Raw genomic sequence first — 50,123 nt, forward strand, 5'->3', positions numbered from 1 at the left:
GTGGCACACGACTCTCACAATATTATTATCATTGGTGAAGATGAAAGTGATATGACAATTGCGGCCAATAAGCTCATAGAGATGGGCGGTGGTTTTTGCGTTGTGAAAGACGGAAAAGTAACAGCTTCTCTGGCCTTGCCTATTGCTGGCCTACTTAGCTTAGAGACTGCAGAGGTTCTAACTGAAGGAATTATAGAACTAAAGAAAGCTTGTAAAGAGGTCGATGTTCATTTAAATGAGCCTTTTATACAAATGGCATTTCTGGCACTTCCAGTAATCCCTTCTTTAAAAATCACAGATAAAGGTTTAGTTGATGTGACTAAATTTGAATTTATCGACCTGAAAGACTAAAAAGTATAATATCCCACGCACTAAGTTTAGAAGCGTGGGATAGTTTCAAACTTTATTGAAGTTTTTCATTCAGTAAATGTAAGAGAAGTTCCTCTTTATCCATTTTAAGTTTATTTTCTTTTAAATATTTATTTAACTTCTCTTCTAAGAGTCTACTAGAAGCAATCTTTTGAATTTCAAACTTCTCATCTGCAGAGAAGCCTTTTGTCATAACATAGTTAAAAATATCTTTAATTTCGACTTCTGGACCTAGGGATGAGAGTGTTGCAAATGCAAGCTCGGCCTCTTCAACTTCATTCTTATTGAACTGTATTGAATATCGTCTTGGAGCTTCCTTTATTACGGGCTCAGATATTTTAACTTGTTTTTTTTCTTTTTGAGCTTTCTTTTTAGGCGCTGCAGGCTTAATAGACTTTAGAATCTTCTTTCCTTCTTTTTCTATATCTTCCATATCGTCATCAAGAATAGAATCAGAAAACTCAAAGTTTCCCTCATTGTCCATACCGATAATTCCGATACCTTCTAGCTCTCTTTTCTTAACTTCCTTGATAGAATCAAAATTCATGACTACTCCTTCAATCCTTGAATGGTTTTTTACATTTTAACATGAAGTATTATTTTGATATAGACACAAGGTGCCATCTTTTGAAGAATGTAGCTATTCATTTGCTTGTGCTCTTAGAATGTAAGAGTATTACTTCATGAAAAAAATCCTATCTCTCATCATGCTATTCTCTTTAACTTCTTGTGGAACCTTAACAAAGAAAGAGGAATTCTTTCAGATTGACTCCACTCCTCGAGGCCTAGAGGTATTAAATGAGGATGGTGAATCACTTGGAATGACTCCCCTAATCTCACTTTCAAATCAAAAGAGTTCTAGTGATTACTTTATTCAAGGGGATGAAACTAAGTTCTCTCACAGCTGTGGTCTAGATTGGCAGCACTCAATGATTCCATCTCTTTTGATTATGCCAATTGCAATTCCTATTACACCTATTTTTTCAACGGTATTTCTCGGAATTGATTACTTAAGTGATAACTTATTCTCTTGTACTGATCTGTTATACTTAACTCCTAAAAAAGAATTAAAGATAGTAGAAAAAGAGCAAACGACTATTATACTTCCTGTTTTTGACGGACATAAGTTTAATATCCAAGATCTTATTCAGAATGCAACAAATAAATTTGAGTCCGAGTACAAATTATTATCTTACGGAGAATCTCTTCAGTATTTTTCTAAATATGGAATAACAGAGGAGAACTTTTGGTCTCTTCAAAATATAAAAAAGCAATCACTACTTAAAGTAATAAGAGATACAGATGCCACAAGTATAATGACTTTAAACAGGAAAGTTGGTGGTGAGTTTGAAGTTCAAATTATAGATCTATATACCTATAAGGCCAAAACAAAGAAAGTTTCTATAAAAACAAAGCTTACAAATGAAGATAGTACCTTGAAGACATTTGCAAAAAGGTATATCTACTTTATCCCTAACAGTCTAAGTGTCGGTGGACTAAAAACTGACGGCTACTTTGAAGATGATGATGAGGGTTCATTTTCAAGCTCTATGAAGAACCCAAATAACCTACATTGGCTTGTGAGTATGTGGTCCTTTTCTAGTGTATCATCTCCCTATTTATTTAATCCATGGGATTTTGACTTTAGACTATCTCCCCAAATCTCTCTACCTTCTTTTAGAGCAGAGTTTCCAAATAACTACTCTATTAACCTAAATACCTACAACGCTTCCTATGATCTCTCAGTTACTGGTCATACACCTCTAGGGTCACTAAGTATGTCTCTAGGAGCTGGAGTTGGATATTTCGAAGGAGAAGACTCAGTTGGAAAAAGTATTGGAGACACCACACCGCTTTTTCACCTCAATTTATCATATGTAGCTTTTCTTAATGAGAGATTTTTCTTTAAATTCTCTTTGGATCAAAATCATTACTTTGGAGACAGTGAAAAGATTAATGGCTACGGCCTTGATAGAACCTCAACACTTTCATATAATATTGGATACTACTTTCCTGAGTTACAGAGCTTTTTTCGATAGTCCTAGATAGCTAATTATTAATCGATACATTTGTACTTATTTTAACGTTATAACTTACTAACCTAGATGAAAGTTCTTCAAAGTGTAACTTGGCCTTATCGCTCCAATGCATTTTTAAACTGTCATAGTAAACTGGGATTGATAAAGAGTCCTGCCCACTTTTTTCTACCGACTTGGCTTCTATCTTAAGAATTTTGGCCATCAGCTCAACAGAGTTCAGTAAAACTTCAGCTTCGAGAGATTTAAAATGGATTGTGAAAACAATGCAAACGTCATCATCGGACTTCTCAATTAGCTTTTTCACTGGAAATGTATCTAGAAGTTCCTCATTAATTCCAATAAGCCCCAAATGTGAAATAAGTAAATTCTTTTGAATATCTAAAATTTTCAAATATTCTCCACTTTAAGCTCAAAATTATATCAACTACAATAAATTTTAATGGAAAAGGTAATAAATTGCAAAAAGTATCCACTACTTACAGTATTCTACACCATGTTTACATTGACATTAGGGACTAAATTGTATAAAAACACTGAACACGTATTCCAGAATTTGACGCGGGGTCTTAATATTAAGATGTGATACGTGATAGCCATATACCCCAAGTCACACAATTAGGAGTCTGAAATGGCAAAAGCAACTACGGGTAAAGCTCGTTTTAAAATCCAGAGAGCATTAGGTCTTGAACTTCCAGGTCTAGGTAAAGCTGGTGCACTAGAAAGAAGACCATATGGTCCAGGTGTTCATGGTAACAGAAGAAAGAAAATTTCTGACTATGCTGTTCGTCTTAAAGAAAAGCAAAAGTTAGTTTACCACTACGGTTTACGTGAAAAGCAATTAGTTTCTTACGTTAAGCAATCTAAGAAAATCCAATCAAAGCCATGGATGGAAACACTTCTATCTACTCTTGAGTCAAGACTTAACAATGTTATCTTTAGACTTAACTGGGCACCTTCAATGTCAGCTGCATCTCAAATGGTAGCTCACGGACAGGTTATGGTTAATGGTAAGAAAGTAGACAAGTCTTCTTTCATCGTTAAAAAAGGTGATGTAATCACTCTTTCTGACAAAGGTTATGCAAACCAACTTTACAAAGCTTCAATTGAGTCTCCAAGAATGGCTACAGTTCCAGCTTGTTACAATATCGAAGCTGATAAGAAGAAAGGTACTATGATTGACCTTCCTCTTCCATCTGACATTCCATTTGAATTCGAACAACAATTTGTTATTGAATATTACTGGAAAGTTAAGTAATTAAAAAAAGATTACAAAAATACGAAAGGCCTCGAAAGAGGCCTTTTTTTTGGCTTAAATTCTTTTTAAGCTATTCTTGCTTGTCACCCTTGTTAATCCTAGTCTTTGGAAGAAGTATAGAGTGAGGCTTAACAGTCACTTTCTCACCAACGACAACATCACCCATTATAGATGCCTTTAATCCAATGGTGGCCCCTTTCCTGATAATCGTAGGAGCAATAACTAGGTAACCTCCTTGAGCATAGTGTGCAAAAAGAGTGGCAGATCCACCAATGGTCACATTATCTTCGAGAGTAATCAGACATGGATCAGAAATATTTGTAGTATTTATCATTACTCCCTTACCTATCTTCATTCCCATCATTTTAAAGAAGAGAACATTGAGCGGAGTTGGAGTCACTAAGTCTAGAAATGTATAGCGAACAAGCTGCACTAAAGCATTGTGATAGTACCATGGTAGAGACTGCAGAGAGAACCATCCTCCTCTCCAGGGCCTAAGTTTTAAAAACATTATTTTATTAAGAAAAGGGACAACAAAAATAATACTAATTCCATATAGCAGATAAGAGCATCCAATAGAGAGTGAAATAAGAAGAGGTCTAAGGATGCTAGCATTATTCCAGGTGTACTCTACGAGCAAGTAGCCTGGAAGTATCGCAAGGCCCAGACAGACGATGTAGGCCATAGCAATTGGAAGCATGGCCAAAGCAAAACCAGGTCCTTTAAATTTTCTAAACAGCCCCTCTATGAAACCCTTGATACCCTTTAGGTCCGAGGTCGTAGCGTGGACATCGACGCGACTCGACTTCTTCTTAGCTCCTTCACCAATATGAGGGATATCTTCTTCAAACTTTTCTTTATTTCCTTTTTTCATAAAGGAAATTATATCATAGTTTTATTTTTGTGCTCTAAGATCTGTAGAGCTAAGTGACATAAATTCGTGTTCTCCCAGAATTGTGATATCTAGGTTTTTATTTAATCGTAAGATATCACCTTTAGCTTTCTCAATCTCAGAAAGTGTATGATTCCTATTTAGTACATAAATACTACTTACATTCAAAACAAGAGTCTCAACATTTTTCCATTTTAGTAACGAACAGAAATTGTCATCACCAACAAGTAATGATTTTTTTAAGAACTGCGCCTGAGGCAACCAATCTACAGTAGGATTAACTTTTTCAAGTCCATAAAAACCAGAATAAATTGAATACGGAGAGCTTTCAAATTTTCGAGCAAGTTCCATAAAAGACTTAAAGAAACACTCTAGTTCAATCTCTTCTTTCCATGGATTTCGGTCAGGAATAATTATAATATTTTCAGACGAGCACCTCTTTAAACACTCTGTATGACCATCGTGCCAAGGATTAAAGCTTCCTCCAAAGAAGGCCGCTTCATCGTGATTAAAGCTATCTTTGATAAAGATACTTGGAAGAATACTCTCCTCTTTATTAAAAAGTGGAAACAGCTTTCCAAGAGCTTCGCAAACAACTGCTCCATCACCCTTTACAAATTTCTCAATACCAAGAATATCTCTCCACTCACAACTCTCAAAAGAAACGGGATTTGAAGTAACAGCAAAAAATGATTGAATATCTCTTCTTTTAGAAAGCTCAATACACTCAATATCTAAGTTAGTTGGAAGAGATGGAGTCTCTCCTTTTTGAATGAGTATAGATAAGTTTCCATCTATTTTTGAAAAATAAGAAAATGCTTTACGCACTTGCAGTCCTTTGAACTTTATGAGCAGTCACTAAGTCAAAAGTATATATTATAAGGGCACACCAAATCAAACTAAATGCATATGCATGTGTTTGAGTGAACAACTCTCCATAGATAAATACGGCAAGAATAAACTGAAGAGATGGAGCGATATACTGTAAAAGACCAATACTAATTAGTGGAATCTTTTTAACTGCAAAGTTAAACCCTACTAGTGGTATGAGAGTTACGACACCAGCTAGAGAAGTAAGCACCTGTTCTCGAAAGCTCACTTTAAAGAAGATGAGGCCAGAAGTAGATTCTTTGTATAGAAAATAAAATATCACAGGAACTAAGCAAATAAGCATTTCAAGGAATAATCCCTCCATTGAAGGAATATTCATTTTCTTTCGAAGGAGTCCATAAGTTCCAAAGCTCACAGCTAGAAATAGAGAGATCTCTATCCTTCCTACTCCGGTCGATAATAAGATTAATAGGCCAATAAAAGCAAATCCAACGGCAACTTTCTGCTTTGGTCTTAGGGTCTCCTTTAAGATAAACACACCAAGGGCTACATTGATCAGAGGATTAATAAAGTAGCCAATACTAGCTTCAAGAACATGCCCACTTCCTACGGCCCAAACAAATAGGAACCAGTTTACAAAAATGAGACCTGTTGTCATAAGAAGATTTATTCTTTTTTTCTTTGTATCAACGCAAGACTTTAATTTTTCCCATGGGTTTCTAAAAATGAAATATACAATGAATGTAATCACACCCCAAAAGATACGGTGTCCTAGCAATTCGTAGGAGTCTATTGCTGATAGCTCTTTCCAGTAAATCGCTATTAGACCCCAAAATAAAAAAGAAAATATACCTGCTAAATATCCCGTATTCATAATAGCCTTATAGCAACCTCTTACGTATGGGACTAGAAAAAATAGTTTAATAAGACGTCTTTACATGGTACCTTATTTTCAAGAGGTAAATAATATCTATGAAATTTTCTACAAATATTGAAGGAATCGATTTTCAAATAGTAATTGAAACCGATGATCAGTATAAATCATTTAATCCACTTTCTAGCTTCACAATCCAGGACCTAGATGACTTAAGTGAAGATTTAATCCGTATTTACTCAATTGAAGTAACCTCAACGAAGAATGACGTTTCTTTAAAGCACTACACCACAGGCGTTTTAATGTCTGCTGATGAAGATGAAATCCCCGAAGAATTAGAAGATGCTTTGACAGATTTTGGTATCGTTGAACATGTCCTCAAGCACTGGAAGCTAAATGATTCTAACAACTTAAAGCCAGATTGGGCTAAAGTCGAATAGCTGCCTAAAGCTTTTACACCCTAGTAATCATTTCATTATAGATTTAAAAACTCATCGAAATTCATTATAAATAGATATTAACTTATAGGAAATCCATGAGAAATCTTCTTATCATATTTATTATACTACTTTCGAGCAATACTTTGAGTACAGAACTCTCACGTTTTGAAAGAAATCTAGATAGGATTACCTCAATAGTAAAATCTGATGACCTTCACTTTGAAATCTATCAACACACATTAAACCTAGGATCATATAGCCTAGAGCATTTATGGAATAGAGCTTATGGAAATGGACTTTTATTAGTTCTCTTAAAAGAGAGTTGGTCAAAATATATTGAAGAAAGTGAATCTCTTAAAGATAAGCTTGAAAAATCAATAAATGGTTCATCAACTCCTGAAGAATCATTACGAGCACTTCAACTAGTAGAAAGAACACAGGCCTTATATAATACTTATATGAGCAATAAACCCTTAAGAAAAATGCTCTTAGATCAATCTTCTATATTAAATCAATCAATTGAAAGACTATTTGAAAATGTATTAAGTTTAAAAGTAAACAAAGCACTACCAAGTATAATTAAATCTGCAAATCGTCTCTCTATGTTTGAAAGAAGTAACTCTGTAATTCTGTATAAGAATTCAAAGAATGAGGATATTTCTAAATTTGCTAATACAGATAGGTTCATTAGTGATTATATTGATAATCTTATTACTACTGCGACATCAGGATTAAGTTCCGGATTTGGGGCTATTGCTGGACCTATAGAATGGGGAGATGGAGGTCAACTTAGAGATGATGAGTTAGCAAAAGATAGGATTCTAAGTGGCTTAATGCCACTTGATATCATCTTTGAAAAGAAAGCTTATAAGCTAACTGACTATACAATTCCTGGTTACTGGGGACACAATGCTGTTTGGTTAGGAACTAAGGACCAGCTTATCAATAATGGCCTTTGGAACTCAAAAGAATTAGACCCTTTCAGAGAACAAATAGAGAATGGAAATTCAATTTTTGAGATGAGAAAATGGGGAACAACATTTGCTTCTTATAGTAAATGGATGGATCTGGATGACTTTGCTCAAGTTCGCTTAAAAGGGATTGAAGGTAAATCTAAAAAGAGCTTACTTAAGATATATAAAATACTCGCTGAACAGATTGGAAAGAACTATGACTTTTCTTTCAACGCAGACACAGCATTTAAAATTACTTGTTCTGAGATCATTTATCTCTCTTATGGTGATGTTAAATGGCCACTAGACTATATCTTAGGAAGAAATACTATAACTCCAAACTCAATGGCCGAAGCTATTTTTTACAACGACTCTCCTGTTGAATTCATTTCATTTGTTAAAGGTGACAGAGAGAATGGAGCAAAGTTCTATACTAAAGAGGAATTTGGAAAAGTAATGAATTTTTCGATGCTTAGTGATGGCTCCTATGTTCAAAATTATAAGCAGTGTAGCCTTAAGTACCAAAGAGCACGAAGAGGTGCGATTGAACTCAAAAATATTTGTGTAAATAAGACTCGCGCTCTTACGCTTTAAATATAATAATAGTTACATGAGTAACAAATCACCTGAATCCATTGAGATACAAGAACTAATATCTAAAATGCCTGATATTGCGAAGGTAGAAGTTCTAGAAACAATACAGTACAAAGATCAAAGTTACCCAATTCATCAATTTTCAATTGGGGACTCAAAACTCAACTCTCCAACACTTGTTCTAGTCGGAGGAGTCCATGGACTAGAAAAAATTGGTACTCACGTTGTTCTCTCATATTTGAATTTTCTCTTCGAACAGCTCAAATGGAATCAAGACTTACAAAGCTTTTTTAAAAACTTTAATCTTATTGCTATTCCAATGGTTAATCCAGTTGGAGTTGCTCACAATAAAAGATCTAATGGAAACGGTGTAGACTTAATGAGGAACGCTCCCGTAGATGCTATCAATAAGTCACTTTTTCTAATTGGAGGCCATAGAATCAGTCCCCTACTCCCCTGGTATCGAGGAAAGAAAGGTGATCCAATGCAAGCTGAGGCAAAAACTCTTTGTGATGCAATAAAGAGAGTCATCTCTAAATCTCCTAAAACTCTAGTGATAGACTTCCACTCAGGCTTCGGTCTTAAAGATAGACTTTGGTACCCCTACGCAAAGAGCTCAGATCAGTTTCCGGCCATTGATCAAGTTAACAATATCCAAAAAATATTTGATCGAACAATCCCTCAACATATCTACCAAATAGAACCCCAGTCAGATCAATATACGACTCATGGAGACTTGTGGGACTATCTATTTGACTGGAAAGAAGACAACTTCAATCAACATGACTTCATTCCATGGACATTAGAGATGGGCTCATGGACTTGGCTAAAGAAGAATCCTATTCAAATCTTTTCTAAGTTAGGACTATTTAATCCTATTAAGAATCACCGATACGATAGAACGATGAGAAGACACTTGTTATTAATCGACTTCTTTTCGAATATAACTAAGAATTGGGAAGTATGGAAAAAGTAAACTGGGTCCTATTAAGAGGACTAGCAAGAGAGAAAGGTCACTGGGTTAATTTTGATCAAAAGATGAAAGATAGCTTTGGCGGTGAAGTCATGTGCATAGACCTCCCTGGCGCCGGTGATTCATTAGAGGAGTCAGTCCCTCTTAGTATAAAGGACATGACAGATAGAATTAGATCAAAATGGTTGCTTCAAAAAGAATCTAATGAGAAATGGTCTCTCCTTGCAATATCTCTAGGTGGAATGATTGCTATGGACTGGTGTTCTCGCTATCCAGAAGATTTTGATTTACTTGTAACCATAAACTCTTCTACAAAAAAGCTATCAACTCCATTTGAAAGAATTTCTCCGTTTGCTATAGCTAGCCTATTCAAAACCTTGCTCACAAGAGATCCTTTCAAAAAAGAGTTAATTATATTAAGGCTAATTACAAATCACGATGATATTGACAACTCCATTGCTCTTAAGTGGGGAGATTTAGCAAAGAAGAGACAGATTAAAATTAAAAGCTTTTTTCGCCAACTATTTGCAGCATCAAAGTTTGAACTTCCTTCAAAAATCGAGATTCCATACTTAGTTCTTGCCTCTAAAAAAGATAGATTTACTAGTAGTAAGTGCTCTGAAGAGATTTCAAAATATTTTAAAACTCATATTGAACTTCATCCAACTGCGGGACATGATTTACCAATTGACGACTCTCAATGGATTGTAGACAAGATAAGAAATTATCAAAAAAACTAGTGACAACTACCTTCATAACGATAAACTTTTTTAATAAATTTCTTTTCACCTAGAAGCTGCGCGATAACTTCACCCGATTGGTCTAAATTTAAATTAAGGACAACTTTCTTTTGATGAATATTATTTCTATAGCTTACTTCTTTATTTCCAAACAATGTCCTATAGCGGGTACGACAAATTTGATTATCATCACAATCTAAGTAACGTTCAAGCCAAGAGCATCTCTCACTGTCTCTTATTAGCTCACCAAGGAATACTTTAGAGCTCAGTTTTCCATATATACCAAAGTCCTGACCCACATCTTCTGAACTCAGGCGCAATTCTCCGTCTTCATGAGGAAGGTCTTTTCCTTTTGGGATTTTAAATTCAAAAGAGTTGTCCCCTATTTCGATAGAGAAGAGCTTGCTTGATTTAAGCTCTAAACTAGCAGGATAGAATCCTCGCTCAATATAAATCTTCTCACCATTTTCGTTAACTAATGAATAAGATCTATAGTTATGTAATTCACCCTCAAGTGAATTACACGACTGAAATAATAAAATAAGAATTAATATAAGAAACTTAGGCAAAGATCTATCTCACAAATGCTGAACAGCTTGCAGAAACAGTAGGTCCATCATTAAGAGGTCCCGTAAATACTTTTGAGTCATGAGTTCTTACTCTACAATTATAGCGACAATCAAAGTTCCTCTTTGCCAGACTGATTCCACCAAAGCGGTTTCTAAAGTAAATATCATACGTGTAGTTCATAACACGTATTGGTCTATATGAGTCATTCCATATTTCACATGTTAGAGTTGGCCCATAAATAACTTGGCCTTGAACCATTCTTCCTCGGTAGTTCTTATCTTCAGTACTCTCAACTGAAAATGACTCTATGCTAAGTAAAAGAATACTAAAAACCGCTACTAATTTAATTAGTCTGGTCATATCAAACTCCTTTTTGAATATGTGTATCTGTATATTATGGAAAGTATTTAATTAAATGAGAAATGAAAAAAACTGATAAAGCCTCACTTTTGAGTGTGAGGCCTAGATAGAAACTACTTACATTTGCCTTTTTGGAGGTAATTATTCTTAATCCTCTCCACTTGCTTCTTTCCGTACCAATGCTCATTGTGTGGTACACCGTTTAAATTAACACGATACCAGCTCTTATTACGACTGTGCTGCTCTATCATGCAGCCAGGTGCACTCACTGAGGCTACTTCTCTTTCAGCTATTGCCGGTGAGTTTTTAGCTACATTATTACTTGAGCAAGATGCCAATAAGAGAGCCGCTGTAACAACCGCTAATAATTTTTTCATTAAATTCCCCTTGTATAGATGTTAGCGACCTATCGTAATTTCAAGAGAAATACTTTAGCATTTTACTCAGACATATCGTCTTTTATCGAAAAAATAAGAAAATTGAAGGCTTTTTCGTGACCAATATGGTCTTTTAATGTAAATATATTAGATAATTATGTTTAAATTTTTGTTTTAAGAGGAATGACTCCATGAGTAATGAGACTACGACTGAGAATGTAAAAGTATATGAGACATCAATTGTTCCAAAAGGTGAAAAAATGGTTCCGGCCAGAAAGCACGAAATGGTAGCAACTTCTCTTCAGATTGAAGTCGTTCATATTTTAGTATTTTTCATTATTTTATTTGGAATTTTTGCAGGTCTTTGGAAAGCAGCTGTAAAAGCAGAGAAAGCTGAAGACGACAAAGCGAACTCAACAGGTCTTAACCACAAGTAGTTAAAACTCTAAGAAAAAGGTCACTGGCCCATCATTGGCAATAGTGACCTGCATACTCTCTCCGAATACACCTTTCTTAACGGTTACCGACTTTTCAAGTATTGAGCAAAACTGCTCAAAGTAGGTATTTGCTTTATCTGGCTCCATTGAGTTATCAAAGCTAGGTCTATTTCCCTTTTTACCATTCCAAGAAAGTGTAAATTGACTAACTGCTAAAATTTCGCCATTGGACTGAAGGATATCTTTGTTCATTCTACCATTGTCATCTGGGAATATTCTAAGATTCAAGATTTTTTCTGCAGCGCTAGAGATAGACTTCTCACTATCACCTTTTTCTAAGCAGACAAGAAGAACCAATCCATTAGCTATTGTTGAAATAATTTGATTATTAACTTCTACAGATGATTTTTTTGAGCGTTGTACAACTATTTTCATGATCTATGAAGCAAGGCGATTTTTTTTATATTTAAGACTATCTGAATACTCTTCTTGAAGAGTTTTATAATTCTCAAACTCACTCTTAATCAATTTTTGAAGCTCAGCTTTCTTATTATCAAGATTCATTTCTCTAAATCTTTCCACTTCTTTAGATAGATTTCTCTCTATTAACTGATCACTCTCAAGGCACTTGTGTATTTGCTCTACTCTCTTAGCTTCTTCTATCTTCTCTTGAAGTAATTCAATTTCTTTTTTCCATGCATTTATTTGTTTTTGTGCATTGTTAATTGATTCAGTTAAACTTCTAATTGAAAGGTTGCTCTTCTCACATTCAGCAGAAAGAGTTCCCTTGTCCACAAAATTTGCATTAGAGAGTTCTTCTTTACTATTTTTAATTTTAAGCATAAGAGAATCATATTCCCTAGAAACCGAATTTCTTTTTTCTATCTCTCCTAATACATTTTTAAGAGATTGTTCATGCTCTCCAACTAACGCCTTTGACTTTTTCAAGTCTCCAAGCATACTTTTTTTCTTATTTGTAGATATAGAAAGATTAATTCCTCTATAATCATTTGATAAATCAATCATCTCATCTACGACATCCGCCGTATTTGAAATAGTAAGAGTTCTCGTGATATCAGGAATAACAAAATCCTCAATTGATTCATTGAAGTAATAAAACTGTTGCTCTCCGAATCTAATTTTGTCTTTTAAAGAAAGCTTTGTCTCAGTGTTAGGATTTACTTCATTGCCATTTAACTTTGTCTTATTAGAAGACTCAAGGTCTACGATATAAGCTTCATTATCTTTTAAAATCACTTTAAAATGAGCTCCACTTACTCTATGGTCTACAACAGTATAGTCACAATCTTTGTTTCGACCAAAAGTCATACCATGACTTAGTTCAATAACAACTTCTCTAGAAAAATCAAAAAAGAATGGTACTGTTTTATCTGACACTGTGAAACCCCTCCAAATAACTCAACTAATAATATTCAGTAATACTATTATAGAATTATATCGGTCATTTCCCTGTATAAATTAGGATAAAATCATAAACTACTGTTTTCTGGTTATTGTTTAGCTCTATAAGGAGCAAAGAAGAATTGGCATTTAGAATTTATTTATTCAAATTTAATGCTGGAGAAAATGTGAGAATCATAATAATTATATTTACTTTAAATATTCTTATACTCAATAGCTTTGGCGAAGATATTGAAATAGGACAGATTATAATTCTAAAGGGAGAAGCTCACCTACTAAGAAATAATAATAAAACTAGGTTACAAGAAAAATCTCTTATAAATGAGCTCGATATTATTAGTACTGCAGAAAAGTCTCTAATAAAAATAAGCTTCGTAGACAATACAAATTTAATACTCGGTCCAAAAAGTGAATTGAAAATTCAGCAATTCTCTAAAAAAGATCGAATCAATATATTCAACTTTCTAAGAGGAAACTTTAGAGTGAAGGTTCAAGAGAAAGTGAAGCTAAACCAAAAATTAGAATTTCTATCAAACTATATTTCAGTAGGAGTTCGAGGTACGGAATTCTTAGCGAACTCATATATATCAAAATCAACCAAGGTATCAGATGTAGCTTTACTTGAAGGGACATTGAACACTTCAATTGAAAAAGCGGAGACTTTTACATTAAAGGCCGGAGAAGTGGTCAATACAAGTACATATAGTATTTCAAAAGAAATAAAAAGACTTGATCAAAAACTACTAGAAGAATTACTAAAGGATGAATTAAAACTTCTTCCAAATATATTAGAGGTAACAGCTTCTATTATGGAAAAAATGAACAACAATAACTCTTCTACTAACTCTCCTACTCCATCGCTTCCTGTAATAGGAGCAGTAATGGGAGTAGCTACAGCTTCTCCCCAAATACTGGGAAGTAAAAGTTCAGATGAAGAAAAGTCAGCCAAAGAAAAAAGAAAATTAATAATTAAAGAAAAGAGTAACCTAAAAAATGAACCCTGGGACATAAGAGATGCAATGATAAGAAAGAAAGAACTTAGAGCTGACAATGTTTGTTTTTATTGGTTCTACAAATCACTCCCTGGCTCAGGAGAGCTAGAAAGATTTAGAAGAGAGAGAGACTGTGATGAGTATGAAAATGATTTATAAATTAGAGATTCACATACTAGTGTGTCTTTTTATAGCTAGTTGTGGCTCTGCTAAATTTGTTCCTACTACAGATATATGTTCATTAGAAAAACATTGGAATGACAGCCTCTATCAAGTAAAGATAAACGATAAGAGAATTAATAAGCACTGGTACTTAAAAGACGATGCAATAGATATTACAAATCAGCTCGCTGATATTAATAAGTGTATGGCAAACTAAATCGAAAGAAGCTGACACTGGTCTATATTGATATCAAACTTAACAGACCTATTTATAACAACTGTATCAGAAAGAGATGCTGAAACCTTAAATCTTTCAATTCCACCTATTTGTAACCAAACTTCTGATGTAGGTCCTAAATGAATGATCTTTTTAACCTTCCCTTTATACTTACCTTCTTTAGAAACAACACATGCTTCGGGTCTTATAAGCATGTATGCAAAATCTCCGGAATTAATTTTTTTGTCGTAACAAGGGACAGTAAAGGTATCTAACTTATTAGTTTGTTGAAACTCGTCGGTTTTTGCCTCTCCTACAGTTCCTGCCATCAAATTTACAGGGCCAGTAAAATGGGCAACCCATGCATCAGCAGGACGTGTATATACCTCTCTAGCTGGAGAGAATTGCTTTATTCCACCATCATTTAAAACCATAATTTTATCAGAATGAGAAAAAGCATCCTCTAGATTGTGAGTGACAATTAGAGCAGATATTTTTCGCTCTTTTAAAATCTCTACAAGCTCACTTTTTATTTCATTTCTAAGACTTCTATCTAAGTTAGCAAAGGGTTCATCTAAAATGAGTAACCTAGGATTAGTCACTAAAGCTTTCGCCATTTCTACACGACTTTTTTGGCCAGTAGATAATTCGCTTGGATACTTATGATCCTTGTATTGGAGTCCGAAAACTTCAATCATATCTCTGATAGCATGATGTCTCTTTTCTTCATTCTCTTCTATAAGATGAGTTCCAATATTTTCAAAAATAGTTTTGCTATTATCTAAAGATAACTCTTGAGGAACATATGAGAAGTTATTTTTAAAATTATCTATTGAGATATTCTTATCAAATAGTATGCTTCCTTCATCAGCAGCGATTTCTCCTGCAATCATTTTCACTAATGTACTCTTACCTGTACCACTAGGACCTATAATACTGACAATCTCATTTTGTAGTAATTCAAAAGATAAGTTCTCAATTGCAGCAATCGATTTATGATCAAACGACTTTCTCAAGTTTTTTACTTCAAGTAATGTCTTCAATATTTAGTCCTTACTAAAATTGCAAATATTAGGGTTAACGAGTTTCTTATAGTCTTCTATTTTTAAAATAAAAGACTTCGTCAATATACCTGCATTAAATGCAATCAATTCATTTTGAAAAATTGACTCATCAATATATAAATCAAAGTCCTGTAATGGCCTTCCAAAAGGAGGAAGAGCACCTTTAACTACAGAGCACTTTGCCATTAACTCATCTTCTGTTGCAAAACGTAGCCTCTGTGAGCCTAGAATCTTTCTTACCTTATTAGAGTCAACTTGAAGCGCTGCAGAAATAACAAAGAGCCTGTATCCCCACTTATCTTTAAAAAGGAGTGTTTTTCCACCAATCTCAATACTCTCCCCTCTAAACTTAGCAGAAAGCTCGCAAGTTGGAGCGACATCATGATCAACTTCTTTATAAGTAACTGAATTCTCTTTCAAATACTTTCTAATTTCTTCAGTCTTATCCATGCCCAAAATTACACAATGGGCCAGAAACTGTAAAGAAGCACTCTAAATTTGACACATATTAAAAAGAGATGAATAAATACATTTCAATTAAGGAGAATAAAAATGGTTTCAGATATTTTTAACCCAGAACTCTGGGATGAAGTAAAAGGTTTCAATTTTACAGACATTACTTACCACCGTGCCAAAGACCAGGGAACAGTGCGAATAGCATTTAACAGACCTGAGGTAAGAAATGCTTTTAGACCACAGACTGTAGATGAGCTATACCAAGCTTTAGACCATGCAAGAATGAGCTCTGATGTAGGCTGTGTTCTTATTACTGGTAACGGTCCATCTCCAAAAGATGGAGGTTGGGCATTCTGTTCAGGCGGAGACCAGAGAATTAGAGGAAAGGATGGATATAAGTACGTTGGAGACGAAGGTAAGCAAGACCCTGCAAAACTAGGACGCCTACATATATTAGAAGTTCAAAGGCTTATTAGGTTTATGCCTAAAGTTGTTATTGCAGTTGTTCCAGGTTGGTCAGTAGGTGGTGGACATTCACTACACGTTGTTTGTGACATGACTATTGCAAGTGAGGAGCACGCTGTTTTTAAACAAACTGATCCAGATGTTGCAAGTTTTGATTCAGGATATGGATCGGCCTATCTAGCAAGACAATGTGGACAAAAAAGAGCAAGAGAAATTTTCTTCCTCGGTTTAAACTACTCTGCTCAGGAAGCATTTGATATGGGAATGATTAACAAAGTTGTTCCTCATAAAGAACTTGAAGATGTTGCACTTGAATGGGGAAAATTAATTAATTCCAAATCACCTACAGCAATGAGAATGTTAAAGTTTGGCTTTAACTTATTAGACGATGGTCTAGTAGGACAACAGTTGTTCGCAGGTGAAGCGACAAGACTTGCCTACGGTACAGAGGAAGCACAAGAAGGAAGAGATGCTTTCCTTGAGAAGAGAGATCAAGACTACTCTAGTTTTCCGTATCACTTCTAGAAGCACATACACAAATAGTGTTTTGACGCAAGCGACCAGTGTAAAGATTATCACCCGATAGCCAATTCGGGTGGTAATTCTTATATTGCCCCCATGAAAAAAGTATTCTTCTTTTTTATTAATTTAACAATATGTATGCAACCAAACGCTGGATCATACAAGGTGATCTACGGCGAAAACAATCGTTTCGAGCCACATGAAATAGAAAATAATAAAATAGTTCATGCATCAAAATCAGTTGCTGCCATAATTTCAAACTACTCTTTAAAGAAGATCGGCGATAAAACAGAAATCATTTCACTTAATCTTGGAGACACAATTAACTACTGTTCAAGTGTCCCCTACCAAGAACAGACAATAGCTGCTTCGTGCTCATCTTTTCTTATTGGACCAGACATTATTTTAACTGCTGGACACTGTATTAAGACAGAGTGGGAATGTAACTCTAAGTCTTTTGTTTTTGATTACAGACAAGACCTACTAGGAAAGAAAGAAGGTCCATACAAACGCTTTAGAGTTCCTAATTCAAATATATATAAATGCGCTAAGATTTTAGATAGAAAATTAGAGAGTGATGGTAACCTAGAAGACTGGGCCATTATAAAGCTAGATAGAATTGTCGAAGATAGAGAGCCACTTACCTATAGAAAGTATGGAAAAATGGATACGGATTCTAAATTATCTTTAATAGGATTCCCAAGTGGTCTTCCATTAAAAATTGCAGAAAATGGAACATTACGAAGTGATAAAAATGAGCACTACTTTGTTGCAGAGCTAGACGCCTTTCATATGAACTCTGGTTCACCAGTAATAAATGAGAGCACACTAGAAGTAGAGGGTGTTCTTGTAAGAGGTGAAAAAGATGTTGTAAACACTCTTGGTTGTTATGACCTAGTAGTATGTAAAGAAGGGACATGCCGTGGCGAGGATGTATCAAGAATCACAACAATCCCTTTTGAAAAGTATCTCCGTTAAAGAAAGAATTGAACTCCTTCAGTCCATTTAAATGAGTCGACATTACTAGTAGTCACTTCATGTGAATTTAATTCTAGGTCTTCCTCTAGAACTTGGATTTTCTCAACATGACTGCCCCAAGAATTAAGCTCTTTTAATTCAAGTAAGTCATTTTTTAACTTATAAACCTCATTATCGTCACCTTCGACTGTACAGGTTACAAGATTCTTATCTTTCTTATTATTAGTAGCTCCTGCCTCTAGACCTCTACGGTGACAAGCACGGATAAAGGTTTGTCTAAACATTATTCCCTGAACTTTACCAAATACCTTGAAACTTTCTTTCATTTTCACATCCTTGCCTTTGCAAATAGTACCAAAGTGTATAAATTTGAGAAATGAAAATATCAAATATCCCATTACATTCTAGCTGGAAATCTTTACTAAAAGATGAATTTAAAAAAGAGTACTTCAGGGACTTAGAGCAGTTTCTAAGTAATGAAGAAGACAATAAAGAAATAATCTTTCCAAGTAAAAATAATATCTTTGAGGCCTTAAATAAAACCTCTCTTGAGAATGTTAAGGTCGTCTTAATTGGCCAAGATCCTTATCATGGTGATGATCAAGCACACGGCCTTAGCTTTTCAGTTCAAGATGGTGTTAAAATCCCTCCCTCTTTGAGAAATATTTATAAAGAACTAAATTCAGATATAGGTATTGAAACTCCAGATCATGGTAATCTAGAAAACTGGGCAAAAGAAGGAGTTCTTCTTTTAAATGATGTACTGACAGTTAGAAAGTCTCAGGCTGGATCTCATCAAAAAAAAGGATGGGAGAAGTTTACAGACAAAATCATAGAAGTTATAGATCAAGAGTGTGAAAACATTGTTTTCTTTTTATGGGGAAGTGGTGCTCAAAAGAAGGCCAAGAAAGTAAATCATAATAAACATTTTATTATAAAATCAGTTCATCCCTCTCCTCTCTCTTCTTATAGAGGATTCTTTGGTAGTAAACCTTTTTCAAAATGTAATGAGTACTTAAAGAAGAATGGTCTAAGCGAAATAAACTGGGAACTTTAATGATTAAGACAGATAAATTAACTAAGAGCTTTAAGAGTTATAAGAAAAAACCAGGATTTATTGGTTCAATAGAGTCTCTCTACAAGAGAGATTACAGCATAAAAAATGCTGTTGAAGAATTTGACCTTGATATTCCAAACGGACAAATTGTTGGTTTGCTAGGACCAAATGGTGCTGGGAAAACAACATTAATGAAAATGTTCACAGGTATTATTGTCCCCTCTTCTGGTGAAATTAATGTTCTAGGACATAACCCTAGTGAAAGAGAAAAGTCATTTAGAAAAAAGATTGCTCTTGTTATGGGGCAGAAGTCGCAACTGTGGTGGGATATCCCCGCAATGGATTCCTTTCTATTACTTCAGAAATACTATGAGATTCCACAGGATGAATTTAATGAAAAGATAGATCACATGAGTAATATTTTAGAGGTTAAAGAACTTCTTCATATTCATGTAAGAAAATTATCTCTTGGAGAAAGAATGAAGATGGAGCTCATGGCCTCTCTTCTTCACTCTCCAGAAGTTATATTTTTAGATGAGCCTACTATTGGACTAGATCTTGTGGCTCAGGAAAGTATTCGAAAGTTTATTAAAGACTATCATGCAAAAAACAATTGTACGATTATACTCACCTCTCACTACATGGCAGATGTTCAAGAGCTTTGTTCTAGAATAGTCCTCATTCTGGGAGGAAAGAAAGCTTATGACGGTACAATTAAAGACTTTGAAAATATATTAGGCCATGAAAAGCGTGTCTCATTTTATTTTAAGAATTCAGTAGATAAAGAAAATGAGCTATTCTCAAGACATAAACCAGAATGGAGCTTAGATGATCAAAAAGTAGAACTTCTTGTTCCGGAAGAAGAACTTAGATCTATAAGTGCTAAGATCATAGAAGGTTTTGAAGTCAAAGACTTTAACACAGAAACTCTCCCTATAGAGAAAGTTATGAAAACTCTTATTTCTAACCCAGAGATCCTTAGTGGTAAGTAACTTTCCAAATCTACAAAAGTGGATTCAAACTATTCGAATTTCTTGGTCAACACAGACGGCGTATCGATTTAATTTCTTCCTGCAGGTTATCGGTCCTTCATTAGTTTTCTTTTTTATAAAGTATAATCTTTGGTCGTCAATTTATAATGGTGCAACAGATCTTGTTATTCAGGGCTACACTTTTGATAAAATGATTAATTACCATGCTTGGAGTCTGGTTGTAGCATTAATTGCTGGAGGTTATGCATCCCATAATCTAGCAGAAGACATACGCATGGGAAGAATATCGACCTATCTAATTTATCCATTTAACTTTTGGGAATTTCATACAGCTTCGTTTATCTCATTTCAGTTCTTGCAAACATTTATTTCAGCAGTAACAATTATCTCCATTCTAATGTTGGGTATATTTGATTCACTAACAGTGCTCTCTTTAATAAATGGTTATTTATTTTGTTTTCTTGTTAGTCTTATGTGGTTCTCACTGCAGTATATGACAGGTATACTTTCATTCTGGCTTGAAGAGACGTGGATACTTCGCGTTCTATTGCAAATAATGTCGGCCTTTCTCTCTGGTGCAATTCTTCCACTTGAACTCTATCCTGAGTGGGTCGTTAAGATTTTAAACTACACTCCATTTCCATACTTAAGTTATTACCCAATTAAAATATTTCAAGGCGAGCTATCCTTATTTACAAGTGCTCCATTAATTATAGTTGGATGGACAGTTATCTTTGCTTTACTGAATAAGTTTATTTGGAGTAGAGGAATGAAACTCTATACTGCGGCGGGTATGTAGTGAAAGAACTAAAACATCACTTAAGTGTATATAGAATGTTTGTTAGTACAAGCTTCTCTCAGTCAATGAGTTTTAGGTTAAACTTCTTTCTCCTAATACTGATGGATATATTTTTTTATTTCTCAAGTCTAATGACTGTTAGCTTTATCTTTGATCATGTTCAAACAATAGGACCATGGAATAAAGATCAATTAATGTTTTTTATCTCATTTATGTTATGTATTGATCACTTACATATGACTCTAATTAGTGAGAGTTTCTGGGTTCTCTCTCGAGATATAAAGTCAGGCAATATGGATTTTACAATTTTAAAACCTATAAGCTCTATCTTTACCTGCTTCTTTAGGCATATTAGGACTTCAAGTATATGTAACACTATTGTTGTATGGGCCTGTCTTATCTATTTTGGAAGAAAGGTCGATTTAGACCTTCTCTCATGGATCTCTCTTCCATTCTTAGTTGTATTAAGCTTCACTTTGTTGGCAATTTTAGAGTTTATAATCTCTACAAGTATGTTTTGGATGACAGAGGGAATGGGAATTAATTTTCTTAGAATGCAATTTCAAAACCTAAGTAGATGGCCCAACTTTATTTATTCTTCTCTTTCTAGAAAAGTCTTCACTCTAGTCATCCCCATTCTACTAATTGGCTCTGCACCTGTGCACTTTATTTTTGATCACAGTGCTTGGCATTACTTAATATACCTAGTTATTGCAATAGTCTTAAGCTTTGGTTTTTTACAAATAATCTGGAAGAGAGCGATAAATCAATACGAGTCGGCATCTAGTTGATAATACAGGGACCCTGGACACGGTATGCGCTGCTAATATATGCCCAGGGCCTTTCTTAGGGATTTCTCCCCAAAAACTAAGAAATAGTCTTTATATATTATTTTTACCAGTATATTGAAGGCTCCTCAAGCTTCGGTAATTTAAGATTTCTTGATGATTAACAATAAAAAGGCGTAACCAACTGTTTTCACATTCAAAATTTTAGAGAAACCTAAAGTTAAGAATACAATTCATTCATATTTATTTACTAGTATAAGAAAAGAAGGGGGTACTTATGCCAGTCCCAAAGAGCCTAATGGCCTATATAGATTCAAAAAAAGTGAACTATTCACACATTCTACATCCAGCGGCCTACACTGCAGAAGATGTCGCACACTCAGTTCATTGTTCTAAGCACCAATTAGCAAAAGTCATTGCAATACATGCAGACGAGAAAGAAATGCTCGCTGTTTTACCTGCAAGTGACATGTTGGATATTAAATCACTCGAAAAAGAGTTAGGAGTAAAGGAAGTCACACTTTTTTCAGAGACTGAATTGAAAACAACATTCAATGACTGTGAAATAGGAACAACTCCTATCTTTGGTCACTTATATGGAATGGATGTTATTGCTTCAACTAACCTCTTGGAAGATGCTGAGATCTACTTCAATGCAGGAACCCATACTGATGCAATGAAGTGCACAATGGATGATTTTATAAAGGTTGAACATCCAAAGTTTGCTAAAATTTCGACACTTCATAAAGATAATTTTGTTTGTAGAGACTTAGAATACTAGCCTTTTCGTGACAATTTCCCCTATTTATGGAAGAATCTTTCCAAAGGGGAAATTATGTCAACTGAACTCGAAAACTTTAAAGAACAGGTTTTAAAAAACCTACGTAATCATGGATATCCTGAAAAGAGTATCTCTTTTCCTTTAGAGAAAATGTATGAAGTTGCAGACAACAAAGGTCTAAGCTTCAATAAGGTTCTAGAAATCTTAAAAGAAGAAGGTCACCACAGTGAGCTAACTGTTGATAAGGTTGTTTTCTACAAATTTGAAGATGAAGTTATTGATGATAACTTTATGGATCAAGCGCAGGACATGATGGCAAATATGACTCCTGAGCAACTTGAATCTATTCAAGAGATGATACTGGGAATGAGCCAGGAAGATAAAGAAAACCTTCTAAAGAAAGGTAAAGACATGGGTATAATCTAATATACTTATGAAATACTATTACAATATTGAGCTCTTTTACGACGGTCAAAACTACTATGGGTGGCAGAGACAAAAGGACTTCAAAACAATCCAAGGCACTGTAGAGGCTGCCTTGGAAATTATTTCTCCAACATCACAAAAAATTAGAACAATGGGATCTAGTCGAACAGATACTGGAGTACATTCTAGAGCAAATATTTGTTTCATACAGATTCAAGAAGAGCTTCCAGCTGATGAGCTTCTAGAAAAGTTAAACTCTATTCTTCCACAAGACATTAGAGTGATGAGGTGTGCGAGAACCTATAGTCACTATAAAGTTATCTACTTTGCAGAGAAGAAACAGTATATCTATGTTTTCAAAAATAATGAATCTACAGAAACCTCTGACTACTTCCATAATATAGAAGAAAAGTTGAATATAGATAAAATGAAAGAGGCCGCAAAAGTATTTGAAGGTAAACATGACTTTACAAACTTTTGCTATAAGGCGGCAAAAAACTCAGAGAAAGTCAGAGAGATTTTCCACTGCGAGATTATAGAGAACCAAACTTTTATAACTGATAATAATTGCACTGATTCATATGCTCTAGTGATAGAAGGAAGTGGTTTTTTAAAGCAAATGGTCCGAATTATTATGGGAACTCTTATAAATATTGGTCTTGAAAAAAAATCAATTGAAGATATCAAAGAATCCCTAGCGACAACAGAGTTTCGAAAGACAGGCTTCATAGCACCAGGCTCAGGACTATATCTCAATAGAATAGACTTTATAAGAGATCCCTTTAAAGGCCTAAAGTCTAAGAAGAAAAAGAATGAAGCAAATAACTAAATTTATAAACAACCTTTTCTTTGTACAAAATGCTCCTACTATTTTTGAAAAGGCCTATGTAGATATTAATAAATCGAAATCATACAGAGAATACTGTAAAGAGCTCCATCAAGTGGACTTCCCATGCTGGAATACTTTAAGTATCAATCAAAAGTCCTTTTTAGAGTTAGAGCTATCTAAATATAAAATTAAAAGTTTGTTAGATATAGGTAGTGGCAATGGTGAGATGACTAAGTACCTTTGTAGTAAATACGAATGCCAAGGAACTGGAATCGACTTCGCTCAGTCTCCACAAGGTAGTAACACTATACATTTTTTTAAAACAGAGTTTTTAAAGAAGAAGCTAGATCAAAAGTATTCTGCAGTAGTCTCAATCGATTCATTCTATATGATTAATAATTATAAGAAGTATCTTAAAAAGGTAATGAATCATTTAGAAAGTGATGGTGTGGCCATTATTATTTTTAGTCTTACAATGAATACATTTGAAAACTCTAAGATATCTAAAGCTCTTCATAGTTTAAACTTAGACTATTCAATTACTGACTTCACTAAAGATGATCTAGATTTTTGGACAACTTCTCAACAATTACTCGACCTATTCAACGAGAAATTTGTCGACGAGGGGAAGTTTAATCTCTGGAATATAAAAAAGAAAGAAGCCGACAAAAACGTTCAACTACATAACAGTAATAATATTAGTCGCTTAGGACTTATTATTCGTAAGGGATAATTTTTCTATCTCAAAGTATTCCCTACAACATTATATACTTTAGTTAAGGGGTACTTTATGAGCACTATTGATAATAGCTATGAACATTCTCAAGAGATAAGAAAACTTGAAGCAAGACGAAGAGAACAATTTGATGAGCTGAAAAGCAGTTATGAAGAGCAAATTGATTCTACTGAGCTAGCAAATGAAGAGAATGTAGATAATATTATCAACACCTATGAAGAAGATAGAATTGATACTGCAAAGTCATATGAAGTTCAACTTGATGGTGCCACAAATACTACTAAAGAAAAAATTGTAGAAATTAAGGCGAGACACAATAAAGAGATTGAAGAGTTAAAAGAAAGTTTTAAAGAAGAAAGAATACAAAATAGAAATGAGTTTAGATCTGAATTAAAAAGAGTCACCAAGAACTTTCAAGAGATTCTAGAAAAGAAAGACTACGAGTTAGAGCAAGTGAAGCTCACAAATGATAAAAGACTTGATAAAGCGAGTAAGAGAAATATTAAAGAAATATCAAGTGTAAACGAAAGCTATCGTGAAAAGATTGAAGAACTTCAAGAAAAACAAAAAGTTGAAATAGAGCGGATAGCAAAACGTTATAGAGGTAACGTTTAATAAAACATTCCAAAACCTAATAAATAGCTCTTATAGGCTTCTTTAGATATATCCCCTACTCTAGAAATAGACTTCCCCTCTAAGCGTAATGATATTGTGTTACTAAGCTGTGTACTCAATTGAAGTCTTGTTTCGAGGTAATCTCTATGATTATTAATACTAGGCTTTAGTAATGAATAGAAGTAGCTACTTTCTAAAATAATTTTTGTATTAAAAATATTCAGCCCTAAATTTAATTTAACATTTGGGCCTAACTTAAAATAATTTTCAAAACTAGAATGCCCCTCTAGTCGTGCTCCTGTCATAATACTTATTAAAAATAGCTCACTGTGCTTAGAGAGGCCCATATTTAAGTTAATGCTTCCTTTGTGTGAACTTAACTTACTCTCTTCAAATATTGGTCTAACTTTAACATCCAAACTCCAAGAAGTATTAGTATCGAGGAGCTTGAAATCTGGAAGACTTTGAATATTTGCAATTATAAGTTCATTTAAATCCACTTCCTTCTCATCCATATTGTACATCAGCTGAAAGTTAAAAAACTCAATATGAGACCATGGTTCATAACCTTCGCCAGGATCGATAAGAGAGTGAAAAGAAGGCCTTAAATTGAAAGATAAACTCTCTTGGTCATTCACCTTCCCATAAAAAAGATCTAAACGACTAGGAAGATGACCATTATCAGGGGATACAGGAATACTGACTTTAGCTTGCTCTAAAATCCCTTTTTTAGATGCCATAGAAAGTATCTTTTTTTGTTTTAACTGAAATTCTTTTGAGACAATATTTTCATGATCATGACGAATATAATCGAAATAATGAACTAGAGAGTTTAGAGTTTTATTATCTCCTTCATGGAGATTATCATCTAATAATTGCTGAAAACTTTTCTTTTGATCAGCAGATAAAATCTTGTAACTTGCAAAGAACTGCTTTCTCAAAGAAGGAAAGTAGTTTGTACTTTCAACTAGTTTATATGTTTTTAATATTCTAAGAAAATCTGTAGGTAGAGCATAACCTTCCATTTCTTCATCAAACGCTTCATTTGTAACAAGTGCTAGAACTCTTGCTAACATAGAAGTACAGTTTTCATCAAAGAAGTAGTAATCAAAGTTTGCATTCGCGTATAATTCCCAAATATGATTTACTAACGAATCCAACTGATCCTCTGTTAAATTGAGCTTGTACTCCCAAATATCTCTAGACTCTACTTTAGAGTATTCTCTTAAAGTTAGATAGAAAGGTTGCACATCGACTATTCCCTTATATCCTCCAAATAATCCTTTGATCGCATATAGAATTCCAGGAGTATCATTTGCCTTTGCAGAGAAGGCCACAACATAGTTGAACATATCTTTACTTAAAGATTCATTTTCTTTTTTATTGAATTTTAAAAAAGTATGCCCAAACATAGAAGATGGGTTATTAACAAATGAAGATGCAAATACTAAAGAGAGGCTCTCCCCCTTTACCGCCTTCTTCCATTGCTGAAAGTATGGACAATCAGTCTCTTTAAAATTTATTTCAGGAAACTTTTCCCTTATAAACTTTAAACGTTCGGGAAACGCACACTGTGCAGGAATTTTCTGTGGCGTATAAGACTTATCAATTTTTTTAAAAGCATTGATTGTCGACTTTAACTCTTCAGAGAGGTCAATCTTTCCGACAGGAGAAAGGAAAAAGCTATCAGAGTCAGCATATGACTCCGAGTTTAAATAACCATCATGAAAGTGGATTAACTTCTTCCAGTAATGCTCATTTGAAACTTTTTTAATTTTGTCATCAAGTACATCACTGGCCCTAGAGTGCAGTGACAATAGGACCAGAATGAAAAATATTGATATCTTTAGATAATATGACAATTTCTTGAAAGCTCTTGATCAGATTGAACAGTCTGAAGAATATTCTTGAGTGCCGCAGTTGGAGTTGTTGAAAGTTCAGGATAAATCTTATCAAAACTTTTTTGAATTTTTTGATTAAAATTAATAGAGTTCTCACATCCAATTAAGCCAGAAAATGCTGTTAAGTAATTACCTTCACCAAGAGCAATTTCTTTTTGAAGTTGGTAATAGTTAGCCTCAGCAAAGTGAATGATCTTACTTTCATTTTTAACAATGCTATGCTGAGCACAGCCAGAAGTTCCAAACGTCATTCCTAGAGTGTTTGAAAAAGTTGCGTTTATAAATGTTCTTGTAAAAGAAGAAACAAGCGAGTTTTTCTTTAAAACAGCCCACCCTAGTCCACAGCCAGACGATGAGTCTGCAGCAAATGACTGCGTAGAAATCAATAAGACAAATACAAATAAAAGTTTTTTCATTTTTCCTCCGTGAAAAATAATACCTATCATACTACATATGAAAACAATCTTAGTTTACACCATATGAAAATACAATAGGAATTAGATTACTTAAGGGCCTTTGCAGCGTTAAGAATAATTGATTCTTTTACTCTTACTTTATAGTTAGGGTGTACGTAATTGAATACAACCTCGCCTTTCTTATTTATTAAATAGACTCCAGGAACTGGAAGAATATGGTGTGACTCTCCAGAGGCCTTATCTAGACTAATCCCATAGCCAAGGTATTTCTTATTAGTTTTATCATCTACTCTAAAAGCTAATCCAAATGCTTTAATTGCATTGGCCTTACTATCTGAATATAAAGAGTACTCTAACTTATGCTTATCAACACTTTCTTTTAAAGAGCTTGGAGAATCTGGGCTAATTCCAACTATTGACCACCCTAACTTCTCTAACTTCTTTTCTATCTTTCTTAAACCTTGTAATTGAAGATTACAATACGGACACCATCCACCTCTGTAGAATACTACTACAGAATTTTGACCTAGAAGTTCCTTATTTAAATCAACTTCTTCTCCGTTAATATTTCTAACCATTGAATTAGGAACAGCAGCACCATTTAATAGAGGTGAAACTTCGTAAGCGTTGCTAACAACTTTCTCTTTATTGTGGATTGTAGATGCGCAGCTAACGCTAAAGAATAAGCTTAGTAATAATAAAAATTTCATTTTGTCTCCTCGACTACACAATTTTTAAGACCTGCCTCAAGGCTTGATCCAATTAAACCTTTTCCTATAAATACAATTTTATTTGACCTAATATCACTTCCCCAGTCTCGCCCATGATCAAACTTAAGAGAAGAATATACACCTTGAAATAAGACACGCTGATCATTTCCTAAAAAGTGTAGGATTCCTTTTGATCTATAAATTTCATCTTTATACTGAGAATAAAGTACATTTAAAAACATTTCAAATGATTGTGGATTAAGTGCCCCACTGAACTCCAAGGAGATAGAGTTTACTTCATCACCATGAAAGTGCTCTACCTTCTTATACTTAACACCATCTTCTATAGGTATTAACTTTTCTGTTCTGTCTAAGACCTCTAGTTTTAAATGTTTTGGATGATCAGTTAAAAAGAAGGCATAGTTTCCATCATACTCAATATCTAAAATATTTCGACCAGTCTTTTCACCTTCAAAATCAAGTAGTATGTGCTCATCAACATTTAGATTTGTTCCTCTTCTAGACCTTCTCTGAGGAGAATAGAAAATTGAAGAAGCATAGCTAGAGACTTTATCCGTTATAGAATCCCCATCAATTTTAAAGAAAACAAGTCTTTCATTATGGTGTATATGGTCAACGTTAAACTTATAGAAGCCGGCCTTAAGCTTTAGGATTCCTCCCCAACTAAATGGATACTCTACGCCTGTACTTTCGGGCATAGTTTTTTCTACCATAGAGAAATCAAATGATTTTTTTCCCATCACTTTACTTAAATCTACTTTAGCTTGAGTTGTTTCAATAACTGAAACATGAGGATTTCTCTTTAGAATACTTTCTTTTATTCTCTCAATTTCAGTTTGGTCAATCATATCAACTTTATTTAAGAGAATTGATTCACTAAAAGCAATTTGATCATAAAAAGCAATCTGTTCATTATTTTCAAATTTTTCAACATTCATCTTAAAGTGGGCTCCATCAACTAGGCCAACTACTGAGTCGAGAGAGAACGATGCACTTAGCTCTTCTGAAGAAAAGAATGTTTCAATAATTGGTCCAGGATTTGCCATCCCTGTAGCTTCAATAACAATATGCTCAAAATCTTTTGACTTTGAAAGAAGCTTACTTAAAGATTCAACTAAGTCTCCTCTCATTGAACAACATATACATCCATTACTCATTTCAACAAAAAGATCATCAGAACCGGTTAGAATCTCATCATCAATTCCAATTTCTCCAAACTCATTTTCGATTACAGCTATTTTTTTTCCGTGGTCTCCATTTAGTATATTGTTTATAAATGTGGTCTTCCCAGACCCAAGAAAACCAACGACAAGCGTTACAGGAATAAGCTCTTTCATGTTATTAATCCTATATAAAGTTAAATATCGATAAAATTATTCTACCTTAAAATCCAATTGTGGCTAGTATCTTGATTATTTGTTAGTATAAATCTATGAACGAAAAAGATATTAAGAAAATTATAAAAGAGTCTGGATTAAGTTTTACAAAGCCACGTGCTGCGATACTTAAGCTTCTTACACGCGAGCATGGGCCATACTCGGCAGACGAGATATTTGATAAGCTAGAAGATGGTCTTTGTGACCGTGCAACACTCTTTAGGACTCTAAAGCAATTTAAAGAAAAGAGTATTCTTAATAGTATTAGATTTGACGAAGACTTTGCGAGATATGAATTCAATCACCCAGATCATCATCACCATCACATCATTTGTAAGGAATGTTCAAAAGTTATAGTTCTTGATCATTGCTTTGTAGAAGAAATCGATAAGAAAATTGAATTAATGGGATACAAAGATGTTGAGCACAAGCTTGAGTTTTTTGCTTTATGCCCTAATTGTCAAAATAAGTAATTAGCAGTGCTTACAGAGAGAGTCTTTAAAGTTGAAGAAGTGAGCTGCAACTAATACTAAACCAGACACAATATTCAGACCAATTTCTATATCATGTATGTGGTGAGTTCCTAGACCATTTTCAGCAAATAAATGTAGAAGTAGAGCAATTAATAATCCACTCAATCCAATAATTCCTAGAAAAAGAGGTCTACTCTTTTGTGTGTGCTTATATGTTTTCAAAAAGCTTAAGAGAGCTATTGGGGCAACTAATAAGAAAAGTACAATATGAATGAGAGCACTCTCAAAGTACTCACCAATTGCTGGAGCCGCCATTAAGATAAGAGGAGTCGCTAGACAATGAATACAGCAAGATAATGAAAGTAAAATACCGACTTTATCCATTCTTTCTTGTTGTGCATGATTCATTGAGACCCCTTAATTTAATAGAGTTATACTCAGTATCTCATTTTTATGCAACCAGATTGCAAAAAAACTATCATTTTTTCCAATATTTATGTAAGAATTGGTCTCGACCTGAGTTAAACCTATAGAATTTATAGCGAATAGGGTTTTTCTTATAGTAATCTTGATGATAATCCTCGGCAGAATAGAAGGTTTTTGCCTTAGTAATCTCAACAACTATTGGATTATTAAATACTTTCTCTTTAGAGAGATGGCTTTTTGATTCTTCGGCCTCTTTCTTTTGTTTATCATCAAAATAGAAGACTCCTGGTCTATATTGAAGACCTCTATCAACGAATTGTCCCTTATTGTCAGTGGGATCAATATTTCTCCAAAATACCTTTAATAAGTCCTTATAGCTGACCTTCTGAGGGTCAAACTCGACTAAGACTGCTTCAGTGTGGCTCGTTGCTCCGCTACTAACTTGCTTATAAGTTGGATCTGGAGACTCTCCCCCAATGTAGCCAGAGGTAGTAGAAATAACTCCTTCAAGTTTATCAAATGGAGGTTCCATGCACCAAAAGCATCCTCCAGCGAATACTGCCTTGGAGTTCTCTGCAGAGAACACTACAGGTGTAATTAAACTTGAAAATACAAATAGTAGGAGTAGCTTCTTCATTTTATAACCTTCTTCAATTTTAAACTTTAGACTTATTTAAGTTCTTTCAATATTAGTGATCGCTGCTTTAAATTTGTTACATTTTTTTGTTATAGTCGCCTCTTCTAACTAGAGGGAATAATTGAAAGCACTAATATTTGGTTTATATTTCTTACTAAATTTTTCCATTGCGGCTTCAAAAGGTCCAAAGATAACCTTTATTTCTCCAGATCCAATAAACACTAATAATGAGTTTTGGATAATCACAAATAAGGAAATCATTAAAGCGGCAAAGGATCTCAATATAAATCTCGAGGTTCTATACTCGAGGTCACATTACTCGTTTTATTTAGAGAAAGTGACAGAGGTAATAAAGAGACCTCCGGAGTCTAGACCTGATTACTTAATGATACTTCCGATTAAGAGATCAACTCAGCAAATATTACAACAGTTAGAAACAGCTAAAATAAAAACTCTCTTTATAAATGCGCAAATAAATGAAAAGGAATTACAAGCAACAGGAATACCGAGAGACCTATATAAAAATTGGATTGGTCACTTCTACCCTGATGACACTCAAGCTGCAGCTCTAGCGGCTAATGAAGTTTACAAGGCCTGCGGAAAAAATGCAGAAATAGTTGCAATAAATGGGAGTCACACATCTAATGCTTCTTTAGCTAGAGAGAAGAGCTATATAAATGTCTCCAAAAGTTTATCTCTAAACTTGAAGCAATCATTCTACGGAAATTGGAAAAAGACTAGTGTCTCAAAAATGCTACCTTTTATTGAAATGAGGTATCCCAATCTATGTGGCTTTTTAGTATCAAGTGATTTAATGGCCGAAGCAATAGTAGATCAAAAAAAGAAATCTTATAAAGTCTGTTCAATTGATTGGACCTCTAATGGTCTTCAGCATGTCATAAATGGAGAGCAACTCTGTACTGTTGGTGGGCACTTTTTTGAACCGGCTTTTGCCTTAGTCACACTCTTCGATTACCATATGGGAATAGACTTTAAAGAAGATTTTGGGTTGATTTATAAAACACCTTTTTATATAGCAAATAAAAAGAATGCTCAGAAAATATATACAAAGTTTATAATGAATAAGAATACTATCAACTATAGAAACTACTCAAAGTTTTACAACAAGAAGTTAAAAAAATACAACTTCGTCGATATCTTCAAAAAGTTATGAAAAAAAAAGATCTACTTATTTCAAACAAATCAAAATCTAATAGAATTTTTATTCTTGCCCATGGAGCTGGTGCTCCAATGGACCACGAGTGGATGGAGACTCTCACTCAAAAGTTAGTCAGTAGAGATATTCAAGTCATTCGCTTTGAGTTTCCTTATATGGCCCAGAGAAGAATTGACGGAAAGAAAAGACCTCCGAATACGAAGAAGATATTATTTGAAACATGGCGTGATATTTTCAGCCTTGTTGGAGGTAGTGATGTTTATATTGGAGGTAAATCAATGGGTGGACGCATGGCCACTCTTGTAGCCGATGAATTAAATCCAAAAGGAGTTATTTGTCTAGGCTTTCCATTTCACGCTCCAGGAAAACCTCCAAAGGATAGAATTGATCACTTAAAAGACATTAAGTCTAAAGTACATATCCTTCAAGGAACAAGAGATACAATGGGAACAACTGATGATGTTGGCGGTTACCAATTGAGTAAAAATATAAAGATTCACTGGTTTAAAGATGGTGATCACTCTCTCAAGCCAAGAAAGCGAGAAACCGGCAAGACCCTAGACGATTATCTAGAGCTTGCCGCTATTCAAATTGATAAAATTATTAATTAACCTACGACTATGTTCACAATTTTCTTAGGAACAATAATCTTCTTTTTGATCTCTTTACCTTCTATCCATTTTTGAATTTCTTCACTTTCAAGAACAAGTTTTTCAATCTCGTCTTTAGAGGCATCTAGAGAGATATCCATCAAAAATCTCATTTTCCCATTGATTGAAATAGGATATTTATGAGTGCTCTCAACTAAGTATGATTCGTTAAGTTCTGGAATTTTAGCAAAAGAGATACTTTTGTCATTTCCTAATTCTTTCCAGAGCTCTTCACAGAAGTGAGGCGCAAATGGAGATAGAAGAATAACAAGATCACTTAGAATGTCTTTGCTACGACACTTAAGCTTAGCAAGGTCATTCACACAAATCATAAAAGCAGAAACAGAAGTATTGAAAGAGAATGTATCAATATCCTCATTTACTTTTTTAATACAAGTATGAAGAACTTTAAGCTCTTCTGGTGTTGCCTTATCATTAGAAACAATTAGCTTTTCATCAGTATAGAATAGGTTCCATATTTTCTTAAGGAATCTATGAACCCCTTCAATACCATTTGTGTTCCATGGCTTAGACTGCTCTAAAGGTCCAAGAAACATTTCATATAAGCGAAGAGTATCAGCACCATATTTCTCTACAATTGTGTCCGGGCTTACGACATTGAACATAGACTTACTCATCTTTTCAACAGCGTAACCACAATTATAAACTTCTTTACCGTCAACATCTTCTGTGATGAAAGTTGCTGTTTTAAACTCAGGTCTCCACGCTTTAAAAGCTTCCATATCGAGTTGATCATTATGAACAATATTTACGTCAACATGAATTTCTTGAGTATCGTACTTGTCTTTTAGTCCAAGAGAGACAAATTCATTCTTTCCTTTGAGTCTATATACAAAGTTAGAACGACCTTGGATCATACCTTGGTTTACTAAGCGCTTAAATGGCTCTTCTTTACAGACATAACCTATATCAAAAAGAAATTTATTCCAGTAACGAGAGTAGATTAAGTGTCCCGTTGCGTGCTCAGCTCCACCAATATAAAGGTCAACATCTTGCCAGTAGTTATTAGCTTCTTTAGAGATTAGCCCTTCTTCATTATGTGGATCCATATAACGAAGGTAATAAGCTGAAGAACCTGCAAAACCTGGCATAGTAGACATCTCTAATGGATGTCCATCTTTAGTTTTCCAGTTCTCGGCCCTACCTAGTGGAGGTTGTCCATCCTCAGTAGGAAGGAATTTATCAACCTCAGGAAGTTGAAGTGGAAGATCATCTATGCTCAGAGGAGTTGGCACACCATCTTTAAAATAGATTGGAAATGGTTCACCCCAGTATCTTTGTCTTGAAAAGATTGCATCTCTAAGTCTAAAGTTTGTTTGTTTTTTTCCAATTCCTCTCTTCTCAACTTCATAAATCATCTTTTTAATGGCCTCTTTAACTTTAAGCCCATCTAAGAAGTCTGAATTCATCATTGTTCCATCTTTAGCGTCATAAGACTCTTCAGAGATATCTCCACCAGAAACAACTTGAGTAATTGGAATATTGAAATGTTTTGCAAAGGCGTAGTCTCTTGAATCATGAGCAGGAACGGCCATAACTGCACCTGTTCCATATCCACCAAGAACATAGTCCCCTATCCAAATTGGAACTTCTTTACCAGTAAAAGGGTGAATACAATATGAACCTGTAAATACACCTGAGACACGTTTAACATCGGCCAGTCTATCTCTTTCACTTCTTTTCTTTGTCGCGGCAAGGTACTCTTCTACTTCGCTCTTGTGCTCTGCTGTTGTAACAGTTGCAACATAGTCACTCTCAGGAGCAAGAACCATAAAGCTAACACCAAAAACTGTATCTGCTCTTGTAGTGAATACTTCTATTTTTTCAGAGCTATCTTTAACATCAAATCTTAGTTCTGCACCAACAGACTTTCCGATCCAGTTTTTCTGCATTTCTTTTAAAGAGTCAGACCAGTTTAGCTCATCTAGACCATCTAATAATCTTGGCGCGTAAGCTGAAACTCTAAGACACCATTGTTGCATTTTCTTCTGCTCTACAGGGTGTGATCCTCTTACAGAGAGTCCGTCCTTAACTTCATCATTAGCAAGAACTGTCCCAAGTCCTGGGCACCAGTTAACAGCTGTTTCAGCAAGAAAAGCTAATCTATAGTTTTGTAAAATATTTTCTTTTTCTTTTTCATTAAATGACTTCCACTGATCGGCCGTAAACTCTTCAACCTCACCAGAATGTGCATTTACTTCTGCGTTCCCACTAACTGAAAACTTTTCTACAATTTCAGAAATTGGTTTGGCCTTGTTTTCTCCAAGGTCATAGTAGTGCTCAAACATTTGAATAAAGGCCCACTGTGTCCACTTATAGTACTTTGGATCACAAGTTTGAACCTCTCTATTCCAATCGTAAGAGAATCCAATCTTATCTAATTGTTCTCTATATCTTGCAATATTTTCTCTAGTCGTATCTGCAGGATGTCTTCCTGTTTGAATCGCATACTGCTCTGCTGGAAGTCCAAAAGCATCATATCCCATTGGATGGAGAACATTAAATCCAGCGAGTCTCTTAAATCTTGTATAAATATCTGAAGCGATATAACCAAGCGGATGACCAACATGGAGGCCTGCTCCCGAAGGATATGGAAACATATCTAAAATATAATACTTAGGTTTAGTGCTATTTTCTTCGGCCTTGAAAGTTTGGTTTTCATTCCAATACTTTTGCCACTTTGCTTCAATCTCTTGAAAATTATAACTCATTGCAACATTCCTTATGGGAGATTATATAAAACTCTGAATTTCAAAGGGTATTTTTAAAAAATATTGGGGAAATTGTACAGGAAAAGGGACAGGAAGCCAAAAGGTACTGAGTACCTTTTGGTATTTAAAACCTAAAGTGGGCTACAAGATTGTAGACAAATTTGTCTTTGAGTTGCTTCTGGTAGTGTATTACAGTAGTTCACACATGCAGGCACAGACTTGTAATCAACATTATCTAAACAACCCTGCATGATTGCATTGTGACATTGTTGAAAGTCTTCTCTTACAGTAATTTCAGCACAAACTTCATTTGCTTCGATTGCACAAATTCTTACATGTGGAGCCGCTGATACATTTGACATAACTAGTGTTAACCCTAAAATTACTAATAAATTTTTCATATTTACTCCTATTAATTAAATAAGAGCAATTACTAACCAATACTAAAGACTTAGCCAATTGATTATGAACTTTTTTCTTAGTTTTAGTCTTTCTAGAAAGGTTTTAGGCACTTCAGTCAATAGAAGCACCCATACCGCAGTCAGTCAAAACAGGTTATACTAGAATCTCATAAGAAGTTGGATCTAGAACAAGCTCCCCCGCCCTTTCTTTCATTCTGATAAATTTGACGATTTCATCTTGGGCCTTATTGATGGCAGATGGAGATTTAGGCTGATCAAGCTTAAAGAGGAATTCTTCTCTCATTGTATCGGTAACTTCACTAATTAAGTCATATACAAGCTCTTTAGTTGCAAGCCTCAAAGAAGCGGCCAACAAGTCTAAATTAACCTCAAGTAAAAACATTCTTTTCATCTCTAGCGTCATATATCTAAGTCTATCAATATTTTCACATTGCTCACGAATATTATTGGCAAGAGCAAGGTTATCCTCAGAAATCTTTCTTAATACTTTTTCTAATTCTGATTCCGATAAACCGTTGAAGGTAGAAACTTCTAGGCCTTTTTGTTTTATTTGTTTTTTTGAAATAACAGTATTTATAGATTTGAAAATAACACTCTCCAGAGCATCATTAAACTTTAACCCCATCTTAAAAAGTTCAGAACCTTTTTCAGATGAAACAAAGTACGGTGTTATATAGCAAATAGTTGCAAGAACTCCTGATGAAAGGTTTTGGTCAGAGATGGCCGAAACATAGACAGTACTCCCCTCTAAGAACTTTGCACTCTCTCGTTCATGAATAACAAGACTAAGTCCATTCACTGAAAGATCTTTTAGTATGCATGATATACTTTCTATATTTTCATCTTTTCCAACTTTAAGTGAAACATTCTTATAGTCTTGATACTTAAAAGAGAATCTCTCAACAGTTCTTCTCTCTCTCATCATAAGCTCTACAGGAGTTTTCATAATCACATCAAGGCCGTCAGTTTTGAACGCCTCTTTTTTGAAGAGGTAATCTTCTTTTGCATAGTGAATAAAGATAGGGTTATCTTTAGTTAATTGATAATCAGCATTAGTATACCCATCTTCTAAATGAATTGTTGTTGTAGAATCAGTGACCTCTAGAAACTTGGCTGAAAATTTAATTTTCTCAGTGCCACGATTTTGCCAAACAGTTACACTCTCACCACTTTCCATAACGTGAAGTAACTTCTCTTTTATTATATCTTTTCTATATGTTGACCACATTTTCATAAACTAAAGCGCCCCTTGTCTTGATACTATTCTCCCAGAAATTTTATAAAATTAAAGAGAGAATATTATTTCAACCATTTCATAAAAAAGTTTAAAGAATGACCTGTACTTAAAGTTTTATTTGACCTCTTTCTTACTCCATGCCCCTCGTCAGCAAATAAAATCAGACTAGATTCTATTCCTTTTTTCTCAAGTGCTTGTTGAAACTGAATGGCCTCTCCTGCAGGAACACGTGGGTCATTTGCCCCCTGTATAATTAATAATGGAGCTTTTACTCTATCCAAATAATTAATCGGGGAAAGCTTCTCAAGTACCTCTCTATCTTTTTCTAAATAACCGTACTCAGTCTCTCTAAGGTAGCGTCTATAATCTGCTGTATTCTCTAAAAAGGTTACAAGACTACTCATACCTACTCTAGCAACTCCAGCATCAAAATGGTCAGAGAATACAGTCATTCCATAAAGAGTTGAATACCCACCATAAGAGCCTCCAGTAATACCTACTTTTGGAACAACTCCATTCTTGGCCCAAGCTTTCTTAATAAAGATAGAGCTATCTCTAATATCTGTAATTACAGATAATCGTTTTCTACCATTATCAGCATTTAGCCATTGCTTACCATAGCCTCTGGAACCACGAACATTTGGCATAACATAAATAAATCCTCTTTTCGTAAAGAGTTCCGCATAAGGACTAAATCCAGGAAGGGATTGTGACTCAGGGCCTCCATGAAACGAAATAATAACTGGGCATGTTTTCTCTTCACATTCTTTAGGTCTTTTTACAAACATAGGAATCGAAGTTCCATCTTCTGCTGGATAATATTCAAGAGACCAAGGAGTATAACCACTAGTATCAATCTCTGGCGAACTTGGTATTGTCCATTCGTTGAGTTTTCCAGTACTCCAGTTATAGACATAACTTACTCTAGGCTTATTATAGAATACCTGTCCAAAAATAGTGTACTTTGAATCATTAGTGGTTGAACCAAAAAATGTGTGAGTAGCTTTTCCAAACTTAGGATAAGAGATGGGCTTAAAAGTCTTCCCATCCAGTGCCTTAATTTTGAAATATCCCTTATCGTTATATCTTAAAAGGATTCTAGAGTAGTCCTTACTCACTGAAAAACTTTTTATGTTCATTTCTACTTTTTCAGTAATTGGTTCAAACTTTTTTCCATCATAAAGATATAGACGATTAAAGTTATCAAATTTATTTGTTAGAACAATATACTTTCCATCTTCAGAAGATTTTCGAATACTATAATACTCACTTTCACCTTGTCCTAGAATAGGCTTTGAAGTACTCGTTTTTCTATCAAATAAGAAATACTCCCTCCCAATATTACCAAGAGCATGACCAAGAATCATATTTCCATCATTTAGGATTTCAACAATCCACCAATATCCCTCGCCTTTATATACTAACTCTTTTCTTTTTGTTTTGATGTCATACTCATATATCCCCCAAGTGGTTGGGGAAATATCATTGGCCCTAAAGTAGATTTTAGATCCGTCCTCATTTTGATCTAAGTATGAAACCTTAACTTTTGTTTTACCAAAAATTTTAATTAGCTCTCCACCACTCTTTGCATTCTGTAGAAACAAGGTTGGATACTCATCGCCTCCCTGATCTCTTGATAGAATTAAATATTTCCCATCATTAGAAATATCCTCTAGAGATGTCGCATTCTCTCCACCAGTCATTTGAATAGGAAAAGATTTAGGTCCTGTAATTTTCCAAATTTGTCTAACTCCAGTGACAGTCCAAGAAAAGAACATCTGCTTTCCATCAGGAGTTAATTGGCCAAGTCCAGTTGTACGGATTTCATTCTGGGCCTCAATTTCTGTTTTGAGTTCTTTTGGTATTGCTTTAGGTGAGTATTTTTTTAGGACTACGGAATCTATAGCCTCTACGCCATGACCACTATAGCCACCTATAGTACTCTTAGAGCAAGAAGATATTAAAAGGCATATTAGAATCGATATTAGGTTTGTATACATATTTTTCTCCATTTCACTACAGTATAAATGGAGAATTTCAGAAGTCTATTACTCTATAGCACAAGATTTTTTATTAATACTATAGAACTCTCTTTGATTGAGTAAATTAGCTCTCGATTTTTCGATATTAAGCTGATGATTAATTTTTATCAATTCTTTATTATCAAATATACTTGCACAAATTAAGTCACTGAGTTCAATGTATTTGATTAAAAATTTAACAACTTTCTTTTTCCCAGATGTATTTTCACTTGCCGATGCCATATAGCTTACATCTTTTATTGCTTTAGTGTACTCACTAATTTCAGTTAAACCAAGAGTTGCAGCTGTACCATAAACTCTATCAATCATCTGACCTACTTCTTCAAATTTAGAATTATCTTCAAGTTTTGTGCTAATAAGAGAAGATATTGAAAGAGACATAGAATTTCTAATTTGCTTAACTTCATCAACAAAGAATGTCAGCATTTCAGTGTCCATAAATCTTCCCTACAATTTGAGTTATTATAATTATAAACAATATCGGTAGATTTCTTCTAAACTTTTAGCTTAACTTTTTTAATATACATATATTAACAGTAAATTAAAGCCTTTAGATAAAGAGTAAAGTAACTGTTTTAAACTAGAAAAGTGCCCCAAAAGTAAGTAAAAAAGACCTAAGTACTTGTAAATAAAATGAATACAGATTAGATTTCGATATGTCTAAAAAAGTACTAAATGAGGAAAGTAAGACCTCATTTCTAAACACACCTCTATGCCAACTCGATCTTCAATTCAAAGGAAGTCTCGTTGAAGAATGTCTTAAGAAAGTGCAAGACGAACTCAAAGAGAAAGGTCTCAATTTTAGGTTTCATTACTGGATATCTGATGACTGGTTCTGCCCTGACGGGATATCTGGAATAGCAATCCCCTTCTACCTTCTTAATTCTAAAATAGAAAAACTTGAAAAAGAGTATGTAGGACAAGTCGAAGGGAAAACAAAAAGCGAATGCTTGAAACTTATAAGACATGAAGTTGGCCATGCAATTGATAACGCATTCAATCTTAGGGAATGCTCAATTAGAAAAGAATTATTTGGAGATAGTAATTTAAGATATCCCAAAGAATATATTAGAAAACCATTTTCAAAAAACTATGTTAAGCATCTTAGTGAAAACTATGCGCAAGCTCATCCTGATGAAGATTGGGCCGAAACATTTGCTGTTTGGTTAACCCCTAACTCAGAGTGGAAACAAAAGTATTCAAATTGGAAGGCAATCGAGAAGTTAAACTATCTAGACCAAGTAATGAATTCTTTAAGAGGAAAAAAGGCGAAGTGTCTATGTCGAGATACAATTGATGAAATTGAAACACTTGGTATTACACTTAAAACCTATCTAAACCGCAAGAGTAAATTGAAAAGAAAATACCAAACACCTATCTTTAACAGCAGTATAAAGAAACTGTTCTCTACTGGAAGAAAATCCAATGCTCTAAACTTTATCAACGCAAATGAGAAAGAACTTTGTTTAAAAGTTGCAAAAAATACTAATCAGTATCATTATATAGTTAGAGATGTATTAAAAGAGCTGAAGTCAGAGTGTAGAAAAAATCAACTTACACTTAAAAGGCCTGTGCGAGAAACACGTACTTTACTTATTAATCTTCTAAGTAGATCAACAGTACTTTATGTAAAACAAGGGAAGAATAAGGTAGTCATGTGAAAATACTCGTTTTAATGCATAAAGATCTAGTCCCTCCTGAAAATATACACGAAGATAAATTTGATAAAGATGAAGTTCCTTGGATAACGGAATATGATGTAATAAAAGCACTAAAAGAGCTTGGGCATAAAGTTAAGGCCTGTGGTGTAATCAGTGATCTGAAAGTAATAAAAAGCGCAATTGATGAGTTTAAACCTACATTAATTTTTAACTTGCTAGAAGAGTTTGATGGAGAAGTTATCTTTGATCAAAATGTGGTTAGTTATCTAGAGCTGTTACGAGTTCCGTATACTGGCTGCAATCCAAGAGGTTTAATGCTGGCAAGAGATAAAGCTCTAGCAAAAAAAATCTTACTATTTCATCGCCTTAAAACACCTTACTTTCAAGTCTTCCCTAAAAATAAAAAGACAAAGAAAGCTAAGCATCTTAAATATCCTCTCATTGTAAAATGTCTAACAGAAGAAGCCTCCCTAGCAATTGCAAAGGCCTCAATTGTTCAAAGTGAAGAGAAACTAAAAGAGAGAGTTCAGTATATAAATCAAAAAATTGGTGTTGATGCAATCGTTGAAGAGTTTGTAGAAGGCAGAGAGTTTTATGTTGGTGTGATGGGAAATTACAAACTAAAAACTCTACCCGTCTGGGAGCTAAAATTTGAAAAAGTAGATCGTCCAGAAAAAGAGCTTTACTCAAATCGAGCCAAATGGAATAACAAATATAGAGACAGAAAAGGTATAAAAACAGAACATGCACAGCTCGATGATGAGACTGTGAAGAGAATAAATCATATCTGCAAGAAAGCTTACAAACACTTAAACTTGAATGGATATGCCAGAGTCGACTTGCGAATGAACGCAGACGGAGAGATTTACATCATTGAAGTAAATCCTAACCCAAACATTGCGAGAGAAGATGAATTTGCGACATCTGCTAACTATGAAGGTAAGAAATACACTGATCTTATTACTGATATTCTAAGACTATCAAAATCATGGGCTAAAAAGGTCTAATCTCCAGAAAACAGCTAGATAGATAAAATGTGAAACTTTAAATCGTAGTAAATTTGCTTATTGAATAATGATTTAATAAGGTATTTCACTATGAAACAATTTATGATTTGCCTACTTATATTTCTACCACTTTCTGTTGCCTCAAAGACAACAAAAGAGGCTCACTTTATCTCATTAGAGAGAGTTCATCCAACACAAGCATTTATAGGCCTTGATCAAATTCCTTCAAAAATTAAGAAAATTGAAAAGAAGTATAAAAAGAATAAGCTTACTGAATACTTAAAAGAAAAATGGACTCCCGCAATTATTGGTCCTGACAATAAGTATTGGATTATCGATCGTCACCATTTGAGTTACTCTATTTTAAAATCTAAAATACCAAATAAAAAGCAAGGTCTATTCATTAAAGTAATTTTTGATTGGTCTAGTTATAGCTGGAGTTACTTTAAGGAGAGAATGAATGATAAATCATTCCTATATCTAAAGGATGATAAATTTAAACCTATAACTTTTGAAGAACTTCCACTGAGTATAGGTAAACTTAGAGACAATCCCTATAGAAGTCTCGCCTATTTTGCTAGAGAAAAGAATTGCTTTAATAAAGTGAATGTTCCATTTCTAGAATTTACTTGGGGAGAATACTTTTATAAAAAAGGCATTAGTATTAGCGATAAAATTAACTATAAGAAGCCTATAAAACAAGCTCTTAAACTATGCAAGCATGACTCAGCAAGACACCTTCCAGGCTTTATAAGTAGAAAGAATTAAGCAGACTTTCTCTTCATAACTTCATTAATCTTACTTATTAATTTTTTTTCATCAAATGGCTTAATTAAATACTGTGAAACACCATGATTTATGGCCTCTACCACATGTGTCCTGTCTGAGTCCGCCGTAACCATGACAAATGGTATTTCATTGAAATCGGCATTTCTTTTCAAATAATCTAAGAAATGGATTCCATCTAATTCTGGCATTTCCCAATCAGCAAGAATCATATCGATTGTTTTATTTTCCATATAAGACTGTTCAACATAATCGACTGCCCTAACTCCATCTTTTTCAGTATGGATATTTTTATATCCATTTTTACGAAGTAAGGTTCTCATATAGTTAATAACATCATCATCATCATCAACAATTAGAATATTCATATGTGTATTAGTTCTCATGCTTCATTATAAGAATTAATAACTAAGTAAATTATGAAGAAGTATTAAAATATATATACTATTTAAGAGAATCTAATTTCTTAAGTAAGTCTTTAATACCTGACCTAAGAGGAACTTTTGAATTAACTGCTTCTTTTTCAAGTGCCATTAGAAATTGATATGGGAGTCTTTTTTGCAGCATATTTACAAGCCAAATAGGAAGAGAGCCCTTTGGGTCAACTAAGAGAGTCATTAGAACTGACGAATGAGCTCCTTTTCGTCTAAATTTTAATGTACCAAATGTCACATTTGCTCTTACAATATCTTTTGCAAGAGGATAGCTATCGTCTTCGATTGAGAATGTATCAACAACTAAGTACTTATTTTCAATATCTAATCTCAACTCATTCATTTGAACCATATCTCTATCAGCTGCAGGCCAAGGTAGATCATTATTAGTATAAGTGATTGCCTTTAAATCAGAGAACTCTTTTATAGTAGACTTCTCTGTAATATTCGGGGCCCAGTTAATTGTCCCCTCAACATCACGAAGAGTAGCAAGAATATTTTCTAAAGGAGCAACTAGTACAGCTTCTGCTTTAAAACCAACAATACTGGAATGCTTAGATTTTTGAGAGTAAACAGTTACTCCATCTTTTGTATAAACTTCTTTCCACTCTGATGGATTAAAGAAATCATCTAAAGAATTATTCGCAAATATAGAAACAGATATTAGAAAAAGTAGAAAAAAAGATATAAACTTCAAACTTGTCACCTCATAAAAACAATCATTCAATGCTACCATAAACTTGTCTATTTCATATGGGAAATATATGACAAAAAGAAGTATGTCTGAAGCAGTATTAGCTATATAAATTAAGACGTTATAAGTTTTTTAAATATATAAAGTTTTTCATGGACTGCTGACTTAAATTGTCCATTTTTATACCTAGGAATATAGATGCTTCCCTGTAAGCTTCATCTATAGAAAATCTCGATTGATCATCAGTTTCAATAAATAACCTATTAAGAGGTATATGACTTAAAGAATTCATTGCCTTTGACTCTTTTTGAAATAACATATTCCCGTATGAAAAGTAATCTCCTCGACCAAGAAGCTTTTCTGTCATTTCTTCATTACCATTGTAATCATGAAAGACAAGCACTCCTTTATAACCAACTTTTTTAACAGAATTTAATATCTCTTGATACGCTCGAACGCAATGAATAATAATAAACTTATCTTTCCTATCAATTGCAATTTTTAATTGAAACTCAAAGAACTCTACTTGCTTAGAAAACTCAACGGATTTAAAAGAGCGGTCTAGTCCTATCTCACCAATACAAGTTATACTTTCACTTAAAAAAGTTTTTAGAATTTTGTCTCTAGACTCTTCATCAAAATCATCAATCCACCAAGGGTGAATTCCTGCACATCTATAATCGCCAAGAGTGAACTCTTTTTCACCATTTCTTATATCTGCATTATAAAAGCTAATGACACCATCTTCTTTTCTAGGTGAATGTGTATGAAAGTTTAGAATCATAATCTTATTATAAGTTGAAAAGGTGAATATTCAAAATTAAGTTATTTTGAACAGATTGCCTTAATAACTTCACTAGCAGCAATGAAGCCAATAGTCCCAGTAACAAAGCTAGCACTCCCATAGCCAGTATAACAATCTAGACGATAACTCTTCTGTTCTTCTTTTTGAATCTGGCACACTGAACCATCTTCATTTGCTAAGAATGGCAGTTCTGTAGAAAAAACACTTATGACATTAAATAAGCGATTATCTTTTGGAAAAGAATACTCTTTACGAAGCTGCTTTCTAACTCTTTGAAGTAGTCTATCATTCCAGGATTTAGATAAGTCCTCAACAATCACCTTTGATGGATCTTGCTTACCGCCTCCTCCACCAACAGTTAGAATAGGCAACTCTCTTTTTACACATTCATTTATAAGAAGAATTTTACTCTCTAATGAGTCAATTGCATCTACTACATAATTAAAATTTGAGGAAAGAATTGAATCCGCAGTAGAGCTTGTAAAGAAATCTTCAATTGAGTTGATCTTGACATCAGGATTTATGAGCTTACAACGCTCCTCGAGGGCATGAACTTTCAATCTGCCAATATTCCCATCCAGAGCATGGAGCTGTCTATTCACATTAGTGATGCAAATATCGTCTAAATCAACTATCGTCACTTCACCAACGCCAGATCTGACGAGGGCCTCTACTGTCCATGAGCCAACCCCACCTATGCCGACAACACATACATGTGCAGACTTTAATGCCATCTCAGCATGTGAACCATACAGTCTTGAAATACCGCTAAATCTATATTTATCATTACTCATAATTTTATTTAACATATCTGTATTAAGTTGGAAAAGTGTACTTATAAGATTACATAGCTATTAATAAATAATAGTGGTGCACTTTAGAACTAGTAGGCTTTAAATTATCAAAAAATGTTAAATTTAGTACTAATTAACTAACTTTTCCTCACTTCATTATTACATTATTACAGGTATCGACATTTCAATTGCTAGCATCCTTCAGAATGTGGTGAAATATGAATAAGGGAGAATGCATGAACAAAATAAGTTTAATAATTTCACTAGGTTTACTCTTAACAATCTCATCATGTGAAGATGATGTTGCTAAATGTGAAGACACATTTAAAAGTGATTATAATTCATTAAAAGAATCATTCACGAGTATCTACAACTCTACTTCATCAACAGAAGAATTTAACTTATTTTCAAATTCTGTTACTGAGTTCACAAGTAAGTACCCTTCAAAATGTACAGTTGATGGTGAAGTCTATGATGTAAAAGATGAACTCACAGCATTTGTTTCCCAGTCTACAGTTAAAGAGCTTCTAGGACCTAAGGTCATATACGGAAAAGATGACAGACTAGATATAGCTAACTCTACTGATCCTAGACATGCAGAATGGGCAAAATCAGTAGCGATTCAAATATCTTCAATTAGCATTGGTGAAAATGGGGAGTTATCTCCAAGTACAATTCAAGAAACGATGTCTCTATGCCCTACTGAAGAGTTTGCTAATCAAATAAACCCAGGTAGATGCTCTGGCTTCCTAGTTGGAGAAAATACACTTGTTACAGCTGGTCACTGTGTTGAAGATCTATCGGATTGTACTAACAACAAATGGGTATTTAATTTTCAAGCAGGAACATCAACTCTAGATTCATCTCAAATCTATTCATGTAAGAGCATTATCTCTCAAGAGCTAAGTAGTTCAACAAATGCTGATTATGCAGTAATTGAACTAGATAGAGTTGTAGAGAATGCAAGGCCACTAACTTTTAGAACTTCAGGAGAAGTTAAAGCTGGTGACAACATCACTGTCATGGGACACCCTTCAGGATTACCAATGAAAGTTGCAGCTGGAGCAACAATAAGATCAGCATCAGATGATTGGTACTTTGTTGGAAACCTCGACACATTTGGTGGAAACTCAGGATCGCCAGTATTCAATACTGATACAGGTGTAATTGAAGGAATACTAGTAAGAGGTGAAACTGATTACTCTTGGTCAAGAGATGATGATGGAAACTCTTGTAGAGTTGTCTACCAATGTGAGGATGACTCGTGCAGAGGTGAAGATGTTACTAGAATAACTAAAGTGACAGGGCTTCCTAAGCAAGTCACTTCAGCAGGGATTCTTGCAGAATTCTTCGATGGATCAGATCTATCCCTAGAAAACAAAGGTATTGCTTTTAAAGTACAAGTGAAACAAGGTGCTGATAAATACTTGGCCGGTACAAAGTTCTTAGACCTATGTGCTATGCATACAGCTCAAAACGAAACACCTTTTACATGGGAAGACTCAACTATTGTTAACTGTGATGATGAAGATTCATTATTACAAATAGTTGAAACCTATAGACAATAAAAAATCTTTTTAACAAAATCTTCATACTCCTTAGATATCCTTTAAATAGAAGGAAACTAAGGAGTTTAAGATGCTCTCAACACAATTGCACCCTATTGCAGAGGCCGATGAAGACGAAGTAGAAATGTACTACAAAGTCGAAGAAACAATGGTCGAAAATGGTCACTTAAAAATGAGTGATGAAGAACTTCACGATGAGATTGACACTCACCATAGCGTCTATTTCTTAAAAACACATGAACATTTTCACTATGTTACATTGATAGCCTCGATGTATATTTACTATATTGCATATGAACAATACGTTGCCTATTCAGGTCCATCATTCTTTGGAATTATTATTGCTATGTTAGGAACAGCAATGCTTCTAGTTAGCTGGGTAATTGCCCACCCAATTTTGAAGCACGAAAAGGAAGTTAAAGAATACTATAGAAATCACAGAATGCTATTCTTTCATGGCAAGGATCATCAAAAGCTGAGTAACTTAAGATAAAAGAACTGGGACTAAGTGAGCATCGACCACTTAGTTCCATCATACTTGTAATTCTGTAATTTAAGTTTATTTTGAGAACATTTGGCACAAGGCTGATACCACGGATCAGATTTAACAATTTCCCAGTCAGGATCAATAGTTCCCTTTAACTCCTCAAGAAGCTCGACACTTGTTTTTCTAAGAACTGAAAAGCGTTCATAGAGAGTTCTCATAGGAGTGGTATATACATCCTCTAATATTAAAGAATTTATCTTAGAAGGTATTTGAGTTTGAATTAGATCTCTCTGGGTAACAAACCTAGCATTACAATTAGAGCAGCAGTGAACCTTTAGGTTTTCAAGCTTCTCGTCTTTGAATTCTGCAAGCTGCGTAAGAACATCTTTATCAAGTTCAATACAACTAAAATAGATCCCAATAACAGATCTTAACTTCCAAAATAGTGTAAGACTCCATGGGTCTGAAAAATGAATATCATTTAAAGTTCCAGCGCCACCAAAAGCTTTCGTATAGTGATCATAAGAGTCTGAAAAGTTCTGATCTAACATCTTTTCTACAGAAGACATCCAGTGGGACCACTGATGATGATTCTCATAGTCTAAGAGTGCTGAAAATGAGCTTAAAAAGAGTTTCAATTTATCTTGCATTGTTATTCACCTTGATAAGTATTTTATAGCAAATTCAGACCTTTATGTCGTGTAATTCTTTTCATTTCCGTTGTACTTTCAAGTACTCTCTGCTACTTATCAGGGTTATGACAAAAAAACCTGAATTACTTCTCCCTGTTGGAAATATTGAAATGTGCCAAGCGGCCATACACAATGGTGCAAATGCTATTTACGTTGGCATGCCTGAATTTAATGCAAGAGGTAGAACTACCAATCACAGCTTTGAGCAATTAGAAGAGATCATCAAACTCTGTCATACATACGATGTAAAAGTTAATGTTGCTTTTAATATTGTAATTTTCGAGCAAGAACTAGAAAAAGCAATAGAGCTATTAAATAAACTACTCCCCCTCGCTCCTGATGCAATTATTGTTCAGGACCTAGGCCTTGTGAAAATAATAAAAGAAATTGCCCCATGGCAAGTTGTTCACGCCTCTACTCAGATGACAGTTACAAATGAAATGGCCATTGAGTTAACAAAAGACCTAGATATTCAACGATATGTTCTTGGTAGAGAGAATAGTTTAGAAGAAATAAAAATAATTAAAGAGAACACAGATAAAGAACTTGAAGTCTTCGTACATGGAGCTCTTTGTGTTGCATACTCTGGACAGTGTTTTACGAGTGAGAGTATCGGCGGAAGAAGTGCTAATAGAGGACAGTGTGCTCAAAGTTGTCGCTTTGAATATGATCTAATTGTTGATGATAAAAAAGTCGACCTCGTAGATCAGAAGTACCTAGTCTCCCCTCAAGACCTATGTGGAATAGATGATGTTGCAAAACTAGAAGCAATAGGTGTTGATTCATTGAAAGTTGAAGGAAGATTAAAGAGCCCATTATTTGTGGCCAGTGTTGCCAACACTTATAGAAATGCAATTGATAATGGATCAGTATCGAAAACAGAAAAAGAGAATATGGCAATCACCTACTCCAGGGGATTTTTTCCAGGTTGGCTCCACGGTGTGAATCATCAAGATTTAGTAGATGGAACCTTTGGTAGTAATAGAGGATTGAAAATTGGACAGGTCCAAGAAGTTAGAAATAGATCTATAATTATAGCATCTGACAAGAATCTAGAGAAAGGTGACGGTTTATTATTTGCCAGTGTTTCTGAGCCAAAGAAGAAAGAAACTGGTGCCATGATCTATGATATAAGAACTTTAAAAAATAGACGATTTGAAATCTACCTGCCGAAAGAATTTAAAATTACTAATGTGAAAGAGGGATATAATGTATACCAAACTTCTTCACCACAACTTGTAAAATCATTAACAAAGTCATTTACAGATAAGAACTTACTATCAAAGAGACCAATAACAATTGAGCTAACAGCAAAAGTTTGTGAAAACCTATCTATAAGAGTCTCGCAGAATGAACTTGAAGTTATAATAAAAGATGAATTAATTTTAGAAGAATCTAAAAATAAACTAAATATTAAGAACATTAAAAAAGAGTTAACTGCACTCAGCTCGACTCCTTTTGAATGTAAGTCACCGGAGATAATTCTTTCAGAGAAGTCTCCTTTTATTCCAAACAAAACTTTAAAGAAATTAAGACAAAGAGCAATTAATAACTTATTAGATAAAGTTATAGACAGACCAAAGAGAGAGCTTAACAGCTTCACTCTTCCAGAGGTGTCAAACTCTACGATAGCAACTTCACCTAAGATAAGATTACTTCTAAGGGAAATATCACAACTTGAACAACTGCTTCCTATCTTAAATAACAATGATCATGTTAAAAATAATATCGATTTCATTATCCTTGATTATGAATTTGGAAGAGACTACGTTCAATCTTTAGAACTACTGAGAAACTCCAACATTAAATCTGCAATAGCAACCAATCGTATACTAAAGCCAGGTGAATACCATCACTTGAAACTCCTTCTAAGAATTAAACCTGACTATATACTCGTTAGAAACTTAGGGGCCCTTCAATTTATTAAAGAGAATGATTCAAAACAAAAAATGATTGGAGACTTCAGTCTA

At 34.2% G+C, this 50,123-nt stretch carries 59 protein-coding genes; 30 read left to right on the forward strand and 29 right to left on the reverse strand.

The genetic code is table 11. From position 1 onward, the window contains the following. The coding region (locus ABX784_RS02315; RefSeq protein ID WP_372652091.1) for an adenine deaminase C-terminal domain-containing protein at positions 1 to 351 on the forward strand (351 nt) is incomplete at its 5' end. Positions 352 to 403: 52 nt separating this feature from the next. Here the strand turns inward: ABX784_RS02315 and ABX784_RS02320 are convergent. Further along, on the reverse strand, positions 404 to 916 hold the full coding sequence (locus tag ABX784_RS02320) for a hypothetical protein (protein ID WP_372652093.1): 513 nt from the start codon (positions 914 to 916) through the stop codon (positions 404 to 406). A 136-nt stretch (positions 917 to 1,052) separates the two neighbouring features. Between ABX784_RS02320 and ABX784_RS02325 the strand changes: the two genes are divergently transcribed. Continuing rightward, the gene (locus tag ABX784_RS02325; protein WP_372652095.1) at positions 1,053 to 2,408 is read left to right on the forward strand and encodes a hypothetical protein; all 1,356 of its coding nucleotides are present in this window, start codon (positions 1,053 to 1,055) and stop codon (positions 2,406 to 2,408) included. Positions 2,409 to 2,418: 10 nt separating this feature from the next. Here the strand turns inward: ABX784_RS02325 and ABX784_RS02330 are convergent, their stop codons facing one another. After that, a complete protein-coding gene (locus ABX784_RS02330) occupies positions 2,419 to 2,799 on the reverse strand; it encodes a hypothetical protein (RefSeq protein WP_372652097.1) in 381 nt (126 codons plus the stop codon). A 237-nt stretch (positions 2,800 to 3,036) separates the two neighbouring features. Between ABX784_RS02330 and rpsD the strand changes: the two genes are divergently transcribed. Beyond that, positions 3,037 to 3,663, forward strand: a complete 627-nt coding sequence (gene rpsD / locus ABX784_RS02335) for a 30S ribosomal protein S4 (protein WP_372652099.1) — start codon at positions 3,037 to 3,039, stop codon at positions 3,661 to 3,663. A gap of 70 nt (positions 3,664 to 3,733) precedes the next feature. On the opposite strand, the gene ABX784_RS02340 is transcribed toward rpsD, so the two are convergent. The 3 genes from ABX784_RS02340 to rarD are packed head-to-tail and all read right to left on the reverse strand — an operon-like array spanning position 3,734 to position 6,260. Next, positions 3,734 to 4,537, reverse strand: coding sequence for a hypothetical protein (locus tag ABX784_RS02340; protein WP_372652101.1), 804 nt, complete (start codon positions 4,535 to 4,537; stop codon positions 3,734 to 3,736). Between the two features lie 21 nt (positions 4,538 to 4,558). Then, positions 4,559 to 5,383, reverse strand: coding sequence for a hypothetical protein (locus ABX784_RS02345; protein WP_372652103.1), 825 nt, complete (start codon positions 5,381 to 5,383; stop codon positions 4,559 to 4,561). Further along, a complete protein-coding gene (gene rarD, locus ABX784_RS02350; protein WP_372652105.1) occupies positions 5,376 to 6,260 on the reverse strand; it encodes an EamA family transporter RarD in 885 nt (294 codons plus the stop codon). The genes ABX784_RS02345 and rarD overlap by 8 nt, the downstream gene beginning before the upstream one ends. 98 nt (positions 6,261 to 6,358) lie before the next feature. Here rarD and ABX784_RS02355 point away from each other — a divergent pair, with 98 nt between their 5' ends. The 4 genes from ABX784_RS02355 (at position 6,359) to ABX784_RS02370 (ending at position 9,960) form a co-directional block, all read left to right on the forward strand. Beyond that, positions 6,359 to 6,700, forward strand: coding sequence for a hypothetical protein (locus tag ABX784_RS02355; RefSeq protein ID WP_372652107.1), 342 nt, complete (start codon positions 6,359 to 6,361; stop codon positions 6,698 to 6,700). A 95-nt stretch (positions 6,701 to 6,795) separates the two neighbouring features. Next, positions 6,796 to 8,247, forward strand: a complete 1,452-nt coding sequence (locus ABX784_RS02360; RefSeq protein WP_372652109.1) for a YiiX/YebB-like N1pC/P60 family cysteine hydrolase — start codon at positions 6,796 to 6,798, stop codon at positions 8,245 to 8,247. Between the two features lie 16 nt (positions 8,248 to 8,263). Further along, a complete protein-coding gene (locus ABX784_RS02365) occupies positions 8,264 to 9,223 on the forward strand; it encodes a DUF2817 domain-containing protein (protein WP_372652111.1) in 960 nt (319 codons plus the stop codon). Then, positions 9,211 to 9,960 (forward strand): alpha/beta fold hydrolase, encoded by a 750-nt coding sequence (locus ABX784_RS02370; RefSeq protein WP_372652113.1) that lies wholly within the window; start codon positions 9,211 to 9,213, stop codon positions 9,958 to 9,960. Before ABX784_RS02365 ends, ABX784_RS02370 begins: the two co-directional genes overlap by 13 nt. Here the strand turns inward: ABX784_RS02370 and ABX784_RS02375 are convergent. The 3 genes from ABX784_RS02375 to ABX784_RS02385 form a co-directional block, all read right to left on the reverse strand. Then, complete coding sequence (locus ABX784_RS02375; protein WP_372652117.1) at positions 9,957 to 10,529, reverse strand: hypothetical protein; 573 nt, start codon at positions 10,527 to 10,529, stop codon at positions 9,957 to 9,959. The genes ABX784_RS02370 and ABX784_RS02375 overlap by 4 nt on opposite strands. 4 nt (positions 10,530 to 10,533) lie before the next feature. Further along, positions 10,534 to 10,890, reverse strand: a complete 357-nt coding sequence (locus ABX784_RS02380) for a hypothetical protein (RefSeq protein ID WP_372652119.1) — start codon at positions 10,888 to 10,890, stop codon at positions 10,534 to 10,536. Between the two features lie 113 nt (positions 10,891 to 11,003). Continuing rightward, on the reverse strand, positions 11,004 to 11,267 hold the full coding sequence (locus ABX784_RS02385; RefSeq protein WP_372652121.1) for a hypothetical protein: 264 nt from the start codon (positions 11,265 to 11,267) through the stop codon (positions 11,004 to 11,006). A gap of 191 nt (positions 11,268 to 11,458) precedes the next feature. Here ABX784_RS02385 and ABX784_RS02390 point away from each other — a divergent pair, with 191 nt between their 5' ends. Further along, positions 11,459 to 11,704 (forward strand): hypothetical protein, encoded by a 246-nt coding sequence (locus tag ABX784_RS02390; protein WP_372652123.1) that lies wholly within the window; start codon positions 11,459 to 11,461, stop codon positions 11,702 to 11,704. Here the strand turns inward: ABX784_RS02390 and dtd are convergent, their stop codons facing one another. Next, on the reverse strand, positions 11,705 to 12,139 hold the full coding sequence (dtd, locus tag ABX784_RS02395) for a D-aminoacyl-tRNA deacylase (protein ID WP_372652125.1): 435 nt from the start codon (positions 12,137 to 12,139) through the stop codon (positions 11,705 to 11,707). 3 nt (positions 12,140 to 12,142) lie between these two features. Beyond that, positions 12,143 to 13,102: an FHA domain-containing protein gene (locus ABX784_RS02400; RefSeq protein ID WP_372652127.1), complete on the reverse strand. Its 960-nt coding sequence runs from the start codon at positions 13,100 to 13,102 to the stop codon at positions 12,143 to 12,145. 191 nt (positions 13,103 to 13,293) lie between these two features. Between ABX784_RS02400 and ABX784_RS02405 the strand changes: the two genes are divergently transcribed. Both ABX784_RS02405 and ABX784_RS02410 read left to right on the forward strand, forming a co-directional pair. Further along, a complete protein-coding gene (locus ABX784_RS02405; protein ID WP_372652129.1) occupies positions 13,294 to 14,277 on the forward strand; it encodes a FecR domain-containing protein in 984 nt (327 codons plus the stop codon). Further along, positions 14,267 to 14,497: a hypothetical protein gene (locus ABX784_RS02410; protein WP_372652131.1), complete on the forward strand. Its 231-nt coding sequence runs from the start codon at positions 14,267 to 14,269 to the stop codon at positions 14,495 to 14,497. Before ABX784_RS02405 ends, ABX784_RS02410 begins: the two co-directional genes overlap by 11 nt. Here ABX784_RS02410 and ABX784_RS02415 read toward each other — a convergent pair. Then, a complete protein-coding gene (locus ABX784_RS02415; protein WP_372652133.1) occupies positions 14,494 to 15,540 on the reverse strand; it encodes an ABC transporter ATP-binding protein in 1,047 nt (348 codons plus the stop codon). The genes ABX784_RS02410 and ABX784_RS02415 overlap by 4 nt on opposite strands. Before the next feature lie 3 nt (positions 15,541 to 15,543). Further along, positions 15,544 to 16,011 carry a YbaK/EbsC family protein gene (locus tag ABX784_RS02420; protein ID WP_372652137.1) on the reverse strand — a complete coding sequence of 156 codons (468 nt, stop codon included), beginning with the start codon at positions 16,009 to 16,011 and terminating at the stop codon, positions 15,544 to 15,546. Positions 16,012 to 16,113: 102 nt separating this feature from the next. On the opposite strand from ABX784_RS02420, the gene ABX784_RS02425 reads away from it, so the two are divergent. Next, on the forward strand, positions 16,114 to 17,007 hold the full coding sequence (locus ABX784_RS02425; protein ID WP_372652139.1) for a 1,4-dihydroxy-2-naphthoyl-CoA synthase: 894 nt from the start codon (positions 16,114 to 16,116) through the stop codon (positions 17,005 to 17,007). 93 nt (positions 17,008 to 17,100) lie between these two features. Continuing rightward, positions 17,101 to 17,982 carry a serine protease gene (locus tag ABX784_RS02430; RefSeq protein ID WP_372652141.1) on the forward strand — a complete coding sequence of 294 codons (882 nt, stop codon included), beginning with the start codon at positions 17,101 to 17,103 and terminating at the stop codon, positions 17,980 to 17,982. On the opposite strand, the gene ABX784_RS02435 is transcribed toward ABX784_RS02430, so the two are convergent. Continuing rightward, the gene (locus ABX784_RS02435) at positions 17,979 to 18,308 is read right to left on the reverse strand and encodes an acylphosphatase (protein WP_372652143.1); all 330 of its coding nucleotides are present in this window, start codon (positions 18,306 to 18,308) and stop codon (positions 17,979 to 17,981) included. The two genes, ABX784_RS02430 and ABX784_RS02435, sit on opposite strands and share 4 nt — an antisense overlap. A 50-nt stretch (positions 18,309 to 18,358) precedes the next feature. On the opposite strand from ABX784_RS02435, the gene ung reads away from it, so the two are divergent. From ung to ABX784_RS02480, 9 genes are all read left to right on the forward strand, one after another. After that, the gene (ung, locus tag ABX784_RS02440) at positions 18,359 to 19,039 is read left to right on the forward strand and encodes a uracil-DNA glycosylase (RefSeq protein ID WP_372652145.1); all 681 of its coding nucleotides are present in this window, start codon (positions 18,359 to 18,361) and stop codon (positions 19,037 to 19,039) included. Further along, positions 19,039 to 20,031 (forward strand): ATP-binding cassette domain-containing protein, encoded by a 993-nt coding sequence (locus tag ABX784_RS02445; protein ID WP_372652147.1) that lies wholly within the window; start codon positions 19,039 to 19,041, stop codon positions 20,029 to 20,031. The genes ung and ABX784_RS02445 overlap by 1 nt, the downstream gene beginning before the upstream one ends. Continuing rightward, positions 20,021 to 20,830 (forward strand): ABC transporter permease, encoded by an 810-nt coding sequence (locus ABX784_RS02450; RefSeq protein WP_372652149.1) that lies wholly within the window; start codon positions 20,021 to 20,023, stop codon positions 20,828 to 20,830. The genes ABX784_RS02445 and ABX784_RS02450 overlap by 11 nt, the downstream gene beginning before the upstream one ends. Next, entirely contained in the window at positions 20,830 to 21,621 is a 792-nt protein-coding gene (locus tag ABX784_RS02455) for an ABC transporter permease (protein WP_372652151.1), read from the forward strand. The genes ABX784_RS02450 and ABX784_RS02455 overlap by 1 nt, the downstream gene beginning before the upstream one ends. A gap of 274 nt (positions 21,622 to 21,895) precedes the next feature. Next, a complete protein-coding gene (locus ABX784_RS02460; RefSeq protein ID WP_372652152.1) occupies positions 21,896 to 22,399 on the forward strand; it encodes an aminoacyl-tRNA deacylase in 504 nt (167 codons plus the stop codon). A 54-nt stretch (positions 22,400 to 22,453) separates the two neighbouring features. Beyond that, complete coding sequence (locus tag ABX784_RS02465; protein WP_372652154.1) at positions 22,454 to 22,825, forward strand: hypothetical protein; 372 nt, start codon at positions 22,454 to 22,456, stop codon at positions 22,823 to 22,825. Positions 22,826 to 22,832: 7 nt separating this feature from the next. Next, positions 22,833 to 23,654, forward strand: coding sequence for a tRNA pseudouridine(38-40) synthase TruA (gene truA, locus ABX784_RS02470; RefSeq protein ID WP_372652156.1), 822 nt, complete (start codon positions 22,833 to 22,835; stop codon positions 23,652 to 23,654). After that, a complete protein-coding gene (locus ABX784_RS02475) occupies positions 23,638 to 24,387 on the forward strand; it encodes a cyclopropane-fatty-acyl-phospholipid synthase family protein (protein WP_372652158.1) in 750 nt (249 codons plus the stop codon). Before truA ends, ABX784_RS02475 begins: the two co-directional genes overlap by 17 nt. Before the next feature lie 57 nt (positions 24,388 to 24,444). After that, positions 24,445 to 25,005: a hypothetical protein gene (locus tag ABX784_RS02480; protein ID WP_372652160.1), complete on the forward strand. Its 561-nt coding sequence runs from the start codon at positions 24,445 to 24,447 to the stop codon at positions 25,003 to 25,005. On the opposite strand, the gene ABX784_RS02485 is transcribed toward ABX784_RS02480, so the two are convergent. The 4 genes from ABX784_RS02485 to ABX784_RS02500 form a co-directional block, all read right to left on the reverse strand. Further along, on the reverse strand, positions 25,002 to 26,822 hold the full coding sequence (locus ABX784_RS02485) for a DUF4105 domain-containing protein (RefSeq protein WP_372652162.1): 1,821 nt from the start codon (positions 26,820 to 26,822) through the stop codon (positions 25,002 to 25,004). The two genes, ABX784_RS02480 and ABX784_RS02485, sit on opposite strands and share 4 nt — an antisense overlap. A gap of 29 nt (positions 26,823 to 26,851) precedes the next feature. Then, a complete protein-coding gene (locus ABX784_RS02490) occupies positions 26,852 to 27,322 on the reverse strand; it encodes a DUF3015 domain-containing protein (protein WP_372652164.1) in 471 nt (156 codons plus the stop codon). Positions 27,323 to 27,408: 86 nt separating this feature from the next. Continuing rightward, entirely contained in the window at positions 27,409 to 28,032 is a 624-nt protein-coding gene (locus ABX784_RS02495; RefSeq protein ID WP_372652166.1) for a peroxiredoxin-like family protein, read from the reverse strand. After that, a complete protein-coding gene (locus tag ABX784_RS02500) occupies positions 28,029 to 29,390 on the reverse strand; it encodes a GTP-binding protein (RefSeq protein WP_372652168.1) in 1,362 nt (453 codons plus the stop codon). The genes ABX784_RS02495 and ABX784_RS02500 overlap by 4 nt, the downstream gene beginning before the upstream one ends. Before the next feature lie 95 nt (positions 29,391 to 29,485). Here ABX784_RS02500 and ABX784_RS02505 point away from each other — a divergent pair, with 95 nt between their 5' ends. Then, on the forward strand, positions 29,486 to 29,902 hold the full coding sequence (locus tag ABX784_RS02505; protein WP_372652170.1) for a Fur family transcriptional regulator: 417 nt from the start codon (positions 29,486 to 29,488) through the stop codon (positions 29,900 to 29,902). On the opposite strand, the gene ABX784_RS02510 is transcribed toward ABX784_RS02505, so the two are convergent. Beyond that, a complete protein-coding gene (locus ABX784_RS02510) occupies positions 29,903 to 30,310 on the reverse strand; it encodes a MerC domain-containing protein (protein WP_372652173.1) in 408 nt (135 codons plus the stop codon). 70 nt (positions 30,311 to 30,380) lie between these two features. Beyond that, complete coding sequence (msrA, locus tag ABX784_RS02515) at positions 30,381 to 30,965, reverse strand: peptide-methionine (S)-S-oxide reductase MsrA (RefSeq protein WP_372652175.1); 585 nt, start codon at positions 30,963 to 30,965, stop codon at positions 30,381 to 30,383. A 121-nt stretch (positions 30,966 to 31,086) separates the two neighbouring features. Here msrA and ABX784_RS02520 point away from each other — a divergent pair, with 121 nt between their 5' ends. Further along, the gene (locus ABX784_RS02520) at positions 31,087 to 32,139 is read left to right on the forward strand and encodes an ABC transporter substrate-binding protein (protein WP_372652177.1); all 1,053 of its coding nucleotides are present in this window, start codon (positions 31,087 to 31,089) and stop codon (positions 32,137 to 32,139) included. Then, a complete protein-coding gene (locus tag ABX784_RS02525; protein ID WP_372652179.1) occupies positions 32,136 to 32,753 on the forward strand; it encodes an alpha/beta family hydrolase in 618 nt (205 codons plus the stop codon). Before ABX784_RS02520 ends, ABX784_RS02525 begins: the two co-directional genes overlap by 4 nt. Here ABX784_RS02525 and leuS read toward each other — a convergent pair. The 5 genes from leuS to ABX784_RS02550 form a co-directional block, all read right to left on the reverse strand. Beyond that, complete coding sequence (gene leuS, locus ABX784_RS02530) at positions 32,750 to 35,524, reverse strand: leucine--tRNA ligase (RefSeq protein WP_372652181.1); 2,775 nt, start codon at positions 35,522 to 35,524, stop codon at positions 32,750 to 32,752. The genes ABX784_RS02525 and leuS overlap by 4 nt on opposite strands. 131 nt (positions 35,525 to 35,655) lie before the next feature. Further along, positions 35,656 to 35,925, reverse strand: a complete 270-nt coding sequence (locus tag ABX784_RS02535) for a hypothetical protein (protein ID WP_372652183.1) — start codon at positions 35,923 to 35,925, stop codon at positions 35,656 to 35,658. Between the two features lie 154 nt (positions 35,926 to 36,079). Next, complete coding sequence (locus tag ABX784_RS02540; protein WP_372652185.1) at positions 36,080 to 37,180, reverse strand: FliG C-terminal domain-containing protein; 1,101 nt, start codon at positions 37,178 to 37,180, stop codon at positions 36,080 to 36,082. 65 nt (positions 37,181 to 37,245) lie between these two features. Beyond that, complete coding sequence (locus tag ABX784_RS02545) at positions 37,246 to 39,183, reverse strand: prolyl oligopeptidase family serine peptidase (protein WP_372652187.1); 1,938 nt, start codon at positions 39,181 to 39,183, stop codon at positions 37,246 to 37,248. 48 nt (positions 39,184 to 39,231) lie between these two features. Then, a complete protein-coding gene (locus ABX784_RS02550; protein WP_372652189.1) occupies positions 39,232 to 39,663 on the reverse strand; it encodes a hypothetical protein in 432 nt (143 codons plus the stop codon). Positions 39,664 to 39,881: 218 nt separating this feature from the next. Between ABX784_RS02550 and ABX784_RS02555 the strand changes: the two genes are divergently transcribed. From ABX784_RS02555 to ABX784_RS02565, 3 genes are all read left to right on the forward strand, one after another. Further along, complete coding sequence (locus ABX784_RS02555; protein ID WP_372652191.1) at positions 39,882 to 40,886, forward strand: putative zinc-binding metallopeptidase; 1,005 nt, start codon at positions 39,882 to 39,884, stop codon at positions 40,884 to 40,886. Further along, entirely contained in the window at positions 40,883 to 41,893 is a 1,011-nt protein-coding gene (locus ABX784_RS02560) for an ATP-grasp domain-containing protein (RefSeq protein WP_372652193.1), read from the forward strand. Before ABX784_RS02555 ends, ABX784_RS02560 begins: the two co-directional genes overlap by 4 nt. Positions 41,894 to 41,983: 90 nt before the next feature. After that, positions 41,984 to 42,661, forward strand: coding sequence for a ParB-like protein (locus tag ABX784_RS02565; protein ID WP_372652196.1), 678 nt, complete (start codon positions 41,984 to 41,986; stop codon positions 42,659 to 42,661). Here ABX784_RS02565 and ABX784_RS02570 read toward each other — a convergent pair. The 4 genes from ABX784_RS02570 to ABX784_RS02585 all read right to left on the reverse strand — a co-directional run bounded on the left by ABX784_RS02570 (position 42,658) and on the right by ABX784_RS02585 (position 45,406). Continuing rightward, positions 42,658 to 43,065: a response regulator gene (locus ABX784_RS02570; RefSeq protein ID WP_372652198.1), complete on the reverse strand. Its 408-nt coding sequence runs from the start codon at positions 43,063 to 43,065 to the stop codon at positions 42,658 to 42,660. The genes ABX784_RS02565 and ABX784_RS02570 overlap by 4 nt on opposite strands. A gap of 58 nt (positions 43,066 to 43,123) precedes the next feature. Next, a complete protein-coding gene (locus ABX784_RS02575) occupies positions 43,124 to 43,810 on the reverse strand; it encodes an START domain-containing protein (RefSeq protein WP_372652200.1) in 687 nt (228 codons plus the stop codon). Between the two features lie 118 nt (positions 43,811 to 43,928). Continuing rightward, positions 43,929 to 44,591, reverse strand: coding sequence for a TatD family hydrolase (locus tag ABX784_RS02580; RefSeq protein ID WP_372652202.1), 663 nt, complete (start codon positions 44,589 to 44,591; stop codon positions 43,929 to 43,931). Between the two features lie 41 nt (positions 44,592 to 44,632). Further along, complete coding sequence (locus ABX784_RS02585; protein ID WP_372652204.1) at positions 44,633 to 45,406, reverse strand: ThiF family adenylyltransferase; 774 nt, start codon at positions 45,404 to 45,406, stop codon at positions 44,633 to 44,635. A gap of 236 nt (positions 45,407 to 45,642) precedes the next feature. Between ABX784_RS02585 and ABX784_RS02590 the strand changes: the two genes are divergently transcribed. Together ABX784_RS02590 and ABX784_RS02595 are read left to right on the forward strand one after the other, a co-directional pair. After that, a complete protein-coding gene (locus tag ABX784_RS02590; protein WP_372652206.1) occupies positions 45,643 to 46,974 on the forward strand; it encodes a serine protease in 1,332 nt (443 codons plus the stop codon). A gap of 70 nt (positions 46,975 to 47,044) precedes the next feature. Beyond that, a complete protein-coding gene (locus tag ABX784_RS02595) occupies positions 47,045 to 47,467 on the forward strand; it encodes a hypothetical protein (protein WP_372652208.1) in 423 nt (140 codons plus the stop codon). Between the two features lie 11 nt (positions 47,468 to 47,478). Here the strand turns inward: ABX784_RS02595 and ABX784_RS02600 are convergent, their stop codons facing one another. Continuing rightward, a complete protein-coding gene (locus ABX784_RS02600) occupies positions 47,479 to 48,111 on the reverse strand; it encodes a hypothetical protein (RefSeq protein WP_372652210.1) in 633 nt (210 codons plus the stop codon). 107 nt (positions 48,112 to 48,218) lie between these two features. Here ABX784_RS02600 and ABX784_RS02605 point away from each other — a divergent pair. Beyond that, on the forward strand, positions 48,219 to 50,123 hold a 1,905-nt coding region (locus tag ABX784_RS02605; protein ID WP_372652212.1), incomplete at its 3' end, for a U32 family peptidase.

This window comes from Halobacteriovorax sp. (assembly GCF_041587335.1).
Taxonomy (GTDB): domain Bacteria; phylum Bdellovibrionota; class Bacteriovoracia; order Bacteriovoracales; family Bacteriovoracaceae; genus Halobacteriovorax.

Excerpts from the sequence above, each read along its gene's own strand:
- ABX784_RS02320 (WP_372652093.1), bottom strand. The coding sequence starts at position 916 with ATGAATTTTGATTCTATCAAGGAAGTTAAGAAAAGAGAGCTAGAAGGT.
- ABX784_RS02325 (WP_372652095.1), top strand. The coding sequence starts at position 1,053 with ATGAAAAAAATCCTATCTCTCATCATGCTATTCTCTTTAACTTCTTGT.
- rpsD (WP_372652099.1), top strand. The coding sequence starts at position 3,037 with ATGGCAAAAGCAACTACGGGTAAAGCTCGTTTTAAAATCCAGAGAGCA.
- ABX784_RS02340 (WP_372652101.1), bottom strand. The coding sequence starts at position 4,537 with ATGAAAAAAGGAAATAAAGAAAAGTTTGAAGAAGATATCCCTCATATT.
- rarD (WP_372652105.1), bottom strand. The coding sequence starts at position 6,260 with ATGAATACGGGATATTTAGCAGGTATATTTTCTTTTTTATTTTGGGGT.
- ABX784_RS02355 (WP_372652107.1), top strand. The coding sequence starts at position 6,359 with ATGAAATTTTCTACAAATATTGAAGGAATCGATTTTCAAATAGTAATT.
- ABX784_RS02360 (WP_372652109.1), top strand. The coding sequence starts at position 6,796 with ATGAGAAATCTTCTTATCATATTTATTATACTACTTTCGAGCAATACT.
- ABX784_RS02365 (WP_372652111.1), top strand. The coding sequence starts at position 8,264 with ATGAGTAACAAATCACCTGAATCCATTGAGATACAAGAACTAATATCT.
- ABX784_RS02370 (WP_372652113.1), top strand. The coding sequence starts at position 9,211 with ATGGAAAAAGTAAACTGGGTCCTATTAAGAGGACTAGCAAGAGAGAAA.
- ABX784_RS02380 (WP_372652119.1), bottom strand. The coding sequence starts at position 10,890 with ATGACCAGACTAATTAAATTAGTAGCGGTTTTTAGTATTCTTTTACTT.
- ABX784_RS02385 (WP_372652121.1), bottom strand. The coding sequence starts at position 11,267 with ATGAAAAAATTATTAGCGGTTGTTACAGCGGCTCTCTTATTGGCATCT.
- ABX784_RS02390 (WP_372652123.1), top strand. The coding sequence starts at position 11,459 with ATGAGTAATGAGACTACGACTGAGAATGTAAAAGTATATGAGACATCA.
- dtd (WP_372652125.1), bottom strand. The coding sequence starts at position 12,139 with ATGAAAATAGTTGTACAACGCTCAAAAAAATCATCTGTAGAAGTTAAT.
- ABX784_RS02410 (WP_372652131.1), top strand. The coding sequence starts at position 14,267 with ATGATTTATAAATTAGAGATTCACATACTAGTGTGTCTTTTTATAGCT.
- ABX784_RS02420 (WP_372652137.1), bottom strand. The coding sequence starts at position 16,011 with ATGGATAAGACTGAAGAAATTAGAAAGTATTTGAAAGAGAATTCAGTT.
- ABX784_RS02425 (WP_372652139.1), top strand. The coding sequence starts at position 16,114 with ATGGTTTCAGATATTTTTAACCCAGAACTCTGGGATGAAGTAAAAGGT.
- ABX784_RS02430 (WP_372652141.1), top strand. The coding sequence starts at position 17,101 with ATGAAAAAAGTATTCTTCTTTTTTATTAATTTAACAATATGTATGCAA.
- ABX784_RS02435 (WP_372652143.1), bottom strand. The coding sequence starts at position 18,308 with ATGAAAGAAAGTTTCAAGGTATTTGGTAAAGTTCAGGGAATAATGTTT.
- ung (WP_372652145.1), top strand. The coding sequence starts at position 18,359 with ATGAAAATATCAAATATCCCATTACATTCTAGCTGGAAATCTTTACTA.
- ABX784_RS02445 (WP_372652147.1), top strand. The coding sequence starts at position 19,039 with ATGATTAAGACAGATAAATTAACTAAGAGCTTTAAGAGTTATAAGAAA.
- ABX784_RS02460 (WP_372652152.1), top strand. The coding sequence starts at position 21,896 with ATGCCAGTCCCAAAGAGCCTAATGGCCTATATAGATTCAAAAAAAGTG.
- ABX784_RS02465 (WP_372652154.1), top strand. The coding sequence starts at position 22,454 with ATGTCAACTGAACTCGAAAACTTTAAAGAACAGGTTTTAAAAAACCTA.
- truA (WP_372652156.1), top strand. The coding sequence starts at position 22,833 with ATGAAATACTATTACAATATTGAGCTCTTTTACGACGGTCAAAACTAC.
- ABX784_RS02475 (WP_372652158.1), top strand. The coding sequence starts at position 23,638 with ATGAAGCAAATAACTAAATTTATAAACAACCTTTTCTTTGTACAAAAT.
- ABX784_RS02480 (WP_372652160.1), top strand. The coding sequence starts at position 24,445 with ATGAGCACTATTGATAATAGCTATGAACATTCTCAAGAGATAAGAAAA.
- ABX784_RS02490 (WP_372652164.1), bottom strand. The coding sequence starts at position 27,322 with ATGAAAAAACTTTTATTTGTATTTGTCTTATTGATTTCTACGCAGTCA.
- ABX784_RS02495 (WP_372652166.1), bottom strand. The coding sequence starts at position 28,032 with ATGAAATTTTTATTATTACTAAGCTTATTCTTTAGCGTTAGCTGCGCA.
- ABX784_RS02500 (WP_372652168.1), bottom strand. The coding sequence starts at position 29,390 with ATGAAAGAGCTTATTCCTGTAACGCTTGTCGTTGGTTTTCTTGGGTCT.
- ABX784_RS02505 (WP_372652170.1), top strand. The coding sequence starts at position 29,486 with ATGAACGAAAAAGATATTAAGAAAATTATAAAAGAGTCTGGATTAAGT.
- ABX784_RS02510 (WP_372652173.1), bottom strand. The coding sequence starts at position 30,310 with ATGAATCATGCACAACAAGAAAGAATGGATAAAGTCGGTATTTTACTT.
- msrA (WP_372652175.1), bottom strand. The coding sequence starts at position 30,965 with ATGAAGAAGCTACTCCTACTATTTGTATTTTCAAGTTTAATTACACCT.
- ABX784_RS02525 (WP_372652179.1), top strand. The coding sequence starts at position 32,136 with ATGAAAAAAAAAGATCTACTTATTTCAAACAAATCAAAATCTAATAGA.
- leuS (WP_372652181.1), bottom strand. The coding sequence starts at position 35,524 with ATGAGTTATAATTTTCAAGAGATTGAAGCAAAGTGGCAAAAGTATTGG.
- ABX784_RS02535 (WP_372652183.1), bottom strand. The coding sequence starts at position 35,925 with ATGAAAAATTTATTAGTAATTTTAGGGTTAACACTAGTTATGTCAAAT.
- ABX784_RS02540 (WP_372652185.1), bottom strand. The coding sequence starts at position 37,180 with ATGAAAATGTGGTCAACATATAGAAAAGATATAATAAAAGAGAAGTTA.
- ABX784_RS02545 (WP_372652187.1), bottom strand. The coding sequence starts at position 39,183 with ATGTATACAAACCTAATATCGATTCTAATATGCCTTTTAATATCTTCT.
- ABX784_RS02550 (WP_372652189.1), bottom strand. The coding sequence starts at position 39,663 with ATGGACACTGAAATGCTGACATTCTTTGTTGATGAAGTTAAGCAAATT.
- ABX784_RS02555 (WP_372652191.1), top strand. The coding sequence starts at position 39,882 with ATGTCTAAAAAAGTACTAAATGAGGAAAGTAAGACCTCATTTCTAAAC.
- ABX784_RS02565 (WP_372652196.1), top strand. The coding sequence starts at position 41,984 with ATGAAACAATTTATGATTTGCCTACTTATATTTCTACCACTTTCTGTT.
- ABX784_RS02570 (WP_372652198.1), bottom strand. The coding sequence starts at position 43,065 with ATGAGAACTAATACACATATGAATATTCTAATTGTTGATGATGATGAT.
- ABX784_RS02580 (WP_372652202.1), bottom strand. The coding sequence starts at position 44,591 with ATGATTCTAAACTTTCATACACATTCACCTAGAAAAGAAGATGGTGTC.
- ABX784_RS02585 (WP_372652204.1), bottom strand. The coding sequence starts at position 45,406 with ATGAGTAATGATAAATATAGATTTAGCGGTATTTCAAGACTGTATGGT.
- ABX784_RS02590 (WP_372652206.1), top strand. The coding sequence starts at position 45,643 with ATGAACAAAATAAGTTTAATAATTTCACTAGGTTTACTCTTAACAATC.
- ABX784_RS02595 (WP_372652208.1), top strand. The coding sequence starts at position 47,045 with ATGCTCTCAACACAATTGCACCCTATTGCAGAGGCCGATGAAGACGAA.
- ABX784_RS02600 (WP_372652210.1), bottom strand. The coding sequence starts at position 48,111 with ATGCAAGATAAATTGAAACTCTTTTTAAGCTCATTTTCAGCACTCTTA.